Source organism: Nostoc foliaceum FACHB-393, assembly GCF_014698505.1.
Classification (GTDB): Bacteria; Cyanobacteriota; Cyanobacteriia; order Cyanobacteriales; family Nostocaceae; genus Nostoc; species Nostoc foliaceum_A.
This window is the reverse complement of the sequence record NZ_JACJTD010000040.1, coordinates 1-57671: the sequence shown is the minus strand read 5'-3', so window position 1 is coordinate 57671 and position 57671 is coordinate 1. Positions and strand designations below refer to the sequence as shown.

At 40.7% G+C, this 57671-nt stretch carries 58 protein-coding genes and 1 pseudogene (1 of these 59 running past the window's edge); 24 read left to right on the top strand and 35 right to left on the bottom strand.

What is annotated here, in order from left to right; all coding sequences use genetic code 11:
• The 6 genes from H6G92_RS26205 to H6G92_RS26180 all read left to right on the top strand — a co-directional run.
• Positions 1–204 carry the 3' portion of a hypothetical protein gene (locus H6G92_RS26205; RefSeq protein ID WP_190897299.1) on the top strand. It extends 132 nt beyond the left edge of the window, so 204 of the gene's 336 nt are visible here — the last part of the coding sequence; its start codon lies off the left edge, out of view; its stop codon occupies positions 202–204.
• A gap of 136 nt (positions 205–340) precedes the next feature.
• Positions 341–1078 carry a hypothetical protein gene (locus H6G92_RS26200; RefSeq protein WP_190897297.1) on the top strand — a complete coding sequence of 246 codons (738 nt, stop codon included), beginning with the start codon at positions 341–343 and terminating at the stop codon, positions 1076–1078.
• 22 nt (positions 1079–1100) lie between these two features.
• Complete coding sequence (locus H6G92_RS26195) at positions 1101–1826, top strand: carboxylesterase family protein (RefSeq protein ID WP_190897295.1); 726 nt, start codon at positions 1101–1103, stop codon at positions 1824–1826.
• Positions 1827–2255: 429 nt separating this feature from the next.
• Complete coding sequence (locus tag H6G92_RS26190; protein ID WP_190897293.1) at positions 2256–2561, top strand: hypothetical protein; 306 nt, start codon at positions 2256–2258, stop codon at positions 2559–2561.
• 120 nt (positions 2562–2681) lie between these two features.
• Positions 2682–4028 (top strand): GTP-binding protein, encoded by a 1347-nt coding sequence (locus tag H6G92_RS26185; RefSeq protein WP_190897291.1) that lies wholly within the window; start codon positions 2682–2684, stop codon positions 4026–4028.
• A gap of 332 nt (positions 4029–4360) precedes the next feature.
• Positions 4361–4621, top strand: a complete 261-nt coding sequence (locus tag H6G92_RS26180; protein ID WP_190897289.1) for a Calvin cycle protein CP12 — start codon at positions 4361–4363, stop codon at positions 4619–4621.
• On the opposite strand, the gene H6G92_RS26175 is transcribed toward H6G92_RS26180, so the two are convergent.
• The 3 genes from H6G92_RS26175 to apcB form a co-directional block, all read right to left on the bottom strand.
• Entirely contained in the window at positions 4618–5436 is an 819-nt protein-coding gene (locus tag H6G92_RS26175) for a TlyA family RNA methyltransferase (protein ID WP_190897287.1), read from the bottom strand. The two genes, H6G92_RS26180 and H6G92_RS26175, sit on opposite strands and share 4 nt — an antisense overlap.
• A complete protein-coding gene (locus H6G92_RS26170; RefSeq protein ID WP_190897285.1) occupies positions 5437–5871 on the bottom strand; it encodes a DUF29 family protein in 435 nt (144 codons plus the stop codon).
• A 298-nt stretch (positions 5872–6169) separates the two neighbouring features.
• On the bottom strand, positions 6170–6679 hold the full coding sequence (gene apcB, locus H6G92_RS26165; RefSeq protein ID WP_190897283.1) for an allophycocyanin subunit beta: 510 nt from the start codon (positions 6677–6679) through the stop codon (positions 6170–6172).
• 358 nt (positions 6680–7037) lie between these two features.
• Here apcB and glnA point away from each other — a divergent pair, with 358 nt between their 5' ends.
• A complete protein-coding gene (glnA, locus tag H6G92_RS26160) occupies positions 7038–8459 on the top strand; it encodes a type I glutamate--ammonia ligase (protein ID WP_190897281.1) in 1422 nt (473 codons plus the stop codon).
• Between the two features lie 122 nt (positions 8460–8581).
• Here glnA and H6G92_RS26155 read toward each other — a convergent pair whose 3' ends face one another.
• Positions 8582–8782 (bottom strand): hypothetical protein, encoded by a 201-nt coding sequence (locus H6G92_RS26155; RefSeq protein ID WP_012411649.1) that lies wholly within the window; start codon positions 8780–8782, stop codon positions 8582–8584.
• A gap of 408 nt (positions 8783–9190) precedes the next feature.
• Here H6G92_RS26155 and H6G92_RS26150 point away from each other — a divergent pair, with 408 nt between their 5' ends.
• Positions 9191–10090 (top strand): ferritin-like domain-containing protein, encoded by a 900-nt coding sequence (locus H6G92_RS26150; RefSeq protein WP_190897278.1) that lies wholly within the window; start codon positions 9191–9193, stop codon positions 10088–10090.
• An 856-nt stretch (positions 10091–10946) separates the two neighbouring features.
• Here the strand turns inward: H6G92_RS26150 and patX are convergent.
• Complete coding sequence (gene patX / locus H6G92_RS26145) at positions 10947–11174, bottom strand: heterocyst-inhibiting protein PatX (RefSeq protein WP_190897276.1); 228 nt, start codon at positions 11172–11174, stop codon at positions 10947–10949.
• Positions 11175–11281: 107 nt separating this feature from the next.
• Complete coding sequence (locus H6G92_RS26140; protein ID WP_190897274.1) at positions 11282–13180, bottom strand: FAD-dependent oxidoreductase; 1899 nt, start codon at positions 13178–13180, stop codon at positions 11282–11284.
• 717 nt (positions 13181–13897) lie between these two features.
• Between H6G92_RS26140 and H6G92_RS26135 the strand changes: the two genes are divergently transcribed.
• Positions 13898–14839 (top strand): hypothetical protein, encoded by a 942-nt coding sequence (locus H6G92_RS26135; RefSeq protein ID WP_190897272.1) that lies wholly within the window; start codon positions 13898–13900, stop codon positions 14837–14839.
• A gap of 70 nt (positions 14840–14909) precedes the next feature.
• On the opposite strand, the gene H6G92_RS26130 is transcribed toward H6G92_RS26135, so the two are convergent.
• Positions 14910–16580, bottom strand: a complete 1671-nt coding sequence (locus H6G92_RS26130) for a dipeptide ABC transporter ATP-binding protein (RefSeq protein ID WP_190897270.1) — start codon at positions 16578–16580, stop codon at positions 14910–14912.
• A 335-nt stretch (positions 16581–16915) separates the two neighbouring features.
• A complete protein-coding gene (locus H6G92_RS26125; RefSeq protein WP_190897268.1) occupies positions 16916–17209 on the bottom strand; it encodes a hypothetical protein in 294 nt (97 codons plus the stop codon).
• 287 nt (positions 17210–17496) lie between these two features.
• On the opposite strand from H6G92_RS26125, the gene ygfZ reads away from it, so the two are divergent.
• A complete protein-coding gene (gene ygfZ / locus H6G92_RS26120; RefSeq protein WP_190897266.1) occupies positions 17497–18492 on the top strand; it encodes a CAF17-like 4Fe-4S cluster assembly/insertion protein YgfZ in 996 nt (331 codons plus the stop codon).
• A gap of 5 nt (positions 18493–18497) precedes the next feature.
• Here ygfZ and H6G92_RS26115 read toward each other — a convergent pair whose 3' ends face one another.
• The 7 genes and pseudogenes from H6G92_RS26115 to H6G92_RS26085 form a co-directional block, all read right to left on the bottom strand.
• Positions 18498–19406, bottom strand: a complete 909-nt coding sequence (locus H6G92_RS26115; RefSeq protein ID WP_190897264.1) for a DUF5331 domain-containing protein — start codon at positions 19404–19406, stop codon at positions 18498–18500.
• A gap of 55 nt (positions 19407–19461) precedes the next feature.
• Positions 19462–19794, bottom strand: coding sequence for a (2Fe-2S) ferredoxin domain-containing protein (locus tag H6G92_RS26110; protein ID WP_190897262.1), 333 nt, complete (start codon positions 19792–19794; stop codon positions 19462–19464).
• Positions 19795–19902: 108 nt separating this feature from the next.
• Positions 19903–20877 (bottom strand): cysteine synthase A, encoded by a 975-nt coding sequence (locus H6G92_RS26105; RefSeq protein ID WP_190897260.1) that lies wholly within the window; start codon positions 20875–20877, stop codon positions 19903–19905.
• Positions 20878–20971: 94 nt separating this feature from the next.
• Positions 20972–21196, bottom strand: a pseudogene (locus H6G92_RS26100) (Uma2 family endonuclease); the annotation flags it as partial.
• A 235-nt stretch (positions 21197–21431) separates the two neighbouring features.
• Complete coding sequence (locus tag H6G92_RS26095) at positions 21432–22097, bottom strand: phosphoribosyltransferase (RefSeq protein ID WP_190897256.1); 666 nt, start codon at positions 22095–22097, stop codon at positions 21432–21434.
• Positions 22098–22129: 32 nt separating this feature from the next.
• Complete coding sequence (locus H6G92_RS26090) at positions 22130–22537, bottom strand: DUF2267 domain-containing protein (RefSeq protein WP_190897253.1); 408 nt, start codon at positions 22535–22537, stop codon at positions 22130–22132.
• Positions 22538–22781: 244 nt separating this feature from the next.
• On the bottom strand, positions 22782–22931 hold the full coding sequence (locus tag H6G92_RS26085) for a hypothetical protein (RefSeq protein ID WP_190897251.1): 150 nt from the start codon (positions 22929–22931) through the stop codon (positions 22782–22784).
• Positions 22932–23357: 426 nt separating this feature from the next.
• On the opposite strand from H6G92_RS26085, the gene H6G92_RS26080 reads away from it, so the two are divergent.
• The 4 genes from H6G92_RS26080 (at position 23358) to H6G92_RS26065 (ending at position 28350) form a co-directional block, all read left to right on the top strand.
• On the top strand, positions 23358–23861 hold the full coding sequence (locus H6G92_RS26080; RefSeq protein ID WP_190897249.1) for a hypothetical protein: 504 nt from the start codon (positions 23358–23360) through the stop codon (positions 23859–23861).
• 573 nt (positions 23862–24434) lie between these two features.
• Positions 24435–25577 carry a hypothetical protein gene (locus tag H6G92_RS26075; RefSeq protein ID WP_190897247.1) on the top strand — a complete coding sequence of 381 codons (1143 nt, stop codon included), beginning with the start codon at positions 24435–24437 and terminating at the stop codon, positions 25575–25577.
• A 109-nt stretch (positions 25578–25686) separates the two neighbouring features.
• A complete protein-coding gene (locus H6G92_RS26070) occupies positions 25687–26946 on the top strand; it encodes a glycoside hydrolase family 10 protein (RefSeq protein ID WP_190897320.1) in 1260 nt (419 codons plus the stop codon).
• Positions 26947–27546: 600 nt separating this feature from the next.
• On the top strand, positions 27547–28350 hold the full coding sequence (locus H6G92_RS26065) for a prohibitin family protein (protein WP_190897245.1): 804 nt from the start codon (positions 27547–27549) through the stop codon (positions 28348–28350).
• A 144-nt stretch (positions 28351–28494) separates the two neighbouring features.
• Here the strand turns inward: H6G92_RS26065 and H6G92_RS26060 are convergent, their stop codons facing one another.
• The gene (locus H6G92_RS26060; RefSeq protein WP_190897242.1) at positions 28495–28926 is read right to left on the bottom strand and encodes a hypothetical protein; all 432 of its coding nucleotides are present in this window, start codon (positions 28924–28926) and stop codon (positions 28495–28497) included.
• Positions 28927–29090: 164 nt separating this feature from the next.
• A complete protein-coding gene (locus H6G92_RS26055; protein ID WP_190897240.1) occupies positions 29091–29855 on the bottom strand; it encodes a phosphatase PAP2 family protein in 765 nt (254 codons plus the stop codon).
• A gap of 346 nt (positions 29856–30201) precedes the next feature.
• Between H6G92_RS26055 and H6G92_RS26050 the strand changes: the two genes are divergently transcribed.
• A complete protein-coding gene (locus H6G92_RS26050) occupies positions 30202–30993 on the top strand; it encodes a sulfite exporter TauE/SafE family protein (protein WP_190897238.1) in 792 nt (263 codons plus the stop codon).
• Positions 30994–31232: 239 nt separating this feature from the next.
• Positions 31233–31919, top strand: coding sequence for a cadmium resistance transporter (locus tag H6G92_RS26045; protein ID WP_190897236.1), 687 nt, complete (start codon positions 31233–31235; stop codon positions 31917–31919).
• Here H6G92_RS26045 and H6G92_RS26040 read toward each other — a convergent pair.
• The gene (locus H6G92_RS26040) at positions 31916–32851 is read right to left on the bottom strand and encodes a LysR substrate-binding domain-containing protein (protein WP_190897233.1); all 936 of its coding nucleotides are present in this window, start codon (positions 32849–32851) and stop codon (positions 31916–31918) included. The two genes, H6G92_RS26045 and H6G92_RS26040, sit on opposite strands and share 4 nt — an antisense overlap.
• Positions 32852–33318: 467 nt before the next feature.
• On the opposite strand from H6G92_RS26040, the gene H6G92_RS26035 reads away from it, so the two are divergent.
• From H6G92_RS26035 to H6G92_RS26025, 3 genes are all read left to right on the top strand, one after another.
• Positions 33319–34071, top strand: a complete 753-nt coding sequence (locus H6G92_RS26035) for a cadmium resistance transporter (RefSeq protein WP_190897231.1) — start codon at positions 33319–33321, stop codon at positions 34069–34071.
• A gap of 107 nt (positions 34072–34178) precedes the next feature.
• A complete protein-coding gene (locus H6G92_RS26030; RefSeq protein ID WP_190897229.1) occupies positions 34179–34802 on the top strand; it encodes a hypothetical protein in 624 nt (207 codons plus the stop codon).
• A 304-nt stretch (positions 34803–35106) separates the two neighbouring features.
• Complete coding sequence (locus H6G92_RS26025) at positions 35107–35532, top strand: YidH family protein (protein ID WP_190897227.1); 426 nt, start codon at positions 35107–35109, stop codon at positions 35530–35532.
• Positions 35533–35760: 228 nt separating this feature from the next.
• On the opposite strand, the gene H6G92_RS26020 is transcribed toward H6G92_RS26025, so the two are convergent.
• The 4 genes from H6G92_RS26020 to ssuD form a co-directional block, all read right to left on the bottom strand.
• Positions 35761–36228, bottom strand: a complete 468-nt coding sequence (locus tag H6G92_RS26020; RefSeq protein ID WP_190897225.1) for an RrF2 family transcriptional regulator — start codon at positions 36226–36228, stop codon at positions 35761–35763.
• Positions 36229–36639: 411 nt separating this feature from the next.
• On the bottom strand, positions 36640–36804 hold the full coding sequence (locus H6G92_RS26015; protein ID WP_190897223.1) for a hypothetical protein: 165 nt from the start codon (positions 36802–36804) through the stop codon (positions 36640–36642).
• A 477-nt stretch (positions 36805–37281) separates the two neighbouring features.
• Positions 37282–37848: an NADPH-dependent FMN reductase gene (ssuE, locus tag H6G92_RS26010; RefSeq protein ID WP_190897221.1), complete on the bottom strand. Its 567-nt coding sequence runs from the start codon at positions 37846–37848 to the stop codon at positions 37282–37284.
• Positions 37849–37900: 52 nt separating this feature from the next.
• A complete protein-coding gene (ssuD, locus tag H6G92_RS26005) occupies positions 37901–39046 on the bottom strand; it encodes an FMNH2-dependent alkanesulfonate monooxygenase (RefSeq protein ID WP_190897219.1) in 1146 nt (381 codons plus the stop codon).
• A gap of 279 nt (positions 39047–39325) precedes the next feature.
• Between ssuD and H6G92_RS26000 the strand changes: the two genes are divergently transcribed.
• From H6G92_RS26000 to H6G92_RS25990, 3 genes are read left to right on the top strand one after another with little or no spacing between them, the layout of a single operon-like run.
• Entirely contained in the window at positions 39326–40573 is a 1248-nt protein-coding gene (locus H6G92_RS26000) for a tetratricopeptide repeat protein (protein ID WP_190897218.1), read from the top strand.
• A 6-nt stretch (positions 40574–40579) separates the two neighbouring features.
• A complete protein-coding gene (locus H6G92_RS38880) occupies positions 40580–40963 on the top strand; it encodes a hypothetical protein (protein WP_199344981.1) in 384 nt (127 codons plus the stop codon).
• A 35-nt stretch (positions 40964–40998) separates the two neighbouring features.
• Positions 40999–41364: a type II toxin-antitoxin system VapC family toxin gene (locus tag H6G92_RS25990; protein WP_313889997.1), complete on the top strand. Its 366-nt coding sequence runs from the start codon at positions 40999–41001 to the stop codon at positions 41362–41364.
• Between the two features lie 54 nt (positions 41365–41418).
• Here the strand turns inward: H6G92_RS25990 and H6G92_RS25985 are convergent, their stop codons facing one another.
• From H6G92_RS25985 to H6G92_RS39725, 6 genes are all read right to left on the bottom strand, one after another.
• Positions 41419–42225 (bottom strand): phosphate/phosphite/phosphonate ABC transporter substrate-binding protein, encoded by an 807-nt coding sequence (locus tag H6G92_RS25985; RefSeq protein WP_190897214.1) that lies wholly within the window; start codon positions 42223–42225, stop codon positions 41419–41421.
• Complete coding sequence (locus tag H6G92_RS25980) at positions 42222–42467, bottom strand: hypothetical protein (RefSeq protein ID WP_190897212.1); 246 nt, start codon at positions 42465–42467, stop codon at positions 42222–42224. Before H6G92_RS25980 ends, H6G92_RS25985 begins: the two co-directional genes overlap by 4 nt.
• Before the next feature lie 242 nt (positions 42468–42709).
• Positions 42710–43573, bottom strand: coding sequence for a TauD/TfdA dioxygenase family protein (locus H6G92_RS25975; RefSeq protein ID WP_190897210.1), 864 nt, complete (start codon positions 43571–43573; stop codon positions 42710–42712).
• Positions 43574–43634: 61 nt separating this feature from the next.
• Positions 43635–44735 (bottom strand): aliphatic sulfonate ABC transporter substrate-binding protein, encoded by a 1101-nt coding sequence (locus H6G92_RS25970; protein WP_190897207.1) that lies wholly within the window; start codon positions 44733–44735, stop codon positions 43635–43637.
• A gap of 46 nt (positions 44736–44781) precedes the next feature.
• On the bottom strand, positions 44782–46527 hold the full coding sequence (locus tag H6G92_RS25965; RefSeq protein WP_190897205.1) for a vanadium-dependent haloperoxidase: 1746 nt from the start codon (positions 46525–46527) through the stop codon (positions 44782–44784).
• Between the two features lie 254 nt (positions 46528–46781).
• Positions 46782–47177, bottom strand: coding sequence for a hypothetical protein (locus H6G92_RS39725; RefSeq protein ID WP_242059310.1), 396 nt, complete (start codon positions 47175–47177; stop codon positions 46782–46784).
• 1099 nt (positions 47178–48276) lie between these two features.
• Here H6G92_RS39725 and H6G92_RS25955 point away from each other — a divergent pair.
• Positions 48277–48681 carry a four-helix bundle copper-binding protein gene (locus H6G92_RS25955; RefSeq protein ID WP_199344983.1) on the top strand — a complete coding sequence of 135 codons (405 nt, stop codon included), beginning with the start codon at positions 48277–48279 and terminating at the stop codon, positions 48679–48681.
• Between the two features lie 158 nt (positions 48682–48839).
• Here the strand turns inward: H6G92_RS25955 and H6G92_RS25950 are convergent, their stop codons facing one another.
• The 3 genes from H6G92_RS25950 to H6G92_RS25940 all read right to left on the bottom strand — a co-directional run bounded on the left by H6G92_RS25950 (position 48840) and on the right by H6G92_RS25940 (position 51823).
• Positions 48840–49505 carry a glutathione S-transferase family protein gene (locus tag H6G92_RS25950; RefSeq protein ID WP_190897203.1) on the bottom strand — a complete coding sequence of 222 codons (666 nt, stop codon included), beginning with the start codon at positions 49503–49505 and terminating at the stop codon, positions 48840–48842.
• Positions 49506–49580: 75 nt separating this feature from the next.
• Positions 49581–50702: an aryl-sulfate sulfotransferase gene (locus H6G92_RS25945; RefSeq protein WP_190897201.1), complete on the bottom strand. Its 1122-nt coding sequence runs from the start codon at positions 50700–50702 to the stop codon at positions 49581–49583.
• Between the two features lie 83 nt (positions 50703–50785).
• Positions 50786–51823: an NADP(H)-dependent aldo-keto reductase gene (locus H6G92_RS25940; protein WP_190897199.1), complete on the bottom strand. Its 1038-nt coding sequence runs from the start codon at positions 51821–51823 to the stop codon at positions 50786–50788.
• A gap of 299 nt (positions 51824–52122) precedes the next feature.
• Here H6G92_RS25940 and H6G92_RS25935 point away from each other — a divergent pair, with 299 nt between their 5' ends.
• Entirely contained in the window at positions 52123–53142 is a 1020-nt protein-coding gene (locus H6G92_RS25935; protein ID WP_190897197.1) for an isopenicillin N synthase family dioxygenase, read from the top strand.
• Positions 53143–53152: 10 nt separating this feature from the next.
• On the opposite strand, the gene H6G92_RS25930 is transcribed toward H6G92_RS25935, so the two are convergent.
• The 4 genes from H6G92_RS25930 to H6G92_RS25915 all read right to left on the bottom strand — a co-directional run bounded on the left by H6G92_RS25930 (position 53153) and on the right by H6G92_RS25915 (position 57202).
• Complete coding sequence (locus H6G92_RS25930; RefSeq protein WP_181929948.1) at positions 53153–53494, bottom strand: 4Fe-4S binding protein; 342 nt, start codon at positions 53492–53494, stop codon at positions 53153–53155.
• 12 nt (positions 53495–53506) lie between these two features.
• Positions 53507–55204: an FAD-binding protein gene (locus H6G92_RS25925; RefSeq protein ID WP_242059309.1), complete on the bottom strand. Its 1698-nt coding sequence runs from the start codon at positions 55202–55204 to the stop codon at positions 53507–53509.
• 114 nt (positions 55205–55318) lie between these two features.
• The gene (locus tag H6G92_RS25920) at positions 55319–56542 is read right to left on the bottom strand and encodes a glutathione S-transferase family protein (protein ID WP_190897195.1); all 1224 of its coding nucleotides are present in this window, start codon (positions 56540–56542) and stop codon (positions 55319–55321) included.
• Between the two features lie 3 nt (positions 56543–56545).
• Positions 56546–57202, bottom strand: coding sequence for a class I SAM-dependent methyltransferase family protein (locus H6G92_RS25915; protein WP_190897193.1), 657 nt, complete (start codon positions 57200–57202; stop codon positions 56546–56548).
• Positions 57203–57671: the final 469 nt, after the last annotated feature.

Sequence of the window (57671 nt, the reverse complement as noted above, 5' to 3'; positions counted from 1 at the left end):
TCTATTGAAGAAAAGGCTCAACAGGTAGCTGTGGATGATGTACCAGACATTACAGGCGACAAGATTACAGTCCCAACTTATTTCGTTGTAGATGAACCCGACGGCGAAAAGAAAGCACTCCACCACGTTAAAGATGCTGAAGAGATTTCTGACGTAATTCGGCAAGCACGAGTTGACGAAAATGGAAATCGAATTTGGTGGTAGCCCTTCTGGTAGCCCTTCATTGAATCGAAATGGGGACACGGAGAGTTCTTTGCGTCCCCGTATCTGTCTTTTTTGAGCAAGTTAGTCTATTTAGTGAAGCAAACAAAATCTGGAAATTCTGCCAGGATGGATGGTGATGGCAAATGTCACAACTACCAAAGAGTTGAAATATTGGAGTACGCCAGAAATTAAAAATAAAATTTTAGAACTTGTTAAGGGCCACAATGCAGAGCCGTTAAAAGTTAAAGTAGAATTTTATAAAAATGAATTAGCACCATATTTTACAGAGTTGAGCAGACGTAACCAGTTTGATAAGGTTGCAGAGCAAGTGGCGATCGTCACGGGAGTATGGGTGCCAATATGGTCTACAATACCTTATCAAGATATTTTACTTGGTAGGATACACGATCAGTCTTACCAAATTTTTCATAATGATGGTTACTATGCAAATATTGCCCGTTATGCACCAGGATATCAGTCTGGTTTTTGGCAAAAATTTGTATCAAGACTACCAGCTTATGACTTAATGGTGTTGCAAAGATATTCAGTTCAAGATGATCAATGGGATATTAAAAATGTTGGTATATTCCAGGCATTGAAGAATAGAGAGATTCCATTGACAATTGACGATGCAGACGAATGGTTTACGACAATTGTCGAATCGAAATTTAAGGAAGCAACACCAAATATAGACTTACAGCAAGAACTCAAATTAAAAGATATGGACAGAAATACTGTCAAAAAATTTGAAAAAGCTTACCTAGCTACTTCTTTTTTAGAGCATATATATATAGATAATGACTTTCGGTTAGTTAAGAGTCAACGAGAAGCAACACAGCGGCCAAGTTATACCATTGCTGTTCGCAAACGTTGAACTAACAAAATTTTTTAATGCTATGCCACCACTACAACGACAAGTTACTTCTAGCGACAGCTATAACTACCTGCTATTCTTGCCCGGTGGGGTACATCCAGACGGAGGCGATGGCGTTCCGCCCACCGTAGGCGATGTCTACGACGGGCTACGCCTACGCAACGAAACACAAGAGCTACTTTTGCCAACGATCCTGTTTTTACATGGCGCAGGTGAGAGAGGTTCTAACTTAGATAATGTGAAAAGGCACGGTGTCGCCAAGATTGTAGAACAACAGCCGGATTTCCCCTTTATTGTCATTTCACCCCAATGTCCGCAGGGTGAATATTGGAATGTAAAGCGATTAGGTATCCTTCTGGATGAGGTTATTGCATCCTATCCTGTTGATCCAAATCGAGTTTACCTAACCGGCTTGAGCATGGGTGGTTACGGAACATGGCATTTAGCAGCAGTTCAGCCAGAACGTTTTGCTGCGATCGCGCCTATCTGTGGCGGTGGTAATCCACAAGCAGCACGTAAACTGAAAAATCTTCCTGTGTGGGCGTTTCACGGAGCCAAAGATAATGTAGTTCCCTTAAGTGAGTCAGAAATCATGGTTTCTGCACTCAAAGTCCATAACGGGAATGTAAAATTTACAGTTTACCCAGAAGCCAATCACGACTCGTGGACGCAGACATATAATAATCCAGAGTTGTATGAGTGGTTTTTACGGCATCAGCGACAGAAGGCTGTAAATAAAAGCTCTTAAACAATATTTAGTTTAATTAACTGAAAAAATCTTCATAGCCGACGATCGCAGATGCACCCCTTTGTGCTGCTTCGGATCTATCGTCTCTAGCGATCGCAATAAAACGAAGCAGCATCGTTACTGGAAAGCTGTGAGTTAAATTTGCCAGAATTTACGCAAGGTAGATTGCTACAACTTCAACATATTTTCATGAAAAATAGTTTTTAGCGCCCAAATATTAAAACTTTTAAGAAGTCGTCACTTGCACATTTGACATCAGAATATATAGCTTCAATAATGTTTTTACGTAAAAATCCATACTCGTATAAGAATCCTATTTGATTTTTGCTAAATATACTGAGAGTTAAAACCCCGGCTAGCTCTCAGTCAGCTTGGCTTTTATAAATCAAATGAGATTGCTATATCAATTGGCATTAATAGGGTTGCATTATGCTTTTTTTAAATTCACCAACTAGCTTAAAAACTAGCCAAAAAAACAATAGAATATGCAGAAGTTTTTGGACTCATAGTAACATTGTGCTGCTCACTGGATATTTAATCACTTTACCGATTTGTACATTATTAACTTTATCCTTATTATTGCCCTTATTAACTGCTAGCTTATTCGCTCCCATTGGAACCTCGCACCACTCTACATCGATTCCTTGGATAGATGATGCATCTGAATGTGAACATACTGGCAGAAACTGGCGCGATCGCAAGTGTTGGGATCATCAACATAATCCCATGTACTAAAATGACATACAAACTCTTTTGACAATTGCCTAATTTGACAAAACAGGCAAACAGCCGAGGAATTAGATCAAAATGGATATGTAGCCTGTTGTTTGTCCAACCTTGAATCAACCTAACTTCGTGCGCAATCTGCAAGAAACTCATTTAAATCGTGCCCGCGCCAGTCTCAGACAAGCGCTGTCTTGGTATGGATATCTTCGCAAGTCAGGGCAGTTGTCATCTAACCCAGAATTAGTAGGTTTGATGAAACCAGAATTGGAAGCTTTGAATTCCACACTAAACAAACTGGATTCTAACGTCATTAGAATTGCCGCTTTTGGCTTGGTGAGTCGGGGAAAGTCAGCAGTTTTAAATGCCTTGCTGGGAGATAAGATTCTGCAAACTGGGCCTCTGAACGGTGTCACTCAATGGCCCCGTTCCGTCCGTTGGCAGCCAGGAGGTAAGGTACTAGTAGAGTTAATTGATACCCCAGGATTAGATGAAATTGAGGGTGAGTCACGGGCGGACATGGCACGAGAAGTCGTGCATCAGGCTGATTTGATTTTGTTTGTTGTGTCTGGTGATATCACGCGCACTGAGTATCAAGCACTCCTGGAATTAAGGCAAGCACAAAAACCTCTGATTTTGGTGTTTAACAAAATTGACCTTTACCCAGATACAGACCAGGGAGCAATTTATCAAAATTTGCAACAACTGGGTGCTGGACATCCTGAAGCAAAACCTCTACTACCGGATGAAATTGTGATGGTGGCGGCGGAACCAGCACCAATGGAAGTACGGGTTGAATGGGCTGATGGGCGTGTTAGTTATGAATGGGAGACACCACCGCCACAAGTAGACGAACTCAAGGAGACAATTCTGAATATTCTCAATCGAGAAGGGCGATCGCTGCTGGCTTTAAATGCACTCATTCAAGCACGGGATGCAGAAGCCGCGATCGCTCAAAAAACCATCGACTTACGCGAACAAGAAGCTGAAAATATCATTTGGCAATTTACCAAATACAAAGCTTTGGCAGTAATGCTCAATCCCATCGCTTTCTTAGATATTCTTGGCGGGACTGTCGCCGATTTGGCTTTAATTCGCGCTCTAGCTAGATTGTATGGTTTGCCGATGACTAGCTACGAAGCCGGGAAAATTTTAAAAACGATTTTATTTAGTTCTGGTGGCTTGCTACTGGGAGAATTAGGTAGCAGTTTGTTTTTGGGTTTAGGTAAAAGTACGGCTGCAATAACTAGTGGTGACAATCCCAGCAATATTACTGCCTTTGCTGGCAGTGCGATCGCTCAAGCTGGTATCGCTGGTTATGGTGCATACTCCGTTGGCAAAGCCGCTCAGGTGTATCTCGAAAAAGGCTGCACTTGGGGACAGTTGGGCGCTAGCAGCGTCATTCAAGAAATTCTCTCTCAAGTTGACCAAAATACAATTCTGTATCGCTTGCGACAAGAGTTAGGCATAAAATATTGAGAATAAATAAAAATTGTTTCCCTTTTGTTGCCGTTTATAAGTGATTATCAACTTCTATCAAACTCTTCTGACAATTGACTGACATTCCGAATTTGGAATGCAAGACTGAAAAGATGACCACCTCTACTAGTGATTCCAATTAGTGGAATTCCCTTAGCTTTTTAAATCAAAAGTGACAAGAGGGCAATTCCCACTCAAATTACCTAAAAAGATGACGGTGTTTACCACCACCTCTTATGGTCAGCCTATCTAAACTGGAAATGTGAGGTTCCTGGGGTCATTGAAAGCTCACAGTGAATATCTATACTCTGTAAATTAAAGGTAAAAGTATCATGACAACTACCCTAAACTCATTTGAAACTGCTGGGGCGACAAATCTTGAAGAAGCTATTACTGAAGCCATTACTGAAGCCCGGACAACTTGTGAGCTAAATGGCAGTGATTCTGCTGGTTGTGCCGTAGCCTGGGATATTGTGGAAGAATTACAAGCTGAAAAAGCTGATCAACAGCAAGCAAAATCAAAGAAAACCTCTTTGGATAATTATTGCGATCGCCATCCAGATTCCGTAGAATGTCTAATTTATGACGTTTAACTTTTCCGTAAATCAGTTGTTGCTGACTGCGTTATTTGCTTAATTGCTTCTAAATCAGGTAGTGGTGTTTCACTTTCCATTCCTAACCACAAAAGATATTCAATATTCCCAGCCGGGCCAGTGATCGGCGACCAAGTTAAGCCTTTGTATTTCCATCCTAATTGGTGCGCTGCTTGCAACACCTGGAAAATGGCATCAGCTTGGTCGTTTGGATCACGCACAACGCCTTTTTTACCCACACGGGATCTGCCAACTTCAAACTGCGGCTTGACTAACAACACAGCTTCCCGGTTAGCTTGAGTTAGTTGCCATAAAGCAGGCAGAATCTTGGTTAAAGAAATAAACGATACATCGACCACCGCCAAATCAGGAATCGGGTCATTTTCACCATATAGCTCATCTGGTCGTAGTTGCCGTAAATTGGTGCGTTCCCGCAAAATCACTCGCGAATCATTTCGTAACCGCCAGTCAACTTGCCCGTAACCGACATCAATACCGTAAACTTGTTTGGCTCCAGCTTGTAAGAGGCAATCAGTAAAACCACCAGTAGAAATTCCACCATCTAAACAAATCCGTTCTGCTACGGGAATGGCAAATACTGACAAAGCTTTAGAGAGTTTTTCACCGCCTCTAGAAACAAAAGGCGATCGCTCTTTAATATTTATTTGAGCAGCAATATCAACTTCTGTACCAGGTTTATCAACTAACTGCTGATTAACAGTAACTTCCCCCGCCTGAATTAACCGCTGTGCCAAGGCACGAGAAGAACATAAATTTAACTCTACTAATAGTGTATCGAGTCGCTGTTTAGCCAATTAATTAGACTCTCCTGGTAAGATTAAAGCCAAAGCACGATTGATAATTTCTTCTTGATTAACCAGCTTTTCTAATTCTTGTGCTTCATAACGACCTTCTTCTACTTCAAGGGAAGCCTGATCAATGGCATTTAAATAAGCTTCTGCTAAAATTTCTAATAATTCTTCTGGTGTAAGATAATAGCCTCCAGCTTTGCAACGCTTGTTTTCGCGCTGAATTTCCCGAACCGAATTCCGAATAGAGACTTCCCAAGAGCGAGTCGTGCGATTTTCAGCTTGTTGTTTAATCAGATGCAACAGCAAAATCACTGCATAGCTACGAATCGTCTTGATGATATCATTTCGGCTCATTTCCTCTAATTCTTCAACTATAATCAATGCTCCTTGAACATCGCCCTTAACAAGCAAGTCTTTCAGAGTTAATAATTCTTCCATAATCAGCGCCTCAAACATCGGCAACTTCTATTGTGGCTTATAGCGGTTCTAGTCTAGATAAGATAGGCTAATGCGTTTCATCTAGGAGCGATCGCAAGATAGTTCCAAAAACACAGCTTTAATTTAGCAAAGTTATTTGACAGAGGCGCGATGTTACCATCTGGCGGCGAAAACTTAAATAAAGCCCTTTTCAAAGCCTAGTAGGGTTCATAAAATAGCGATCGCTCTTTTCCCAACACAGACAAAAGTGCGATCGCTATTTATATATATCGGGGCAGACACCTTGCCCACTTAAAATCTAAATATCCTGCTCGCTCAACTCACGTGTGATGTGATCGAATGGTTCATCCACAAAAGCAGTATTAACCACACCTGCTGCTGCTACTTGCTCCTTAATCAGATCCTTGAGAATCTGGATACCGCGAACCGTAGGCCCAATAGGTACTCCTAAAGAATTGTAAGTTTCTCGTAGCCCTTGTAGCACTCGTTCATCCAACACATTTGTATTTCCTGCAACTAGCGCATAGGTGGCGTAGCGCAGATAGTACTCCATATCCCGCAGACAAGCTGCATAACGACGAGTTGTATAAGCATTTCCACCAGGGCGAATCAATTCTGGCAGTTCTTCAAATAACCTCAAACCAGCTTGCTTGACAAGTGCAGCCGCATTAGAATTTATCGCCGCCGCCGCTTGTACTCGTGCTGTACCACTGTCAAAGTAAGACTTCAGGCTATCGATCGCATTCCGGTCAAAATACCGACCAGCTAAGTCATAATTCTTAATTAAACTTGTTACCGCATCGCGCATTCCTTCTTCTCCCAATCATTACTATTTATGGTTTGATATTTATTTGGCTGCACTTATGCACCAGTAAATTTTTGTGCTATTAAAAATAGATTCGGCACAAAAACAATTTATCCACTATCTATGGATTCTATGCCAAAGTTGACCCCTATATGATGAACTTTCCAGTTTTGTACAGATGATCCCTGAAAGGTTAATATAACCTGATAATCCAGATATCTGTAGCACAAACTACAAAATCAGCTAATGTCTAGTATTTAAGATATTTCTGGTGTGTCACGGTCTGATTGAGATCAGCAGGGTTAGGATGCAATGTAAGATTCTGGGTTTACTTTAGGAAATTGGTAGAGAAGGAGTAACAATGACAACACCACAAGAACTCTTGAAGAAAATTCAAGATGAAAAAATTCAGCTGATTGATCTCAAATTCATCGATACAGTAGGGACTTGGCAGCACCTCACACTGTACCAAAATCAAATCGATGAGACTGCATTCACTGATGGCGTAGCTTTTGACGGTTCCAGCATTCGGGGTTGGAAAGCGATCAACGAATCGGACATGACGATGGTACTCGACCCCAACACTGCTTGGATCGACCCATTTATGGAAGTCCCCACACTAAGTATAATTTGTAGTATTAAAGACCCCCGCACGGGTGAACCGTACAACCGTTGCCCACGCGTTATTGCCCAAAAAGCAATAGATTACCTGGTTTCCAGTGGTCTTGGTGATACAGCCTTCTTTGGCCCTGAAGCTGAGTTCTTTATCTTTGATAGTGCTAGGTTTGCCCAAACTGCTAACGAAGGCTATTACTTCTTAGACTCCGAAGAAGGTGCTTGGAATTCCGGTAAAGCCGGTACAGATGAAAAACCCAACTTGGGTTACAAACCACGCTTCAAAGAAGGTTATTTCCCAGTTTCACCAACGGATTCTTTCCAAGATATCCGTACAGAGATGCTGTTGACAATGGCAGAATTAGGTGTGCCCATTGAAAAGCATCACCACGAAGTTGCTACTGGTGGTCAGTGCGAACTAGGTTTTCGTTTTGGTAAATTGATCGAAGCGGCTGACTGGTTGATGATTTACAAATATGTCATCAAGAACGTTGCCAAGAAATACGGCAAAACTGTCACCTTCATGCCAAAACCGATTTTTGGCGATAACGGTTCGGGAATGCACTGTCACCAGTCTATTTGGAAGGATGGCAAACCTCTGTTTGCAGGTGATAAGTATGCTGGTTTGAGCGATATGGCGTTGTACTACATTGGTGGTCTTCTCAAACACGCACCAGCGCTCTTGGCAATTACCAATCCTAGTACCAACTCATACAAGCGCTTAGTACCTGGTTATGAAGCTCCTGTTAACTTGGCTTACTCCGAAGGGAACCGTTCTGCTTCTATCCGTATTCCTCTATCTGGTAAGAACCCCAAAGCCAAGCGTTTAGAATTCCGTTGTCCAGATGCTACATCTAATCCCTACTTGGCATTTGCTGCAATGCTTTGTGCTGGTATCGATGGCATCAAGAACAAAATACATCCTGGTGAACCCTTAGATAAGAATATCTATGAACTCTCTCCAGAGGAGCTTGCAAAGGTTCCCTCAACTCCAAGTTCTTTAGAACTGGCATTGCAAGCACTAGAAAACGATCACGGTTTCTTGACAGAATCAGGCGTATTCACGGAAGACTTTATCGAAAATTGGATTGACTACAAGCTTAACGAAGCCAAGCAGTTGCAGCTGCGTCCTCATCCCTACGAGTTTTACCTCTACTACGATGCTTAATGAAGAGTCGTATCTAAGTAAAAAGTAATAAGTTTTGCCACCCTAAAGTAGAGGGTGGCTTTTTTTCCAGACTTGTCAGTTGAGACATTCAATCAAAAAATCCAACTTATGACTCCTGAAACTTAGCTCATAGAAGCATGGCTGGGGCCATAAATCATCCGACTGCTAGCATCTACCTTCCCTTGAATTGGGTTCCAGTAGTGAGATACTTCTTCAGGAAGACCAAGTTCTTGTGCCGCACGCATCAGCATTGATTGTTGGCGATTCTTGACTTGTTGATGTTCACGCACCATTAATGCACGAGATTTATCTGCAATAGACATAACCATAGTCCTCTCTATTTCGTGAATATATATTTTTTTGTTCTTTCTATAAACTACTATAACAAAAATTCTGTAACATAGGCTACTTTTTAAATAAATTTACATTTGCTTTTGTTGACAATATCAGATATTTTTTCCCAAAGCTGGAAAAATCTTCCCTAATCTACCTTTAATGGCTAAAAACATCTGACTTCGGATTTATCTCACCTCAAAAAACACACCTCTCCGAAGACTGAACGTTTATTCGTTACTTTTATTTACACTTAAAAGGTCTGAGACTTAAGTGCAACTCAAGTGATTAGTTTGTGTAACCTTTACTCTTTTTTTTTCACTGACGCGGCACAAATACAGTAGTTGCAAAAAATTAAGTTACGATCAAATACATATTTACAAAAATTTACATAATCTATGACAGTTACCTACCCACGTAAATTTCAGAATGTTTTGGGTGCCAGAGAGGTATTGAAACGGGTAGTATGCGATCGCGAAATCCATCTAATTACCCTCAACCGCTACCGTTACAGTGAACAACGCAGTTGCAAAGACCTGACTGACCTAATTGAAAAACTGAATGGACAGCCACGGGAACTGGTGCGGGATTTGTCTCATCACATTTCGGATGAAGCTCGTCATGCCATGTGGCTGACTGACTTGTTGGCAGAACTGGGAGCAGATATTGGTAAGCCGCCCGGTTCTTCCTATATCAATGAATTTGAACGCCTGCTCGACCACGAACAACAAGATCCAGTCCAAAACCTTGAAGATTTTGTGATTTCTTCCCTTGCTGCAATTAATGCCACAGAAAAACGGGGCTGTGAGTATTTTTCTGCCCACATTTATGCACTCAAGCAAGCACCGGAGACAGAAGAAAACATCAAAATTCGGGAAACGATTGAAAAAATTCTCCCGGAGGAAGCAGGACATGTCCGGTGGGGTAATCGCTGGCTAGGAGAACTTGCACGTAAGAGTCCAGAACATCGGCAGAAAGTAGAGCAAGCCAAGCAAAAATATACTGCAATTGAACAAGCGGCTTTTGAAGCTGGAATGGATATCACCTTGGGTGCAGAACTGCGACGAGTTGCCAACCTGGTGGAAGTGGCAAATACTATGCCGCTTTGGCAACGTCCCCAGTACCTGATGGAACGCTTACCCCAGACTTTGCTAGCACCTGAGTTGCAATTTACTAGGATGCAGGCTGCACAAAAGGCTTGGCAGCGCGATCCACAGATGTTTATTGAGAAGTTTGTGCCGATGTTCCTCAACGGCATCCAGGGAAGAGAAAATAACCGCAAGAAAACATCTGTATGAAATAAATTGGGCATTGGGAAAGAAGAAGCAGGAGAGAGTGTCAATTCCCCCTGCTCGTTGCCTCCTTCCCCTCTGCCTCTTAAAATTCCCCATTCCCTTTTCTTTAAATAAAATTCATCTAAAAAGGGCAAATGCAAAATTTTGCATCTGCCCTTGGGTGTAGAATAATAAAGATGACTAAGATAATCTAGTAGATCCCTCTTAATATTTATTTTGTCGGGAGCCATCTACGAGGAGAACGAAGCAGGGTGTAAGAGTAGGTCAAGAATAGTAAGATTCGTTGCCAAATGCAATAAACTTGTACTACTTATGCGAATCTATGCCCTAGATAAGCTCAGATGAAACGAAAGGGATTTTATGCTTCGGTAAAAGACGCTAAACAGGTGTCGGAGTGAAGATTAATTAGTTGCTGATGTAGATAATCAGCTACTTAATGTATGAGAAAACCTATTGGGGAATAAAGTGGAGTTGGCTTAAGGCTGTTTCCTCAACAAGCAAAATGTTTGAATTAGATGTGCTTTAGATTAACTGATAGCCTAAGTAACATCTATTTCTAAAGCCGTTGAGGATTGAGACACAGAGCTTCTCAGGAATATGAGCAACAGCTGTGTAGCTTTTGAGGAGTTGGTAATGCTGTTGATCAAGACACTTAATTTAATTTGCGTTTTGATCGCTAGGATTGAGACCAACTTATGATATACAAAGCTTGCAGTTGAAATACTAAGCGATCGCTGAAGATTTTCGTGTGTCAACTGTATATATCTCTGCCAGAAAAGCTGTGCAAAAGATGTTAGCACAACATCGTGTTTTCTGGTAATTTGGTTCCTTTGAAAAAAAAGGCATTACCCTAGGGTAGTTAAACCACAGCATAGATATTTCCGGATTTTTGCGTCACTTCTCTGCGTCCACTACCGCGATGACGTGGCGCATCATCTGGATTTTGTTCAGATGCCGCCGAGAGCCACTGTTCCGAAGCAGGCGTGGAAAGCAGCCCATAGGATAAGTGATTGACCATTGCTTGGTAGTTAGAAGCTAAGGGGCCGAACACCAGACTCGAGACTAAAAGTGAAATGGCAGCACGCATAGCAGATGTCTATTTTGGAACTCTCCACTTCACTGATACTTAGCTTTTTGATTAATATCCGGACAATTCACCAAAAAGTATTGTGTTTTACTGAAAATAAACTCTTCTTATCCTCCGTTTAAATGTTCGACTAATAACCAATTACCAAAGTGGTTCTGACGACCCCACAATGTAACTAATTGTTCGTGAGGATAAGCGCGTAATTGCTCGTCGATATGCGATCGCAAAGTCACAAGCTGCCAATTTTGCCCTTGATATGCGGTTGGTGCTGTGACAGTGAATCTGTATTCCTGCTGATCTAAGCGGTAAAAAATGCCTTTGAAACAGTTACTTTCCTGAATTAATACCTTGCCACAAGCAGAGTCAGGGTTCTCATCCCACGATGGGCAAGGGCAATTACCATTAGCTGGATAGGCTTGTGGGTTATTTAAGTAATACAGTTGCCAATGCAGCCAATCCGAACGATTGGGTGGAAGATTAAACAAAGGAATAATTGCTGTTTTTGAGCGATTATCTTGCAATAAAGCTGTTTGCAGCGCCCTAACAGGTAAATCCCTTGGCTGGCAGTTTAACTCAACACACATCGCTGCTGCCATCCCTGCTGCTTGACCAATGCCCATAACCACGGGTTGTAATCTGGTGGCCCCATTGGCAATGTGGGAGACAGAAATATTTTTTTCACAAACCAAGAAACCATCTGTTGTGGCTGGAATTAAGGAACTGTAGGGAATTGTAAAGGGAGTTCCAGTCCAACGTCCCCCCCATCGGATAGATTTAGTTTGCAGTGGGAACTGAACACCAGGATAATGATGGTCATTAGCATAGTTACCAACAGCGATCGCTTCGCAAACGCCTGCCGTAGGATGCCCAAAGGGCTGTAGGGCGAACGCTTCTCCTATCGGAGACGCTTCGCGTAGCTTACTTCCACGAAGTGGTACGCAAAACCTCGCATCATTAAATATAGATGCAACCCTGCCTCCAGCAATCGGCAAAATATCCTGTTCTCGGACAGTAGTTAGCCCTACTAAGCGACGGCTTTCCCGGTAATAGGGATGTAGTGCAAAAGCAGTAGGGGCGTGAGGAAATACTTTTTCTGCTAAACCATAGCGACGACCAAGCTGATTTTGGATAAAATGGGCAAAATTTTGGCTATGCCAGCGAGATTCTTGGATGAATTCACCTCTGGTTACACCTGACTCTATCAACCGCCCTACTCCTTCGCCGTAGTCATTGCCACAGATTGGCCAATTAATCATGAATCGGCCACCAGGCAAACGTCCATAGTTCAAAAACGTCTCTGCTCCATAGCTATCCCAAGCATCTGTAAACTGGGATGGATTATAGTTAGGCGCAGCCGGAATTTCTGGTGTCGCAGCTACGCCCGTCGTAGACATCGTTTCACCAAAATCTTGCATAATCACTACATAAGTGGGCGCTTGCACCGGATATCTCTTGGTTAGAGAGTTAAAAGAGACTGGGGCGCTGGGTTCTCCCCACTCAGATTGCAATTCCCAGCCCCAGCGGTAAGGTATCTCACCTAAAGCCAATAAATCTCCCAATTCTGTGCCGTCGAGAATAATCTTGGCCATGACAGCAAAATCAGCAAAGCGCACACCAGTAATAGAATCACCCTGACGGAACACTTCTATTGGCACTTCTCCAGAAATCCAGTGCAAATTTGGTAATTCGCGCACCCAATCGGCAAAAATCTCTGCTCCAATCTGAGGATCGTAACTAAAAAAGCTTACCCAACTGTTATCTAATCCACCTGGCTGTCGTTGTCGCAATTTCTGCAAAAACGCACCCCATAATCCTGTTTGAAAGGCTTCTAATTCATTGCCATCGGGTGCAGATACTCCAGCCGAAGTCAGCATTCCCCCTAACCAAGGAAATTCACTCACCAGAATCGTTTTGGCTCCCCGTCGCGCCGCTTGGATAGCAGCGGCAGTGCCTCCGGTTCCCCCACCAACAACTAAGACATCAGCTGTGTATGTCTGATTAACCATCGCTTAACCTCACTGGAGTTTCGACATATTCTCCTCAGATAGCTTGGCATCAAACAAGATAAAATATTTTATTTTTCGGATACTGAGCATTAAAAGTTCTCAAGCGAAACTGGTAGGAGCTAACGCAGAACAAATTATTCCTCCTGATTCGATTTAGCAACTTTCTGTGCTATATCCGCAATTCTCAGGTTCAACAGTATTTTGTCTTGCTAACCTTTTGATATACGATAGCCTATATCTGAGTTACCTCTGTAGATATAGCAATTTTATTTATTCCTATTTACATAGTTTGATTTTTTGATGCTTCCCTACTTAGATAATTTTATCATGTCAGGAAAAATCAACTTTTTATCTAGATTATTTATATACGACTTTTGTAAAAATTAGATAATTTCAATTTTGGCACTCAGCAAGCAGAAAGATTTTAGCAAAGTTGTTACTTTTAGGTTATGCATCAGAGAATACAATATGAAATTCTTTAATGGCAAAGCTTACAAAGAATTTTATGATGGCTGGATATTATGCATAGGATTTAGGATTATGTGTAACAATGCCTTGAATTTTTGAGCCAGACTCATGAGAACTTATTCTAAGTGGATATGAATAAATCAAACTTGTATATACAGCTCAAGATAGAGGTTGTGACTATATATTGGTATTTAAGATTAATATAAACCTTCTTTATCGATTACTAATATTAAGTAAAATCATAATCTTATGTTTAATAATTGTTTAAAAAAAAATGATAAATTAAGTATAAATAAAAATAGTAATGTCTCAAATGTTGATCTAGCACTTTTAATAGATCAAATCAAAAGTAATATCTGGCTATTTGGTATTCCATCTTGGCTTTTTGGAATAACAGATAGAAGTATCGCTGCATTTGCTGATGGTTACTTATCTCCCATAGAAATATTTCAGCTATTTACAGCCTCTTTCTTTTTTATAAGTTGGCTATATCTCAAGCCTGATGAAAGCTTCAACAGCAATGATCTAGGGCCCAGCCAATATCAAGAATATCTCGCTCGTACTCAAGCTAATAAACTTCAAGTTAAGAAGCTGCACATGATTAGCCAGGAGTACATTTTACCGTTTCCTTATATTTGCCAAATTTATCATCTATTGAACTTAAGGCATTTGGAAACAGTTCATAACTTTAGCCTTAATAACCTGAAAATTTTTCAAATTAGCCACTTTCAGCCGACAAATACTGGTGGAATAATCAAATTCCAAACAATATTAGACTCGCCAGCTAATCCTTTAAGAATTTGGCGACAACCGATTGTAGAGGTGGATTTAATATTACATACTCCCTACACAGTTGAACTGAGTATTCCAGTCTACAATAACAAAAGGATAATTGTGATATTTCATGCTTTCCCGTTAAATGACTCAGAACATCAGTTCTTTATTGATATTTATAGTGATCTAGAGTGGCCAAAGCCATTATTACAAATAATCTTGCATTTTGCTTCTTGTTTGACACTATTTGAAGATTTACCATATCTGAGAGCTTTAGCTGAGAAAAATATAGGGCGTTTATTCAACTTAAACAGGACTTCAAATAATGAGACTGCGTTGCTGTTTAAAAGATTTGTTGAGCTATATGGTTCGAGTGGTGAACCAACTAAATTACTTGAGGGAAGGGAAGAGAGTTAGGAGTTAGGAGTTAGGAGTTAGGAGTTAGGAGTTAAGAATTTTATAATTCATAACTCCTGATTTTGTTTGGTTAAGCGCGTGCTAGTAAGGGAGCAGCAGCTAGTAAGGTTTTGGTATAAGGGTGCTGAGGATTAGCAAAAATAGTTTTTGTAAGTCCAAGTTCAACAATTTTACCGCCATTCATTACGGCAATACGATCGCACAAAAATCGAGCTAACCAAAGATCATGAGTGATGAACAGATAAGTTAACTCAAACTCTTCCTTTAATTGCAACATCAAATCCAGCACTTGCGACTGCACGCTAGCGTCTAACATACTTACGGGTTCATCGCAGATTAAAAGTTTAGGGTGAGTAATCAAAGCACGAGCGATCGCAACTCTTTGCTGTTGTCCACCAGACAAATCTGATGGGTAACGCTCATAATACACTTCTGGCGGTGTTAACCCAACTTTCTCTAGCATCCACAAAACCTGTTCTTTTGCCTTAACAGGATCTGCTAGATTGTGGATAAATAAAGGGTCGGCGATACTTTGTCCCACTGTCATCGCTGGATTGAGACAAGCATGGGGATCTTGAAAAATCATTTGTATTTGTCGCCGTGAGGAGCGAATTTCTTGACGCGACAGTGTAGTTAAATCCTGTCCTAAAAACTCTACTTTGCCACTAGTGGGACGAATTAGTTGCAAGATTGTTCGTGATAGCGTACTTTTACCACAACCCGATTCCCCGACTAAACCGAGAATTTCTCCTGGATACAGATTCAGGTTAATACCATCTACTGCTTTAATTGTCTGCGCTTCTGTCTTAAACAGTCGTTCGATAAAGTTAGGTTCAATGGTATAGTGTTGCTTTAGTTCTGTAACACTCAAAATTGGGGATTTATCGTTAATAATCGGTAATTGCTTTTCTGAATCATTGGCAATTATCAATTCTCCATCATCATTTACTGCTTGAATGTGTAAAGCTGCTTTTAAGAGCGATCGCGTGTATTCATGTTGAGGTTGCCTAAATACGGTTTCTGTAGCACCCATTTCGACCATTTTGCCGTTATACATAACGCCAATGCGATCGCAATACTCAGCCACCATTGCTAAATCATGAGAAATCAGCAACAATCCCATGTTTTCTTCACCGCACAGGCGAGTTAATTCTTTCAATATCTGCGCGGAAACGGTGACATCTAAACTGGTGGTGGGTTCATCGGCAACAATCAACTTGGGGTTGAGGAGTAAAGCTAAAGCGATCGCTACCCTTTGGCGCATTCCACCACTAAACTCATGAGGATACTGATTCCAGCGACTGGCTGGAATATTCACCTTTGCCAAGGTAGCAAGTGCTTTTTTTTTGGCTTCCCGCGTTGATAATTCTGGTGAGTGCGCCTGAAGGGTTTCGATACAATGCTTACCAATCGTCATCAACGGATCGAGGCGTGTCATGGGATCTTGAAAAATTAAGGCGATCGCTTCTCCGCGAAATTTCCGCAACTGGTTAGGCATCAAGTCAAATACCGATTGTCCTTGAAACGTTACCCGTCCCTCAACCCGGCTAGAGGCTGGTAGTAAACGCATTACTGCCCGTCCTATAGTTGACTTACCACAACCCGATTCTCCCACCAATCCCATTCTTTCACCTGGTTGCAAGGTAAAAGATACATCATCAACCGCCCAGGTTGCTTCTTCTCCGCTCCGCCCAGGATAGGCAACTCGTAGATTTTCGATACAGAATAAGGCTTCACTCATAATTAGTTATCAGCCCTGAGCTACCAGCTTTTATAATTTCAAATTTAAGATAGTCTATCAGATTAATATTAGACCTCTATTGTGCGAACATCTTCATTGTCTTAGCGTAGGCGTAGCTCATTGTACCCTTACGAGGAAGCAAGCTACGCGTAGCGTCTCGTAGAGAAGGGATGGCCTCTCTTGAGGGTAGTTAATACAATAATAGCTATAAGTCCCAAATACCTTTGTGGTGTCCCTAATATGGCAATGGCAGATGAGATGGGAAGCCTACACTATACCGTTCGCAGTAGTATTCTACAGCAAAGGTTAGTGTAGATACTTCACTATTGAGCTAATTAATGTTCATCATCAAGATGATGATCGCTTCTGCCTTGATCAGTTTCTAGTAAGCGTGAAATAAGCACCTCTGGTTTTCTACTAATAACAGACCTCACTTTATCAATAGCAATTACTTCACCGATTTTGACAACCATTTCCCAGAGAGTATCCTCTTCTGTATCTTTGTTGTAAGTTCTATGTTTAAACCACAACAAATCATCCCAAACTCCAATAACTGTGGCAAAATACCACTTATCTCGTACTAGTATCCAGATTTCTTGTTCTAGGTAAGTCTGTAGAAGAGATTTCACAATGGCTGAGATAATAAAAATATTGTGCTACATCCTAAGTAAGTATTAACGGATAAGACAACAGTTAAAATACTGATATATTCTGGTATAAACTTCTGATTTTGAGTTCTGCATTTTGTACTTCACTTACTTGTAAACTGCTGTATCTAATAGGTCTTTATTATTCACCACTGCCTCTTGATTGGATTCTACGCTAGAAGAAAATCGGAGGTGCATTGAAGCCGCAAACGCTTATTTGCTAATATTTTCAGTGCGACAACATTGAAACAGGGCAACTTCTCATCACCATGCCAACATCTACAATTGACGATAAAGACGCAGCAGCTATCCAAGCCGCAAAAGAAGGGGTTGCAATATGCGATCGCACCGCCTGGGGACGCATCAAAGTGTCTGGCGACGATCGCCTCAACTTCTTACACAACCAAAGTACTAACAATTTCCAAATACTCAAGCCTGGACAAGGTTGTGATACAGTTTTCGTTACTTCCACAGCCAGAACAATTGATTTAGCAACCGCCTACGTTAGAGAAGATGCAGTAATCTTGCTAGTTTCACCCAACCGCCGCCAGCTTCTCATGGAATGGCTGGATAAATATATTTTCTTTGCCGACAAGGTGGAATTATCTGATATCACCGAATACACCAACACCTTTAGCCTGATTGGCCCAGAAAGTGACGCTGTTTTAGAAAAGTTGGGTATTGGCGAACTCATCGGGCAACCTTACGGTAGTCACAAAGTATACACGATCGCTCCAGCTGAAGGAGTGCGGATTGCTGTGGGTAGTGGGTTAGCTGCTCCTGGATACACCTTTACTTTCCCCCATACTGACAAAGCAACAGTGTGGAACAAACTATTAGAAGCTGGGGCGGTAGAGATGAGCGATCGCGCTTGGGATGCTTTACGAATCTTACAAGGTCGCCCCGCCCCAGATTCGGAACTCACAGATGATTACAATCCTCTGGAAGTTGGTTTATGGCAAACAATTTCTTTTAATAAAGGTTGCTATATTGGGCAAGAAACCATCGCTCGGTTAAATACATATAAAGGTGTAAAACAACACCTTTTGGGTATCCGCCTTAGTGCTCCTGCGTCAGTTGGAAGTGCGATCGCAGTTGGAGATGAAAAGGTCGGCAAACTTACCAGCTACACAGAAACGGCTGATGGTTATTTTGGACTAGGTTACATTCGCACCAAAGCTGGTGGCGTAGGCTTAAAAGTTAAAGTGGGAGAAACTGAAGGTGAAATAGTAGAAATTCCCTTTGTTTCTCACGAGTACCCGTAAGCAATTCAAGTCAAAACATCTTCTTTATTCCTAGCGCCGTAACAAAATTCATCTACCCAAGAAGCTAGACTGCGGGCATTCGTGGTTGGTAAATTTACTTTGCTTTTAACATTTTGTGGTTGAATATTCGGTTGTTTGCCATTGCTTTTAACCTCAGTAGTAATTGCTAGCGATCGCACTGGTTTGCCATTACTGTTAATCTCAGTAGTAATTGCCAGCAATGCGCCTACAGGGATTCGGACAGATAGTGCGTTGTTCTTAACCTCGGTAGCTAACGCCATAGATGGCATAGTCTTGGCTTTGCTATTAACCTCAGCAGTCATTGTCAGGGCAGAGTGCGATCCTATTGGTTGATATTCCCTTAGAAAACCGGAGGATGGTGTTTTTGCCGGAGTATCTGGAGCAATTTTAGTTGCATTTGCTACTACCAACTCAGGTTTGCGTGTGCGAACTACCTCAGCAGTAGCTGTAATCGATGGCACAAGTTGATCGGCGCGTGACAAGTTGGAGTCTAGAGTCTTGGCAAGAGAATGAAGCGCAATCTCGCTGGTAGTTACAGCCGATGACAAATGTTTATCCTCAGAATGCTTCTCATCTAGCGACTCGCTTTCAATTTGGCTTGCAGCCATAGAATATTCTGATTTTATTAAACGTAACTCTTCATCAGGATTGAAGTTAAGACCTAAAGCAGCGACTATTTTATCTGGATCGTTATTCAGATCCAGCATAAAAGAAAGTATTTCATCAAACTGGGGTTCTAAAACAGAGAGTGTTGCCAAAATAAAACCGGACAAAGGACGCCGCAGACCATCGTAAGTGCCCCAAATTCGCATTTTGACCAGCCAAGTAATATTTTGCTCGTAGTAAATCAGCCACTTTTGTTTTAAGGATTGACGCAACTGCTGGATATTCATTGGATGCCTCACTTCAGTCAACAAGATTGCAGACCCTGATATTGAAAATTTAGCTTTATTTCTGGGGATGAAACCGATAATAGAGCATCTGTTTGACTTTTTGACCACCTAGCAAATGATCTTCTACCAGTAGAGATACTTCATCAGGTTTAACGCCGCTATACCAGACCATATCGGGTAATATCAGTACCATCGGCCCATTGCCACATTGTCCCAAACAGCTGCTAGCCGTTACCGTTACACCAGGGATTGGCAAAGCCGCAAAAGCTGCTAAAACCTTGACTGCACCTTGCTTTTTACAGGTACGATTTTGACAAACCCGCACACATCTAGGAGAAGAGGGTTGGTCTATTGTGGGGAAGTTTGATGATTGAGTTATGTTTGACATTTTTTAACGAACCACAGAGGCGCAGAGGACACAGAGGGGAGAGAGGGGAGATGAGGGAGATGAGGGAGAATAAATAAATAACCCATGCCCCATCCCAATAACCCATCACTAATCTATTGAAAGTCCTTTTGAGGCTAGCCATTCACGGTTGAATATCCGCGACTGATACCGGGAACCACTATCACACAAGATGGTGACAATGGTATGTCCTGGCCCCAACTGCTTCGCTAAGGCAACAGCTGCGCCAACATTAATACCCGTTGAACCGCCCATTAACAGCCCATCTTTCCTCAGTAGTTGGTAAACTACCCGCAAAGCTTCTTGGTCATCTATTTGGATGGCATCATCAGCAGGCGCGCCTTCCATATTGGCTGTGACACGACCATTACCGATGCCTTCGGTGATAGAATTTCCTTCTATGTTGATTTCGCCGGTTTTGACATAGCTATAAAGTCCACTACCTAGTGGATCGGCTACAATGCATTTAATTGCCGGATTTTGTTCTTTCAAGTACAACGCCACACCAGCATAAGTACCACCAGTACCAGTTGCAGCTGTCCATGCATCTATTTTACCATCTGTCTGTTTCCAAATTTCTGGCCCTGTGGTTTCGTAGTGGGCGCGGCGGTTGGCTAAGTTATCAAACTGATTTGCCCAAATAGCGTTTTCCAACTCAGCAGCGACTCTGCCAGATAGCTTGACGTAGTTGTTTGGGTCTTTGTAGGGTACAGCAGGGACGGGACGGACTTCTGCGCCGAGTGCTGTCAGTGCGTCTATTTTTTCTTGGGACTGAGTATCGGGAATAATAATTAGGCATTTGTAGCCTTTAGCGTTGCAAATATGCGCCAGTCCAATGCCAGTATTACCAGCAGTTCCTTCTACAACAGTACCACCGGGTTTGAGTAGACCTTTCTCTTCTGCATCTTCAATGATATAAAGTGCGGCGCGGTCTTTGACGGAACCGCCAGGATTAAGAAATTCTGCTTTAGCAAGGATTTCACAACCTGTTTCTTCGCTGAAGCTGTTTAAGCGAATCAGAGGTGTGTTGCCAACAGCGCCGACGAAGCCATTTTTAATATCCATTTGGACTGTACCTGTGTGAGTATCTATCAAAATTTTGGCTTATAGCGGTGGCATGATTCACATCTGATTTGCCTAAAATCCTACGATGCCTACACTACCAAACTTTACTCATATTCAAAATAAACCCAGGTAATACTGATTCACCGTGAATAGCCGCGGGATTTTCCAGACATTCCTCTGGTACATCAGGACGATAAATATAGACTCGGCGATGCTTGTGGTCAATTAGTAAGCCTAGCTGTATTCCTGGTTCCCTCATATATTTCTCCATTTTTTTCTTCAAGGGTTGGAGGTTATTAGAAGGCAACCTCAGTTCAACAGGCATACGGCTATAATCAAAGCTAAATATTTAAGGCTTTTAGGCTTAAGTGTATGTCTAAACGAATCGGACAATATGATTAGGCATAATTTCCATGAGCCAGATTCGCCATCTGTTTTCATTACGAGACATCACAGATAATTTGTTGTAGTCTTTCTGCTATTGCTCTTATGCTTATTTAAGCGGACATAAAATCAGAAACTTAATCTTGCCATTCCCAAGCATCAAAGCTTATCTACATGCCGAAAGATATTGCTTCACCGTTCTTTGCAGTTTTTGCAAGTAAGTCACAGACTTCTTCATCTGTAGTTTGGGGAAAGTTTTCGTACCAAAGACCAACGCTGTGGAAAGGGCTGGGTGTCGAGACGCAAACAATTTTATCCACCTCAGTTTCTAACTCATGGCAAGTTTCGGGTGCGGCCACAGGTACAGCAATCACAATCTGAGCGGGTTGCTGTTTTCGCACAGCCACGACAGCAGCCCACATAGTTGCACCCGTGGCTAAACCATCATCTACCAAGATAACGGTGCGTCCCTGTAAATCTCTTAAGGGACGATTGCCTCGATAAAGCCGTTCCCGCCGTTCTAACTCGCGTTCTTCTTGCAGCGCAACCCTGGCAATTACTTCGTCGGATACCTTCACTAGGCTGAGAATATATTCGTTGACTATCCGCACACCACCAGAAGCGATCGCTCCCATAGCTAATTCCTCTTGATCGGGCACACCCAATTTACGTACCACCAAAACATCTAAGGGAGCATTTAACGCTTCGGCAACTTCAAAGGCAACGGGTACCCCACCCCTTGGTAGCCCTAATACTACAACATCTGGGCGGTTAGTATAAGCGGCTAACTCCTTAGCTAAAACTTGACCCGCAAACCTCCGGTCTTTGAATAACATGGTGTGACACTCCTGATTATTTTCCAAATAAATTAAGTATTTACACGCATTCGTCCTTGGCTGCCCGCCTCAAACAATGGATCGAATTCCGATGGGAGTTGAGAGCGAATATCATTGATTTCGCCACTGCTAATCGCTTCACTCAATACCTCAATGACTACACGGGCATGGTGAACAGCATTTGGAAGGTCTACACTTTCTCTTTGGCTGACTCGCCTAAAAAACTCATCTAGAGAGAAGCGTTCTCCAGATCCTGCATATTCATGTCGCAGATATTCTGCAATACCTCTTGGCAGTTGGGCAGCAGCATTGAAAGGTTCACCTCCAGCGAGGCGTTCTGCCAATGTCTCCAAAGTAGCACGGGTTGCGAGTTCTGCATCACCACGCGAACTGAGACGGGCGCGATTTTGCACCTGTCCAATAAACTCATCGTGTTGCATTTTCCCTCCAGATTTTTCTTAATGCATGACTTGTTATATTTCAGATGTTCTGAACTGATCTTAGAAAGCTAAAAATTCTGCGCCCTCTGACTAACGAGGCGACATCTTCGATCTACAGTTCTATCAAACGGATGAGTTAATTTTGATGGATGGAGATTGTCGCATCTTGGGCTGATCCGATTTCAATACTCCAGACTCTACACCCGCCCCGAAATGGTTAAAGGGAAAATGATTTGTAGCCAGCTTACCGTAGGCAACAGTAAACCAGTAGCCAGTTAAGTTTTCTCTCACCAAGACGGCGCGAAGCCCACTTCTTCTCTACACTGTGCGAACAAGAGGTGTCTGGGATAGCCGCCCCGCCGTTAACTCTTGACTGATGACGGTTCACAGTCATCAGTCAATATGAAATCCCATCCCCTTTTAGGGTTGGGATGAGCTTAATTCCCAATGTCTGTTGCTAATTTTATACTGAGCATTTTTTTAACTTTATATTAAATTTTAATTACTTAACCAATGGAAGATGCCAAAATCAATCTATGAAAATACAGTGATAATTAACTTTCTAATTCTCTAACTGCTTCCTTTTGCTTGCATTATCTTTTGCTTACATGATTTTGATACTACCTTTACATTATCCTTTAATTGTAAGTGTGGGATAATACATGATATCCTCCTTCGTTAGACAATACGTAGTATTATGCTTGCTATAAAGGAAAAACCTCATCCAAATTCCCCACTTAACACTTTTAAGTAAAAATTCATAGGGTAGAATAACTGAATATTGCTCAGATATTTTTAAAATTAAAAGCAGGATTTTTTAATGATCAGCCTAAGTAATTCGGAAAACGGCACAGCTAGCAGCACAGCAGCCACTAAGAGGCTAGCAAGGGCGATGATGGTTTCTGCTGGGGAGTTTTCACTATTATTAGCTTGTTGTAACTCTGTTGAAAGGCAACAGCAAGTGCTGAATGTGTTAACAGAATTTTCATCAGCAGACATCCACGAAATCCTGCTCTCACCTGCGGCAGACACATTGTATACAGCTATTACAACTGCAATTGGTGCTACTCAACCCGAAGCTTTGATGGTACGGGGTTTAGAATCTGTAGTGGAAATTAACGAACTAATCATCAGTACCAACATCATGCGAGATGAGTTTCGGAAACAGTTCCGGTTTCCGTTAGTGTTGTGGGTGAATGATGAAATTCTGTGCAAGCTAGTCTGGCTAGCACCCGATTTCAAAGACTGGGCAGCCAGTACTATTAGATTTGATATACCTCACAATCAGTTAGTTGAAGCTGAACAACAAGCCATCAGCGCGTAATATTGCCTAAGATTAATTTAAAAATATTGTATACGCTAGGTTGAACCGAGCAATACTTAAACTACCATTCTGTCGCATTCTTTTCTAAAATTAATTTTGTTGAACCCTCGCTGACGAAGGTGAGGCAAAGAATATTGCAAGCTTTCTTCGCAAGCGATTTTCCCAGAGAGCGGGTGGATTACCTTCTCTAAGGAACTTTTCATCTAATAAAGCCTGAGCTTCTGAGTTTTTACTTGATTGCAATAGGACTATAGGACGTTTTGATTGAGTGAATTTTCATCCAAAATTTCTATATAGCTGTTATTGCATGGGTAAGGTATAGAAAAAATAATTAACCACAGATGAATACAGATAGTTATAGGAACATGGTAATGCTGTGCCCCCATTCACATGGGAATCGCTATAAGGAACAAACAATCAGTACATTATCGTCTGTCTTTATATCTGTTTCAGAAAATAGATACTAAATTGATTCCAAATGGTGAAGTTCGAGAATTATATGCTTTATTGTCTGTTAGTCGCTGGATATTATTTCTGAGTTGTATCACTCCCGACTAACATCATTATATTACTATGAAAATCATGCTGAAAAACTACTTTAACACCAATCAAAGGCGAATTTTCACTGCTTTGATTTTGACTGGAATTTTATCTGTTGCTAGCGGTTTAACACTTATCAAAGGTGCTACGGGTGCTTCTAACAACTTCTCCCTAGAAACAAGCAATGAAGTTCTCAAAGACAATGTTAAACGAAACCGCTTGCCACGTCCAGTAGCTAATGCGGTGCTGCGAGATTTAGCCCGCAGACAGGGAATTTTTATTAGACAACTGCAAATTATTGATCATAATCAACAGACTTGGCGCGATGGTTGCTTAGAACTGCCTCAACCTGATGAATTCTGTACCCAAGCGTTAGTTCCTGGTTGGCGGATTGTGGTGTCTAATGGCAAACAAAAGTGGATTTATCATACCAATAACAATGGGCGATCGCTACGTTTAGCTTCGGCAAACACTCCCTCAGAAAATCTGCCAGATAAATTACCTGCATCTGTAAAAAATGCTGTTTTGCAAGCTGCATCCAGACGTTTGCAACAGCCAATTTCTCAGCTAACCATCATTCAAGCTCAACAGCAAACTTGGAAAGATGGCTGTTTAGAATTAGCTAATGCTGATGAATTCTGTACCCAAGCTTTGGTATCAGGCTGGCGGGTGGTTGTCGGTGCAGTTGACCAAACTTTGGTTTATCATACCAATCAGACAGGTTCCGCAGTCAGGCTAAATGAAAAAGCTAGCAACACTACACTAGCTCCTGTGCAAATTCCAGCCAGCGAGTTACCATCACCGTTAGACCGAGATATAGTATTTCGGCAAATCTCCAGTGGTGGCTTTGCTGGCAGAACCTACGAGACTGTTTTACTCAAAGATGGGCGATTGATTCGCGTGCGGATTGGTGATGCCAATGATTCTGAACGTAGTGTTCGTAGCGTTTCTGTGCAACAGGTGCAACAATTTGTGCGATCGCTAGAACGTTCTAAATTTAGTAAATTCCAAAATTTGAGCTACCCAGCCCCCAGTGGTGCCGCTGACTATATCACCTACACCCTCACCAGTCAAGAGGGTACGGTTCAATACAACGATATTTCTCAAAATAACCTGCCAACGAATTTACAAGCAGCAGTCAAAGCCTGGAATCAACTGATAGCAAGCGCTCAATAATAAACCTCAGCTATGAGATTAAATAGCGATTGTTTTAGCGCTTACAATCGAAACGATCGCTATTCATGCTGATTGTTCATAATTTGATGATGATGTTTGTAACCAAATGATGAAAAGGTTTGTAAAGTGGTGTGTTGAGTTTCTTTCTTGGTGGAATATTCGCCAAAGCAGAAAGTCTCTTTTGTTTGCCGTTATCGTTACCTTGAGCGTGGTAGCTACGGTGATGCTATCGTTTCCCTTGAACGCTCAAACTAATCTGCCTCGAACGCCAGCATCTGAGTTAAGGGGAGTGTGGTTAACGAATATTGATAGTGATGTGTTATTCGAGCGCGATCGCCTCAAGGGATCTTTGCAACGCCTTGATGAACTCAATTTTAACACCATATATCCGGCGGTTTGGAATTGGGGATATACATTGTATCCCAGCAAAGTTGCCCAAAAAGTTATTGGGCGATCGCTCGATCCTACACCCGGGCTAAAAGGACGAGATATTCTCAAAGAAATTGTGGATGTGGGACATCAAAAAGGGTTAACAGTGATTCCCTGGTTTGAATTTGGCTTTATGGCACCAGCGGATTCTTTATTAGCTAAAAATCGTCCGCAATGGCTCACGAGTCGCAGTGATGGAACTCGGATTGTCAAAGAAGGCACACATAATCGCGTTTGGCTAAATCCCTTTCGCCCAGAAGTACAACAGTTCATTCAAGATTTAATCGTTGAAATTGTTAGAAACTACAATATTGACGGTATTCAATTTGATGACCATTTTGGCTTACCATCAGAGTTAGGGTACGATGCTTACACAGTCGCACTTTACAAAAAAGAACACCGTGGTAAAGCTCCTTCTAAAAACTCTAAAGATCCAGAATGGGTACGCTGGAGAGCTAATAAAATCACCGAGTTTATGAAGCGGGTATTTACAGCCATTAAAGCTACTAAAAAAGATTGCCTCGTTTCTGTTGCTCCTAATCCTCAACGTTTTTCCTATGACTACTTTTTAGCAGACTGGCAGAAGTGGGAACGGCTAGGAATCATTGAAGATTTAGTTTTGCAGATATATCGGGATGACTTGAATGTTTTTATCAGCGAATTAGAGTATCCAGAAGTGAAAGCGGCAAAAAGCCATATTCCTGTGAGTGTGGGCATTTTGGCTGGGTTGAAAAATCGATCTGTGCCGATGCAACAAATTCAGACACAAGTGCAAAAAGTACGCGATCGCAAGTTTGCCGGAGTCTCTTTCTTTTTCTATGAAACCCTCTGGAATATGAGCAAAGAAAAGCCCCAAGAGCGTCAAACTGGCTTCCAGAAAATTTTCCCCACACCAACAGCTTACCCGAATTTGCTAGCAGGTTGGAAACCGTTCAGTTAATTTTCTTCACAAGCTGTCGGTGAACACATCACTTAATTTCAGTGAAGTTTCACCGACAATCAATTATTTAACTAGCTTTCTGTCCAAACCGTCTCTGTAAATCAGCCTCCCCTTTCTCAATAGTCATTGGATGCCATTACCACTTTTAGTCCATTAGGAAATGGCTGAATGATGCGCTGATTCAGGATAGAAATTATTATCCAAAGAAGACTAGATGATACTGCCCCATAATTTATCTATGGTTGTTTTATTTTAGATATAGGACTAGTATTTGATTTTTGAAAAGATACGTAGGGTGCGTTAGCGACAGCGTAACGCACCATTCTTAAGGCTTTGGTGCGTTACGGCTTACGCCTAACACACCCTACAAATACTTAGATTTTTTCAGAAATCAAATATGATTCCTATATGACTCAGAAGTATTTGAATATATACTATAAATTTTAATTACAATTACAAGTAATCCAAGCATTTACACTTGGGCAATATGACATATTCATATATTTTTTTATAAATTTGACTATCTTTATCGATTTAATGTAGTATAATTCATACTCATGAATAAATTACCAAAATAGTATAGCCATTGTCTTGGTAAATATGAAACAAATTAAATTTACAAATAATGCTGGGAAAATAACTGCATTTTTATTTTTAATTACAATTTTACTGACACCTTTTGTGGTTGTAAATGCTGGTGAACGCGGGGTGTTAATGCAGTTTGGCGAGGTACAAGAAACAGTATTAAGCGAAGGAATACATATCATAGTTCCCATTTTAAATACAGTCAAAAAAATCAGTGTGAGAGTCCAAAAACAAGAACTATCTGCTGAAGCCTCTTCTAAAGATTTGCAAGATATTTTTACAGATATAGCATTAAATTGGCACGTTATTCCTGAAGAAACCAATATAATGTTTCAAGAAATTGGTGATGAAAAAGATATAGTTGATAAAATTATAAATCCTGCGGTAGAAGAAGTTTTAAAAGCAATTATAGCAAGGTATACCGCAGAAGAAATAGTTACTAAACGAGGAGAAGTAAAATCTGGAATTGATGATACATTAACAGCGAGATTGCATGAGTACCATATTGCAGTTGATGATATTTCATTGGTTAATGTCAATTTTTCGGATAAGTTCAGTGAAGCAGTCGAGTCCAAACAAATTGCAAAACAAGATGCCAAACGAGCAGATTTTATAGCAATAAAAGCTGCTAAAGAAGCAGAAGCTAAGGTTAATTTGGCTAAGGGAGAAGCAGAAATAAATAGATTACTGCATGATAGTTTGACTAATGAGATTTTAGAAAGGCAGGCAATAGAAAAATGGGATGGCAGATTACCTTTGATTATGACTAAGGATGCTCCTAAACTTTTAAATATAAATGATATTTTAAAATTAAAATAATTGACTATGATATAGTAATCCGTTTTAATTTCTAGAATACTTTAATGAAGTAGAAATAAGCAAGCAGAAACCAAGGTGTACTATTTTTTTAACCTCAAATAGGATTTCTCTAAATTAACCCAGTCTTGAGAACTGGGTTTTTATTTAATTAACTACCGTAAAAAAGCTAGGAGTGTCGAGAATTTTAAAATGGATTAATGCCAGAATTAAAAAGGTATAGGCAGTTGAAGAAACTAAGCCTGTCAATAGTTCTTTTTTGACATTACGCTCTTGAGTTTGTTTCTGTAATACATCAATTGCACCTGCTTGCATCAACAGAATACCAATAATGTTAGATAACCAGTAACCAATGATGACGCAAGGCATAAGTAATTTAGGAGCAAAAAGACTACAAATATAACCGAAAAAATAAGCAATTGGTAAATTGAATACTAGATCATTCCACCAGCATAATGGTGATAATAAATATCCAATCACTAAGAAAAATCCACCTCTGAGCTTCTGCAATAAAGTTTTGGGTAAATTTTCTGGACTTTGTGATAGCAACTCTTGATCACTCTTTTTGATCTCATTCATGTTTTACGGTAATTCTATCCACTAACCGTACTTTAGAATAAAAATTCCAAAAAGTCTAGAGCCAGACAAAAGTTTGAATCACAAAAATACTTAATTATACGTAAATTTTTTGTATGAATTAACTCTATATGCACAACTGAAAATTTTTATTCTTTATTGAGCAGTTACTGTTCTTCAGGAAGTAACTTCGTTTCACTCACTGGTTTTCCACTGGTAATATTTGCTGACTGTGATAATGGTCGAATAATTAAACTCACGCCAATTGCCCAAGCGATCGCTACCATCCAACCTGCAATAATGTCACTGGGAAAGTGTACTCCCAAGTATAGGCGTGTCCAGCCAATGACCAAGATATACACACTACCCAAAATCACCGTTAACCAGCACCAAATACTACCCCAAGTTAAAACTATCAAAAGAGCAATCAAGGTCATACTCGTCATAGCATGACCACTGGGGAATGAATAATCAAACTCTGGAGCAGCTGAAGTCCACAAATCAGGACGTACTCTGTGCCAAAATTCTTTGGCTGTGCGGTTGATCGTAGCACTACCAGCAGCAGTAATCAGTAAATATGTGAGCGATCGCCAGCGACGTTGCACTAGTAAAATAAGTGCGATCGCACTCAGAACAGGTAACACAATCCAAAAAGAACCCAACTTTGTCACAATCGTGGCGAATACATCTAACTGTGGCTGTGCTAGAGAGTGAACCTTCACCAGAATCGGTAAATCCCAAGGAAAACCACCCTCGTTGTACCGCACCTCTAACGCCAGCAGTCCAAAAATTTGCAGGGGTAAATATATTCCTACGAACAGCAGCAACAAAGAACGCCAATAGGTAATTAACAATTTTTGCACAAACCCAATGGGCGAACGCTGCTTTGGTGTTTGTTGATTTTCATTGTTGACTTTTTCTAACTCTGGCATGTCAAATACGGTAGTACGGTGCAATTAATGTAGTTTTTTAAAATACTATTATAATTTTGTTACTGAAGTCAAAATGTTTGTTATTAGACGTTTTTATAAAAAAATCTTTTCCTAGTTGTATTTATTAATACAGGAAATTTGTACGGCTTTACTAAAACATGGACTTTTACTCCTTTTAATTTTAAAATACGGTAAGTCGATCAGTCTTTAGTACTTTTTGAGTTTTTTCAGCAGTCATTCAAAACTTGTAGTTACATGAAAGGTTCTGCACACCAGCGTTACAAGCAGTCTTTTAGTTTCAGCTAAACCAACCTGCATTCGCAAAACCCCGGTTAAGGACAGGAGTATGGATTTTTTATTATTGCCTCTCTTCAGCTTTCTAGTTGGTATTGTTGTTGGTTTGACAGGAATTGGTGGTGCTTCTCTCATCACCCCAATGTTAATTTTTGTTTTTCAAGTACCACCTGCCGTAGCAATAAGTTCTGATGTGGTGGCGGCGACATTAATGAAAGTCGTTGGTAGCATCAAACATTGGCAGCAACAAACCCTCGATAGAGAAGTAGTGAAGTGGCTGGCTTTAGGGAGTGTTCCCGGTTCTTTGTTGGGAGTAGGGATACTGCACTTGATTAAACTCAAGTCCGAGCATAACCTGAACAGCGTTATGCTGCATTTGTTGGGTATGACGATTTTATCAGTCACTCTTTTGGCATTAGTGCAAATGCTGCTATTGACCTTCTTTCCTCAATTACAACTACCTGAACTACCCAAATTTGACTTAAACACTCAACTAGGACGTTTGCAGACAGTAAGTGTAGGAGCATTTTTAGGCTGTATTGTGGGTCTAACAAGTGTTGCTTCTGGTTCAATGTTTGCTTTGGCGCTGATTGCATTTTTTCGTTTGGATGCACGTAAGTTAGTTGGTACAGATATTTCCCAAGCCGCAATTCTCTTACTATTTACTGCTGTTGGACATCTCACCTTGGGAACAGTTGATTGGAGTTTAGTACTACCGATATGGCTCGGCTCAGTACCAGGAGTATTGCTAGGATCTAAAATCTGTCAAATTGCGCCGCAAAAACCACTGCGGTTTATGGTTTACTTTATATTAATGATGGTGAGCTTAAAGTTGGTTTATTAGACTAAGAGCTTCACATTTGTCTAATTAGAAAACATGGCAATGCTAGGTAATAGCAGATACGTTTCACTTCTCATCAATATAGATAATCCTAACAGCATTAGGAAACAATATTATCAATATTTGTGACAGTAAAAGCAACAATCCCATCTGTAATAGTTGTGATAATATTACTCATGTGGGATGATCAAAAATAATGATTAACTAATTAAAATTCAGCAAACAAATCAGGATACTCTGTAATGAGTGAGTTAATTACTACACTCTTAGTAGGAATCTCAGCCTTCTTTGCCACTAATATTGATGATATCGTTATTTTATTACTGCTGTTTTCTCAGCTAAATTCTAGCTTCAAGTCTCGGCACATTGTTGCTGGTCAATACTTGGGCTTTACAGTGTTAATTATTGCTAGTCTTCCTGGGTTATTTGGTGGATTAATCATACCACCCAACTGGATTGGACTGCTGGGATTAATACCGATGACGATAGGTATCAGTAGTTTGATCAATCGAGAGGAAAATCAAACTTTAGAGGTGGCGTTCGCATCAGCAGAATATCAAGATGCAAACATTACAAGTTTTTTCAATGCAAGGACTTACAATGTTGCAGCCATCACCATCGCCAATGGTAGTGATAATATCAGCGTCTATGTGCCATTATTTGCTAGTAGTAATATAGTTGATTTTATAATTATTATTGGAGTGTTTTTTATATTAATAGCAATTTGCTGCTATCTAGCTTATAAATTTACTTATCAAACAAAAATAGTGTATCAGTTAAGTCAGTATAGCAGCTATATTTTACCTTTTGTATTAATAATAGTGGGTGGAATAATTATTTTAAAAACAGAAGCTTTAAGCCTGATAAAGCTATTAGCAAGTTGTATTTGTTTAGCAATTTTAGTAAAAAAGCAACCATTATCAAACTAAGCCGCTTGTACATTCTTTTGCATAAGCATATTTTCAAAAGCTATCATGACTCGTGTATGAAAACGTTGACGGTGTTTTAGTTTCCAAATTGGCTGGAGAATTTCTAATTCTTTTTTAGATTGTTTTTTGGGGTTGGTAATTTGTACAGCGTGTAATGTTCCTAGTTGTAATTCTTTTTTCACCATTGATTCTGGAAGTGCAGCTGCACCAACACCACTTTCTACAACTGCTTTTACCATTTCACTAGTGTTGAGGTTAAGTACAACATCCAGGTTACTAGGTTCAATTCCCCAACTTTGTAAGGCTTGTTCAAACATCTGCTGTGCACCAGAACCAGATTCACGCATCACCCAACTTGTGCTGAATAATTCATCTAAATAAATCTCCGCACTTTGATACCAAGGGTGAGATTTACCTACAACAATTTGCAGGCGATCGCTTCCTACTTCGTCTTGCTCTAAAGATTGCTGTAACGATGGTTTAATATCCCCTGTAACCAAACCCAAATCATACATACCTACAGCAGTTCCTTCACAAATTTCTTCCGCATTTCCCAACTGACAATTTATAAAAATGCCTGGATATAACTGCTTAAACTGGCTAATTTTTTCGGGTAGCCAATAGTTACCAACCGTGAGACTTGCACCTATCTTCAATTCCCCCCGTTGCAGATTATTTAATTCCTTCAAGCCACGTTCTGTTAACTGTACATGATCAAGAATTTTTTGCGCCTCACCTTGTAATAATTTGCCAGCATCTGTGATTTCAATATGACGACCGATGCGATGAAATAACCTGACACCATATTCTGTCTCTAAAGTTTGAATAGCAGCACTGACTGCTGGTTGAGTAATATAAAGTGCTTCCGCTGCACGGGTAAAGTGCAGCATTTCCGCCACGGCTAAAAAAATTCGCAACTGTTCCAGCGTCATTTGGAATATGTACAGGGTTGTATAGTAGTGATTTTGAACACCCTGAAAGAATTATACGGTAAACTTAGCGGAAAACTGTAGATAGCTCTCAATGTCCTCAATTACGTGGTTGCAGTTATATCGGCATATCCATCAACTCAGTTTATGGATATAACAAAAAAGACTGTTTGCTCTTATTGATAAGTAGCCATAGAGTGAAACTATGCCTCTAGAACACCAATTCAGTAATTCTGGAAGAACCTCTCCCCCTACCCCTCTCCTACGAGGAGAGGGGAGTTTAGCTTCCCCTCTTGCCTACAAGAGAAAGACCGGGGGGTTAGGTTTTTGATTACTGAAACTATGCCTTTAGCGAAAGTGCTAACTACACTAATGATTTTCTGAAATTCCGAATTTTCACCACTCGCAACCTCTATCTCACCGATATAGATGCTTGAGAGTCACTACCATTTAGGAGAAACGACGCACCGATGAGCGAACTACTGACTGCTATTCCTACAGGACTCACAGCTTTTGCTGCTACCAATCTCGACGATATCATTGTTCTGTCGCTGTTTTTCTCACAGGTAAATACTTGCTTTCGCCGACGTCACATCGTTATCGGTCAGTATTTAGGTTTTAGTGCGTTAGTAGTCGCCAGTTTACCCAGCTTCTTTGGCAAGTTTATCCTACCAGAATCTTGGATTGGTCTACTCGGTATTGTTCCAATCATGATTGGCATCAATCGTTTACTAAATCAAGAGACTAGCGATACAGAGGATTTAAATCCTCTTGAATCTTCGCAAGCTTGGTGGAGCAATTTCCTTTCACCCCAAACCTATGGTGTAGCAGCAGTTACCATCGCCAATGGTAGTGACAATATCAGTATTTATATGCCAATGTTTGCTACCAATACATGGGATAACTTACTTGTGATTTTGGTAGTTTTCTTCGTGATGGTAGGTGTGTGGTGTTATACAGCCTATCACTTAACTCAGATCAAGGCGATCGCTTCTGCAATTACTCGCTATGGTAATTCTTTAGTTCCCTTTATTTTAATGGGATTAGGTGTTTCTATTTTAATAGAAAGCCAAACGTTAGAAACTCCAGCCTTAGTTGTCGCTACCTGTGTAAGTATTGGTTCTTACCTGTTAATTTTAGGCAATAACATTTGGCGAGAAAATTATGGATTTTCTTTGGGATCATCTGAAGCCGAAGTTATACCTGGAGTTAGACAAAAATGAGCTTTTATACGTGTAAACTGCATCAACAGACAGATGAAATAATGCTCAATTAATACCTTAAATTAGGTAGTTAGTATCCGAAAAAAATAATTTCTTAGGAGAAACACATGAAATTTTTCAAAAGCTCTCTTGTTAAAATTACGCTTGTTTGCTTATTGCTACTAGTAAACTTGATGATTGCTCAACCATCTTGGGCAGGAAAAAAATTAGCTAATGATCCAGACTATATAGAAATTACCAAATCATTAGAATCTGCTTTACAGGATAAACAAGCCCAAGGAGTTACACCAGAAATTGAGCAAAAAATTACTAATTTGAAATACCAAAAGTATATTTTGGAAAATAGTGAAGATCCTGTAGGAATTTGTCGCAATGAAACCGATAAAACACTGTTAATATACGGTGAGAAGCCCAAAAAATCTACCTCAACCTACGACAACGAATTATATCTGCTCCCTAGTGGCGCAGAAACGGATGACGAGTGGGACTGTCAAGGTGTTTATATTCCTGGACAAGCTGCTACAGAAGAACAAGCAGCCACACCTGCTCAAGCTTTTAAGATTGTTCATGGAACTCGTTTAGTTGCGACAACCAACCCCGAAACTGGAGAAATTGAATTCAATCTTCCACCTGCGAAAGTTTTTCAATCAGGTGAAGTTAACTGGGTTATTCCTGAAAATTTGAAAGCCGCACTAGATGCTGGAATTACTACTGCGAAAATTGAGGATTAAGTGACTAGTACAGATGGAATAGGTAAATTCAGCTAGAATCTTGAATAAAAACTATGAGTCAGAATTGTTCTGGCTCTTTTGTTTTCAATTTATATTATTATATGTTTAAAGACATAGGCAAGTAAGTAATATATTAATTACTGGTGATTCAATAAAAACAATTTATCAAATAATTTAAGCAAATCAATTACTTAGATGTAAACTTTTGAGAAAGAAGTCCACATTATTTTTTTAATGTTGTTATTTTTTGTAAAATAAATTAAACATTGAAAATCTTGAATAACTATTTGAACACATAAATTGCATGAAGATAGAAGCAGAAAAATTAGAAGTGAAGAATTTAGAAAAAAAGAAGTATAGGTCAGACCGAATTCGGGATCACTTAGCAAATGAACGTACCTATCTGGCATGGATGCGAAGTGGTATTGCGCTCATGGGTTTTGGTGTTTTGATTGTGCGATTGCGAATCATTAGACCTCCATTAGCACCACAACCTCCTGGTAATGGTTGGAAGTTAGGTTTAGCATTTGCCTTAGTTGGTGTGTTAACAGTATTACTTTCAACTCAGCATTATTTCGCTGTTCGTCGAGATATTGATGAGGATACCTATCAACCGCCAGACCGTTGGATACTTATGGCGAGTCTAGCTGTGGTTCTCCTCGGTGGGGGCGTACTATACTATGTGTTCACAGTTCCTCTAGATTATTTGAGTAGTTATATTCTGGAGTGAAAGATTTACCTGTAATCCTTTTAGAGACTTAGCACTGCTACGTCTCTAAGTTATTTTTCACTCCTATGTCTGTTGAATATTTTTGAATTTGGAAGTTTCTAATTGAATGCAGTTATTTCCAACTCTGGTGACATCTCTTTGCCCTCAAGGACGAAAGCTCTCTAAAAATCACTTTTTAGATTTCCTAGTTGTTCCCTTGCGGGATTTAGACTTTGACCTAGTATGTTGCTAAATGTAATACATCTGACTCTTCTGTAAACGTGCTTCGCGCTGGTCACACAAGTCTTGGATGGTATATTGACTCAAAATAGTTTGTGCGGCAACATCTGCTTGCTGCCAAATCTCCGACACCAAAATTTTTTCCAAATTTTCTTCAGAAGGAGACTCTTTTTCTTTCTGTTCTCCATCCAACATAATCACGACCTCTAATAACGTTAATTGGCGAGGTTCACGCGCTAAAACAAAACCACCTTTAGAGCCACGTTGACTCTGTACAACACCCGCCCGCCGCAAACTGGAAAGTATCTGCTCTAGATAACGCTCTGGTATTGGATGCTTGGCAGATATGTCACTCATAGTTGTGGGTGTTTTGTGAACATAATGGTTGGCTAGTTCTAAAAGTGCCAATAGCGCATATTCCACTTTCGCAGACAGATCCAAGAGCGTATAGTTTTGTTTTTTTAAGCTATTTGTCATAATACTACTGTAAATTGATAAATTTATTGTATTTTAGCAGTTAGACGTTGATTTTCATCTATCTACCAACCAAGTCAACGGTCGCAGCAGTTGTATCCTCGTCGGGATTCTTCCTAATCAAGATATGGTATGGGCGCAGAAATACTTTTTCACTCGGAGAAACAATAGTGCTTAGAAACATTTTCAACTAAAATACGCATTCTTATCTGTAATATTGAGGAATATATAAACGCACCCGCAGTTGATTCATTCTGCTACATTGATTAATAAATAAAATCATAGACAAACATTCGCTTTATTTAAATGAGATGTCCATGCAAAGAAGATGCATCTAACCACGGTGGTAACTGTAGCGTTTTTAAGTGATTGAAACTAGAAAAAAGTTGCTGTGGTTTACCCCAAAGGTCTAAATCAAACCAACCATAGTTTTCTGTTGGCGTGAGCATCGCTGCGGTGATGTTGACCGTGACTGTAGCGGGACACCAAACCAGAAATCAAAGGTTGACGCTGGTAATGCTGAGGTATACGAATGCGGCTATCAATTGGGGTGAGTTGAAGAAACTTCTGTTGTGGCATAAGAATATTCTGCGATCGCTACACTCAAAATGACTCCCATTAAAAACAGTGACACAAAGCTTCTCAAAGAAGTGTGTTTCCATCGATTCCAGATATCCGTCCACATATGACTTTGGACTCCTTGGTTTAATCTACAGTTAGTCGATCTAAATTTAGTATTTAGAGGTTTAGTACTAGATACTACAGATATCTAGATGAAATAGCAATAGTAAACACCATAATCCCGGTCAAGAATGTGTTAATTTCATGATTTTTAAGAATGCCACTAAATATCTTTAGACAAAGGAGTTGCACTTAAAGGCATAAAAAAGCGATCGCAGTGGATGATTCAGCATCTGCGATTGCCTACGGTGGGGCGTACCTGGAAAATTTTTAAATTTTATCTATAACCAGGGATGGCGTGGGGAATAAAAAATAGCAGATGGATGGAAATCACCCAGCTGCTAGTGAGAAGGGAGTAACGATAACTCTGATTAACTAGCCAGCATGGACAAATTCTTTGGCAGCATTCTGGGAATGATTCACCGCTAGAGCAAACTCTTTGAGGACATCTTGCAATCTTTGGTTTATTTCCTCATCGAGTTGCACGCTACCATCTGGCTGGATTTGAATTTGCTTATCGACTGCGTACACTGTACTCAATATATGGCGTGCGCCTAATTCAGATAGCACAGGTTTTAAGGCATACTCTACTGATAATAAATGAGCGATTGTCCCACCTGTAGCTATAGGTAGCACAACTTTCCCTGCCAAAGCTTTCTGGGGTAATAAATCTAGAAATGCTTTCAGTACACCTGTGTAGGCTGCTTTATAAATGGGAGTTGCAATAATTACACCGCTTGCTTTTTCTAGGAGGGCTTTTGGTTTTTCTAACGCGAGACTATCGTAACGTCCATAAGCTAAGTCTTCGGCAGGTATATCTCGCACTGAGATTATATCTAGATTTAATCCTTGCTGCGATAGAGTTTTAGCAGCGTGTTCAAGAATGGCGTAGGTTCTGGAGGGGTGAGAGGGGCTGCCGGCGATCGCTAATATATTTGTCATGTTAGATAAGAGGCTTTGAGGTTTTTAAACGCAGAGGTACGCAGAGTGTTTTTTAATCTACGGTGGCGATTTGCTGTTTGGGGAATTCTTGGTTGGCTACAACCTCGCCAAAGGGACTCAATAGTTGCGGTTCTACTATTGGCTGATTGTCTAGGGGTAAACGAGGGAAAAGTAATTCTGCTACCCGATATGCTTCTTCTAGATGAGGATAACCAGAGAAGATAAAAGTATCGATACCTATTTCTTGATATTCCAGCATTCTCTGAGCAACGGTATCGGGATCGCCTACTAAAGCTGTGCCAGCACCACCACGGACTAAACCAATTCCTGCCCATAAATTCGGGCTAATTTCTAAGGCTTCACGAGAGCCGTTGTGTAATTCTTTCATCCGGCGTTGTCCTTCGGAATCCATGCGGGCGTAGGCTTGTTGCGTTTTGGCGATCGCATCTTCATCTACGTAGCGAATCAAATTGTTAGCTGCATCCCAGGCTTGGCTTTCTGTCTCTCGCACAATCACGTGGAGACGAATCCCAAAACGTAATGTTCTTCCTTGGGCTGCTGCTAACCGACGTACAGAGGCAATCTTTTGGGCAACTTGTTCTGGTGGTTCGCCCCAAGTTAAATATACATCTACATGTTTGGCTGCAATTTCTTGAGCAATCGGGGAAGAACCTCCAAACCACAGAGGCGGATGAGGTTTCTGGATTGTGGGAAATAATAGCCTACCACTTTGGATATTCAGATAATCTCCCTGAAAATCAGCAGTTTCTCCAGCTGCAATCTCTCGCCACACTGCCAAAAATTCATCTGTTAATCTGTAGCGATCATCATGGGAAAGATGCAATCCATCTCCCGCCAATTCCACTGGATCGCCACCGGTGACGACGTTAATCAATAACCTTCCACCAGAAATGCGATCAAAGGTTGCTGCCATTCGTGCTGCTACTCCCGGCGACATCAACCCCGGACGAATAGCCACCAAAAACTTCATCCGCTTGGTGTGTGTCACCAAAGTTGATGCCAAAATCCAGGCATCTTCACATGAACGACCTGTAGGTAGTAATGCCCCTGTAAAACCTAAATGATCTACTGCTTGGGCTATCTGCCGCCAGTAATCAAAGTTGACTGCCCGCCCACCTATGGCAGTACCAAGATAGCGCCCTTCACCGTGAGTTGGAATAAACCAAAGTAGCTGCATGATATGTATAGTCAGAGTAGCTGCAATATTTCCTGGTCTTTAAGTACGGTAATTTTATCAATTTACCGTATTATTTAATTCACTTTTAGACTATCGCACAGCCAGTTAAGCAAAGCAATACCTTTACAAAACTAAATACTATTAGTCGGTAGAGTTTTAGTAGTTTAATACTTGCGGTTTTACAGTAGCTATGACATACTTGAGCTTGTAAATACATTATTCCTATAGACTTACCGTAGTTTATAGTTTGCTTCACAAATCTGCTGCAAAGAATTAATCATGCTTAAAGATGCCCAAGGACTAGTAGTTACAACAGATTCAGCCGATGCGATCGCAGCCATTAACCGTTTTATCGATCAGATGCTTGGTTATGGTAAGGATGCAGAAACAGCAGTTTTACAAGCAATTGCAGCAGATCCCACTTGTGCATTAGCTTATGCTTATGCGGCTGCTTATTATCTCACCCAAGAAAATCGTAAAGCTTGGCAGGTAGCTCTACCATATCTACAAACTGCACAACAGTATTGCACCAAGGTTACCGTCAGAGAACAGCTATATGTGCAGGCAATTTTAGCTTGGGCAAATCAAGAAATTGATGTAGCGATCGCCACTCATGAAGAGATTGCCAATCAATTTCCCCGTGATTTAATATCTGTGCAGCAGGGGCAGTATCACTATTTTTATACAGGCAATAAAGAAAAATTACTAGAAATTGCCCAGAAGGTTTTACCTAGCAATCCCCAACAACATTATTTATATGGCATGGTGGCCTTTGGATTAGAACAATGTCACCAACTCAAAGCAGCAGAAAAGATAGCTCGTAAAGCGATCGCATTGAATAGATATGATCCTTGGGCGCATCATGCGATCGCTCATGTCATGGAAACTCAGGGAAGAGTCGATGAGGGAATAGCTTGGATGGAGAGTTTTGCAGATACCTGGGAAGACTGCAACTCCATGCTTTACACTCATAACTGGTGGCACATTGCACTATATTATTTGCAGTTAGGAAACTACCAAAAAGTTCTCAAACTCTACGATACGCATATTTGGGAACGTGCTAACAAACAATCTCCTAAAGACCAAGTAGGAGCAATTTCATTATTATTGCGCCTAGAATTGCGCGGTGTAAATGTGGAGAACCGTTGGCAAGACATCAGTCCTTATCTTTACAGCCGGATTGATGAACACGCATTACCATTTCAGGATTTGCATTATGTCTATGCCCTTGCCAAAGCCGGACACCATGATTGGGTGAACCAAATGCTTCAGAGTATGCAGTATCACACTTTGAGTATTAATCCTTTCCTGCGACGGAGTTGGGTAGAGTTAGCAATTCCCGCAGCTAGAGGAATGGTAGCTCATGCCAAAGGTGATTTCAACACAACTGTTGCAGAACTGAAACCTGTTTTACCACGTTTGCATGAGATTGGAGGGAGTCATGCACAGCGAGTATTGTTTGGGCAAGTTTATCAAGATGCGGTGTTGTCGGCACAACAACAGAGTTGGGATTATGCCGTGTCTTAAAAACTAGTGCAAAATAAAATTATCCTCCACACCCTCATCATGGCTATTCAAGAACTCGAACAACAACTCCTTCAGCTTTCGCCCAATGATAAACTGTATATTATCCAACTTCTTGCTCAAAGCTTAACCACACACAATAACAACACCCACCCAGACCAACCAAGCAAACTCTCAGACTTTTTCCGTGAATCTCCTTTGGCTGAACTCACTGAAGAATTAGATATTAACCGAGGCTTGGTATTACTAAAAACTCTGATTGAGTCTTTACAACCAGAAACCAAAACTGAAACCCCAGAATATCCCCTTCCTCAATTTTATGGATGTATCCAAGATGAAACATTCTTTCGCCATCCTCAAGGACAACAACAAGAACGTGAACCCATCCTGTGAAATTCCTGCTAGATACTAACACTTGCATTATTTATATGCGTGGAAAAAATTCCACCTTAAAGCAGAAACTAGAATCCACTGCAACTAAAGATATTGCCGTTTGCTCAATCGTCAAAGCTGAACTATTTTATGGCGCAATGAAAAGTGCCAATCCAGTACTTAATCTTACCTTACAACAAGAATTTTTAGCTCAATTTACATCATTAGCTTTTGACGACCTAGCAACAATGATTTTTGGAACGATTCGCTCTCAACTAGAAACATTAGGCACTCCAATTGGAGCTTATGATTTACAAATTGCCGCTATCGCACTGACAAATAACTTAACCCTCGTCACCCATAACACCAGGGAGTTCAAGCGCGTTAATAATTTGCTTACTGAAAGATTGGGAGATAGATAATTGAGAACCCCTCTCCTTCTCTTTGTGCCTCTGCTTGAGCTTTTCTTTTATTTCTTACCTAGACAAGCTAACACAAGAGCGGTCTTTATAAATCTGATTTAATATCTGATAATCTTCCAATCTCACTGCGGCAAAACGTCTGACTCCGAACTGTTTCATCACTTTTTGTAACTCTGCATCTGGTTGGAGTAATGCCAACTGCATTTGCTGAATTAAAGATATACCTAAACGCTGTGCTACTACCAATGGTGGCATTGGAGAAGGCCCCAGGACTTCCACCACACGCAAATGCTGTGATAATTCAGGGAAGTCCTTTAATTCCTGTTCTAGCACCACACTATCAATCGTTGCACAATCTGCCAATCCCTCAACTACCCAGCGAATTGAACGCTGATGTGAACCTGATTTTACCGTTTTGCCAAAGAAATTTTCAGGATATTTTTCTGGAACTAATTTATGAGAAAGTAAATTATAACCACTATTAGAACCTAGATCATTATAACAAAATGTTTTTCCTGCTAAATCTGTAAACTTTTTGATATTACTATTAGCATTGACAATAACATCTGCATAGTAAACAGGGCAGTTGCTATATCGTGATGATTGCATTACTGGCGCAACTAAAGTCTGAAATTGGTTTGAAACTATTTGACTATAGCGAATTAGTGGCAATCCACAAATAAAAGCTAAGTCTATCTGGTCTTGGAATAATAGCTCATCTTCTAGGGGATCATATTCACCTTGTTGTAGTTGGAATTCTATTTTTAAAACACGATCTAAATAAGCTGCGATCGCTTGATAAAATCCGAACCAATTGGGAGCTAGATAAGATGTAATTTGCAATCTGTTATATATACTCATTTTTGTTCTATAACAGTTTCATGTTGAAAAAATCGACTTAAACTTTTTCCAGATAAATAATGTATATATACAAATCCGAGACTGGCAAAAGTCAATAACATAATACCCAAAACTGTTATGTATGCTTTAGTGTGCCACCATAGCTGCTTTAACAAATCTGTACTAAGTAGTAATATCTTCCACAAGAAATAATCATTTACTTTTTTAGCGTCTTGGATATTGATGTGTTGAGCTAATGCCATTTCGATTTCTGCCTTCAATTAAAACAAAGAACGGTAACCCGATAATCTTAATGTAGATTATAATATATATTATCTAAGTTCGTCAAAAAATATAAATAATTGACGTTAATAAGTTTGGAGATAAAATTTATATATTCTCAATCAATAAAACTTAAACCATCATAAAGTACAAAACCCCAGTTTATTCAAGGAACCGGGGTTATTCTATGTCAACTTATTTTTTCAAATAAATAGGATTTTTCTCAAAATGGACGGCTACCCGCTAAACTTATCCGTTTCATCACCCGGCGCTGATTGGGATTAAATGCTTGACGATAATGCAAAGTTGCTTGATTATCCCAATAGACAATATCGCCTACAGACCATTTGTGTTGATAATAAAACCGAGGTTGATGTAAATGCGATCGCAGCTGTTCAATTAATTCAGATCCTTCTTGCGGATCTAGACCAACAATTTCTACTTCTGTGGCGTAATCTAAATATAAAATCTTTTTTCCACTTTCTGGATGTGTCCGTACTAGTGGGTGAGGAAATACAGGACTAATTAGGGGAATACTCTTGTCTAGACGGTATTTAGAACGAGGTGTATTTGGTTTATATAAAAAGGGATTGTATGTAATTAACTGCAAATCTGCAATCCGACGCTTTGTAAACTCATCCAGAGTTTCATAGGCTAAATTCAGATTTAACCAGTAAGTATCTCCACCTTCGCTGGGTACTTCCAAAGCATAGAGTAAAGAACCACTGGAAGGATAAGGAGTCCACTTATGATCAGAATGAAAACTTAGTTCAGCAGTTCCAGTATAGCCGCCATCAACATTAGAAACGGGAATTATTACGGGTGTGGCTCCTGGCTGAGAAGCAAGAACTGGGATGTCATCTGGCGGGACAAATAGAGAACCAAAATGAAAAGCAAAGTTTAAGAATTGCTCATCAGTCAGATTTTGATTTTTGAAGATAAGGATGTGATGTTCAAGTAATGCTTGTTTCAGTTGTAAGATAACTTCAGGTTTAATTGGCTGACTAGCATTAAGTCCAGTGACTACAACGCCTAGAGGTGCATTAATTTCAGTAATTTGAAAGTTATTTAAGGTGAGTGTAGACATAATCAACTATTAAAATTTTCCACAATTTCCGAATAACAACTAGTAATTCACGCTCCAAATATTATTGTTTTGCAAGCACTTCTTGAGGAGTGATTTCGGCATATTGTTCAGGAGTCAAGAAACCATCTCTCACATTTACCTTCTTAGGTATCAATCCCAAACTGTACCATTTATCTGCAACTTCTTGTTGTTTATTAATAATTTTTTCGGTAATTGGTATAAGCGTGAAATCATACTTTTTGTGCATAATCTCTAATGTAGGTGGATCAAGTTGAGTTGTACCAGAGAGCAATTGGGAAAGTTCTTTAGGATTATTCTTAGCCCAATTTTGGGCTTTTTGCAGTTCTTCTAAAACGACCTTGATTACTTCTCTGTTTTCTTCATAGAATTTACGATTTGTAGAGAAAAAGTTGTTAGTATCTCGCAAGCCATTACCACCATGAGTTAAAACCCGCGCCGTGTTATTTTGGACATTTCTTGTAACAAATGGTTCCCAAATAAACCAAGCATCTACTTTCCCTTGGCTAAATGCTACATTAGCATCTGGAGGCGCTAGACCAACTGATTCTATATCACTGAGCTTTAAACCTTCTTTTTCTAAGGCTCTAAGTATAAGATAATGACCAATTGATGCTTTTTGAAAAGCTACTTTTTTTCCTTTTAAATCTTTGACACTTTGAATAGGAGAGTTTTTAGGAACTAACAGTGAAACTGCTTGCCCATCAGAAGAGTTAGCCGCTAGATATACAAGAGGTGCGCCGGCTGCTTGAGAGAAAACAGGAGGAGATTCTGCTGTAGAGGCAATATCAAGTGCGCCTGCATTTAAAGCTTCTAATTGTTGTGGCCCGGCAGCAAATTCTGGCCACTCTACCCTATACCCTAAAGGTTTTAATCGTTCTGCTAGAATACCTTTTTCTTCTAAGACAGCTAGGGCAGTCAGTTGTTTAGAGCGGACAATTCTAATTACTTTATTGGCAGTAGTATTACTACTAGCTACATTAGAAGCCGGTGAAGCTGATTGTTGCTGAGAATTATTTGGTGAATTACTACAACTAAATACTGTGGTAGATAATACTAAACTGTAGCCAAAAGCAAATAAAGCGTGACGACGAGTGATGCGTTGGTTTTTCCAGGATGCAAAATTTTTTTTGAAATCTTTCATGAATTAATCCACATTGAATTATTAAACAGGTTGTCAAACAAAAGATTTAAACTGTGACTTTTGTCCCATCAAATTTTGTGAATGTGAAGCCATTGAATTTTTCGTTGTAACCTAACCTCTCATCTTTCAAGATACTAATAGCAATTGCTTCACCCAAAGCTATGCCAGCAGAACCATCTGTACGCCAGTGAATACCACCATGACCACGGCCAAGGGTGTAATTAGCTGCTAGTTTGTTCAATTCTCCACCCACGGTTAAAGGCTCTCCTTTGTAGGGAATCACCTTAGTGGGGTCATTAGGATCGGGGACTACGGGATTGGGGATGACAAAATCTTCGTCAAAGTATGCTTTTAAAATTGTGGCACTAACACCAGCGATCGCAGCTGCACCACCAACGTAAGATGAATGAATGGGTGCGCCTTCTGGGTATCCATGCGGTAAGAGATAGGAACCAAATTTACTAAAACTCCGAGCTAAAGCTTGGGAATTTAATATATCTCTATGAGTCGGATATTTGGTTTTATTGACAATGTTGTTATGAACTAGCCCACCATAAGCTTCTGGACGCAGAGTGCGGTGTACATAAAACTTCTGCCAGTATGCAGCTCTAATAGCGCGGGATCTACCCAAGTACACTAAGGCTTCTAAATGTCCGAGAGCAAATGATCCATTGCCCCCCTGTTGGGTTTTTGATTTAACAAAGGGATTACCTGAATTAAAGGGTGCGCCAATTCCACTACTTAAAGGGTCGTTAGCTTTGCGACTACTACCCAAAATGAGAGCAGCACCAGAAAATGCTGCGCCTGGTGCATGGGAAAATTCTGATAAGTCACGAATTGTCGATATGTAACGGCGTACTGGGTCATACTTAATAGCTCTAGGAGTACCGCCATTCTGTACATTCAGCCATTCTTCATAATCAGTGAGGAAATCATTACCAGGTAAAGCCGTCCGAATCACAGGCGGAATAAACTGAACGCCCCAAGGAATATTTAGCAATGCAAATTGGGAGATGTAAGGGCCAACTAATATCCCTGGCGGAGTTACGTGTTTTGCTGTCCTGCCAGATTTGTCACTTTGATCAACGTAGGTGACACTACCACGAAACAGGGTTTGGGGAGTGACACGTCCATTTTGTTTTGGCCCTTTGAACGTTGAAAGCTGATTAAGTTCCTCAACCGCTGCCAATACCAAAGGATCGTCGGTGTTGTTCTGTAGTTTATGAAAAGGTACGTCCCGCAATAGGGCTTGCCAATACAGTTCAACAGCTTCTACAGCCCGTTCTGAACTAGCTAGAGTTGGTGGCGGCGGTACTGCTACCTGCACCCCATGACATCCTTCTAAACTGACCGCGAGAGGCCCCTGAGTATTAACCAATTTTCTGGTGCCACCCAAAATGACCTTTTCAAAGTCATCATGATCATGGGTTGTTACTGCTTTAGTTAAAGAGTCATAGGCTTTGAGATCAACTTCACCCTGTTTATTGTGTGGTAGTCCCCTAGTATCAGAACCAATCTTATTAGGATACCGTTCCTCATCGCCATTAGTAGGATTAGACGCAATGGGAATTTGACGATTAGCCTCGGCTGAGGCAATACGTATGCGATAAGCCTTTTCTGTAAACTTGTTTTTAGCAGAAGATACCTGCTCTTGTGCCTGACCTTTTTGAGCAGAAAACTTTAAACCCACTGCCCCTGCTACAACACCACTTGCAGTAAAGATACCAGTGTGTAACAAAAAAGATCGTCTACTAGCTGCACTCACAATAACCTTGGATTTTCTCTGATTCATAACTGTATATCTCTGCGCTTCTGCGCCTACTCTTTGCTACGCAACGCTACCGCCTAATGCAATACGGGCTAATGGTACAAAATTTTGGGTTTTCGAGACGCGATAAATCGCCGTCTCTACAAGTTTTTTGGGCCTAATGGCGAATGCATGAGATTTGATCTATTTACTTAACTACATCCGCAATTGAAAAAAAGGAATTAAGGTGGTTTTACCCACCTTAAGCAACCGATTTGAGGTCTACTGTGGCGGAAACTTTAGGAATATTGCGTGATTATGGGTAATTGTTCATTCAGTACCCAATTGCCAATATCGCGCAGCTTATAATCTACAGGGTCATGAAGCGTGAAAGTACGTAAATCTCGCCAGTAACGGTCAAAGCCGTATTTACTCCCCGTAGAACGAGTTCCCATAACTTCAAAAATACCTGTGGTGAGATTCAAACCAACGCGAGTAGCAAAAGCCTTGGCTGCAAAAACAGAAACTGCTACTTCTCCCCTTTCTTTAAAAGTTTCTCGCAACCGTTGGATTTCTATATCTGGCAGCCCTGCTTTGTTATCTCTTTCCACTGCGGTGGCTGCCAATTCCGTAGATAAAGAAGTAGCAACATTGATCCAATGTTTGGATTCTTCTTTAACTAATAGTTGCACCATTATCTATTTTTCTCCTTATGGTGAGTATGGATGAGGAAATGGGAATTGGAACATGGCGAAAGTTAGGATTCCGTTGCGACACGAGGAGGTATAGTTCGCCCAATTCCCAAGATTTAATCCTTGGCATTGCTGATTGAAAACATGAGCTAGTCTCGCGCAGAGAGTAAGAGCTTAAATTCAGTGATTTTTCAGTTAGATGGGCAACAACATTTTTGAATTAACACTGCTTCTCCTTAAGTTCTGTTAGAGTCTGCTTAATCTTAAATCCTTACTGAGCAAGCACTTTTACAAAAAAACTATCTTAGTAGTGGCAAGATTAGCCTAAACTAACTACTACAAATCGGTAGACATTTAGTAGTTTACTCATAGTATAGCAGTGTTGCATGGTTAACTGTAAAAGGCAAGTACATTTTGGAAAATCATTAGGGCTTACGAAAAACTATACGCTGTAGGGGCAATAGCCTTTGGCTACATGAATTGCCCCTACCAGAGAATAAGGGTTTCGGCTGTGGTTTGCGTAAGTCCTGATCATATTCAAATTCAGCAACATCCTTAATTCAATTAAGTTCAGTCAGAATGCCCTTCGGATTCCCAAAACCACCACTACATGATGAACTATGGCTTAATAAAGTCATGAAAATTTGACATTACTGAAATATAAGAAAATATACTCATAGCATTTTTTCAATTAATGAGTTTTTTCAATGAAGAATATAGCTATAATCTTTACTAGACAAGGCTTTGACGGTTTAGTATCTAGGAAATAAAAACGGCATTATCTATCAACTGTTTTTTGATCTTGTAGGCAGACAAATCAAATAAACTGACAGTCAATTCTGGATATTAAGGAATAGCTGACTTCAATTAAGTAATTCGCCATAACTAACAAAAGAGTCTCAGCCCTTAATAAATAAGGATTTTAGCCAAGTAGCTCCCCATTAAATATGAAAAGACGCTTAATTTACGTCAAGTATATAGGTATAGGGGCATTCAAATTGCTAGAACTCCAGAATCTATTGATTTCTCAAAAATAAAGTTTTACCTTGCTAATTAAGTCAGCCACACCACTAACAGCGACAACAAGGAGACTATTTCTATGATGACAACCGAATCTATACTCACTGAAATGGAAGCTTGCAAACAAATCTCTATTGAATGCCAAACTACTTGCATTGATACCCTCAAATACTGCAAGAGTCAGGGTGGTAAATACATGGATATGACTATGATGTCCATGTTGCGGGACTGTGCAGAAATGTGCATGATGTGCGTCAACATGATTAATGACGGCTCTGAGTTTATGGGAAACACCTGTAGTTTGTGCGCCCAAATTTGCGATCGCACCGCCCTAGCTTGTGAACAAATGAGCAGCGATGCCACAATGATGTTCTGTGCCACTATTTGCCGCAAGTGCGCTCAACATTGCAACGCAATGGGACTCAACTCTGCTTCCTATTTCCGCAGATCAAGCTTGGTGACAGAAGATTCACTACTATCTAGCTAATTTTCCGCCAGGATTAAGTTGCCCAATTTATAGCAGACTTGCGATTATACCTAAATTCATAGTTTCTCCAGTATCTTTGGTTTTTCGCCGCCCAAAAAGATTTTGAGCGGCGAAAACTTAGGGAAAGATACAATTATTGTGACTACCAAAAAGCAGTACTAGGCAGCAACAGGGGTAGCAAATCTAGCATATCGCTCTATGTAAAACTCCTTACTATTAGCGATCGCCACCACAGAATCACGTTGTTTTAAAGCCTTTTTCCATTGACGTAGACGAGTAAATTCCTCTGGTAGTGCAAAGCCTCGATGGTGCTTCAGTGCAGCCCAACGCTCAAACCAGGGGTAAAATGTGAAATCAACCAAACTAACGGATTCGCCAAACCAGTAAGGGCCGTCTCCTGACAACTTCCCAAAAGCTTCATTCTCGATAAATTCCAGATGTTTGTACAACTCTTGTTTAGCTGCTTCTTGCTGTTGGATCTCAGGACTACGCAAGAGAGTAGAAAAAGCTGGAACGAATCGAGTATTAGCAAAATCAATCCAGATTCGAGCTTGTGCTTTAGCAATGGGACTGCTAGGCAAAAGCGGCGGATTTGGAAATACTTCGTTGAGATATTCGTTAATTACTGCCGATTCCCAAACTCGGTGATTATGATGTGCGATCGCAGGCACTTTTCCATAAGGAGAAATATCTGTAAATCCCTCCGGCTTGTTCTGCAAATTAATCTCAATCAAGTCAAAGTCGATACCTTTTTCTTGAAGTACCAAACGCGAACGGTGAGCATAAGGGCAAACAACCGCACTATATATCTTGATTTCAGCCATGTTAATGTTCCTGTATGAATTAAGACTTGTTTATTGGCAGAATTACGAATCAAAAGCCTGCTGCTCCCTGCCTTTTTAAAGCCAAGGCACTTCCTCAGGTGCATAACGAAAGGCACGGAAGACTGAATTTTGTTCCCCACTAGCTACTGCTGACTTCTCACCAAGATTCCTTGCCGCAAAGTGAGGATTGACATATTCCCAAACAATCTCTCCTGTAACTGTCACCTCAAATATGCGACCGAAAGCACCTTCTGTAATTAAAGTGTTGCCATTCGCTAGACGCTGTGCGCCTGATATATACGAACTGAAGAAATTTTGAGGTGGATTGTCAGTGTATTGCCAAACTATCTGTTTCGTTTGACGGCTTACTTCAATCACACGAGAGAAATTGAGAGCAGTATGACGACGATGTGCGCCATTGTCAAAAATTAGGATATTGCCATTAGCTAATTCGTTAGGAAAGTGCTGCTGTGCTAACACGTCATCTCCGAGTGTCCAGATAATCTCTCCTGTTTGGCGATCGATAATTACGACGGTAGAGATATTACGGAAGCTGACTATAATACTCCCGTCAGCGAGTTCGCCTACAGTATTACCATGAGTCCATTCGTGTCGTTGATCTTGGGGAGTGATAGTAAAAATATCTGGATTTAAGTGCTCATGGGCGTGCCAAGTCCAAACAATCTCACCCCCAGGAGTAACTTCGTAAAGCACATCAGCATAGATATCACCGTCTGCTTCTGTTCCCGGTACACCGCCTTTGATACGGGGAATCAAAGACTGAGGTATCTTTTCAATAGCTAATAAAATCGTGTTCCCGTTGCGTAGTCTGCGCCCGTCGTGATGATGATCTGGATGTTTATATTCCCAAATAATATTTCCCTTGGGATCTGCTTCTAAGACAACGCCACCTTTAAAGGCAGCCCACAAAGGAAAATGTGGCGGAATATCTAGCGTCTTACCATTATAAAAAAGGTTGCCATTGGGTAAAAGATAACCATATAAACCCGGTGAATATGGCAAATTCCATTGATGTACTACTTCTCCTTCTAGGTTCAGAAGATATACTTCTCCCTTACCTGTAAGTGGTGTAAAAAGCGTATAACCCTTGAATACCTTGTCAGGATTATAAGCTCTTAAACCAGTACCACGGCGACGAATAGTATTTTGGTCAACTGATGCTGTTGCGATCGTCATAATTTTCTACACATTTGCTTTATTCAGATCCCCAACTTCTTCGAGAAGTCGGGGATCTATAGTTTTCTGATAGATCAGCACTCCTATGGTGCTGGATTTGGATATTGAGTGTGAACTGCATCCAATTCAGCCAAGATATCTTTATCAAGAACTATATTGATGCTTTCTATATTCTCTTTGAGTTGTTCTAGGGTGGTAGCACCAATAATCGTACTAGCAACAAACCAACGACTCCGCACAAATGCGATCGCTAATTGTGCAGGACTTAGTTGATGGCGTTTGGCAATTTCTACATAAGCTGCTACTGCTTTGCTAACATTTGGTTTTAAATATCGCTGACCAAAGTTTTCAAATAAAGTAACTCTTGCTTTTTCTGGTTTACCGTTGAGGTATTTACCAGTTAAATAGCCAAATCCCAAAGGGCTGTAAGCTAGTAAAGGAACGTTTTCGTAATAAACTGCTTCTGCAAGTGCGCCATCAAAAACTCGATTGAGTAAATTGTAAGCATTTTGAATAGAAACAACTTTAGGTAATCCTAATTGTTTAGCTGCATGGCTAAATTGTGCAATGCCCCAAGGAGTTTCATTACTTAAACCGATATAGCGAATTTTACCTGCATTTATGACATCGGCAAAAACTTCTAATTGTTCAGTGATGGGAACTGTTTCCCCGACTTGGTTAGGGTCGAAAACTGTTTGTCCAAAACGTGGTACATAACGATCCGGCCAATGGATTTGATATAAATCAATATAGTCTGTCTGCAACCTTTTCAGACTATCATCTACAGCTTGTTTGATATTATCTCTATCAATGGCTTTAGCTCCATCACGTAGCCACTTAAAGCCTCGACCCGGCCCTGCTATTTTAGTAGCAATTATTAGTTGATCTCGCTGTTGATGTTTTAACCATTCTCCAATATAAGTTTCGGTTAAGCCATAGGTTTCAGCACTGGTTGGTACTGGATACATCTCAGCTGCATCAATGAAGTTGATTCCCTCTTTAGTGGCATAATCTAGCTGCTGGTGGGCTTCTTCAATACTATTTTGCTGCCCATAAGTCATTGTGCCAAGGCAAATATCTGAAACTTTTAGGTCACTATTACCTAGCTGATTGTACCGCATATATCTGGATTATGTTTGTTCTTAAATTGTCAATATTTTTACACAATTTTTTAACAATAAATTACTAACTGTTTAGTAATTTATTGTTACTTGCAGAAATAATGAGAATCATTTAGATAATAATACACTATTTCTATCGAATTACCGTATTTAAAATAAAATTTACAAATTTATACTCAAAATCTTTTGTCTAAGCACCTGACTAAAGTTAGCGATCGCCATACCCAACATTATGGTTACCGATATAATTTTCTGTGTAGCCTAGATATTAGTTTACGCATAACTAGGAGAACCTGAGCATGACAATCTTACAAGATGTAGATAAAGAGTTTTCACAAGTTCCCATAATTGATATTAGTGCGCTGATTTCCCAAACTAGGAACTCTTCTAAAGTAGTTGCAGACCAAATTAGGCAAGCGTGCCAAGATTACGGTTTCTTTTATATCGTCGGACATGGAGTTGATGAAAAATTGCAAGAGAAACTAGAAAATCTTAGCCAACAGTTCTTCGCGCAGGATGAAGAAACTAAACAGAAAATTCGTATGGCTTTTGGTGGTAAAGCATGGCGAGGATATTTCTCTGTGGGTAAGGAATTGACATCAGGTAGACCTGACTTAAAAGAAGGTATTTACTTCGGTACAGAACTAGAAGAAAATCACCCACTTGTGAAAGCTGGTGTACCAATGCACGGTCGCAATCTCTTTCCATCCAACATTCCCCAATTTAGGGAAACGGTACTTGAATATATAGACTCAATGGCCAAACTCGGACACATTCTCATGGCTGGTATAGCCTTGAGTCTAGGTTTAGAAAAGTCTTACTTTGCAGACCGTTATACAAAAGACCCATTGATATTATTTCGGATTTTCAATTACCCTCCTAATCCATCATTATCTAAATCTGAATGGGGCGTTGGCGAACATACTGATTACGGTGTATTAACTATACTCAAACAAGATAATGTCGGTGGATTACAAGTCAAATCAAAGTCTGGTTGGATAGATGCACCTCCTATTCCTGGTTCATTCATATGCAACATTGGGGATATGCTTGATCGCATGACGCAAGGACTGTATCGCTCAACACCACACCGCGTTCAGAACCTATCAACAAGTAATCGCCTGTCATTTCCCTTTTTCTTTGATCCCAATTTCAACGTTGAAGTCAAACCCATTGAACTGAAGGATGTAGTAGTGAATGATGATAAAAGCGATCGCTGGGATAAAGCCAGTGTCCACGAATTTCGCGGGACTTATGGCGATTATCTTTTAAATAAAGTCTCTAAAGTATTTCCAGAACTACAACAAAAAGTGCTTTAGAGAGTCCAAATTAACTTTGATAAGGACGCGGTAATTGACGCAGTTTATGAGCCGTATCTAATTCGCTATTGTTTTTCCTGCCATATCCCCAACCCAAGAGGCTACGATATTCACCCATGATGCCACTTTCAATTAAATCATCCTCATTGACTGCAACACTTGTATGAGATTCAGGCGCAACATAGAGTGCATCCGCAGGACAATAAGCCTCACACATGAAACAAGTTTGACAGTCTTCCTTGCGGGCGATCGCAGGTGGCTGGTTGGGTACGGAGTCAAAGACATTGGTAGGGCAAACTTGGACGCACAAATTGCAATTGATACAGAGTTTATGGCTGACAAGCTCGATCATGATATGCTCCTGCTACAACTTTGATACAGTAGGTGTGGTTTGAGTGGTAATTACTGGTGGTGTAGCAATCGCATCCGTAATCCAATCACGCCTCACCCAAAGCTTATCTAAGCCACCTGTTGCTTGGTAATAACGCTGATTTGGATCGGTTTCAGGATAGTCTATGCGAATATGTTCGCTGCGCGTTTCCGTGCGATGTAACGCGCTAAAATATGCCCATCGTGCTACAGCCGTTAAAGCCGCTGCTCGACGAGAAAATTCCACATCGCGCACTGTATCTTGTTTCGGGTTTTCTTGTACTTGCTGCCACAGCGTTTCTAATTTGGCGAGAGAATCCAAAAGTCCCTGTTCAGAACGTAAGTAATTCTTCTCCAACGGTAACATCTGGGCTTGTACACCGCGCACGATCGCTTCACTATCGAATGTTTCAGAAGTGGGTGAGGGCGATGATGGGCTACACCCCGCCAAAGGCGATGGCGTTTTGCCCAGCGTAGCTGATCGCAATCCCACTTTACCAGCAGGACGCGCAACCCGTTCATTTGCATGAGCGCCCAAACTCTTAGCAAAGTCCGCTGCCCCAACTCCAGCCCATTGCCCTGTGGAAATTGCCCACGCAGCATTGGGACCACCACCCCCAGAAGCTAAACCGGCTAAAAACTCCCGCGATGCTGCATCACCGGCAGCGTAGAGACCAGGAACTTTTGTAGCGCAATCATCATTCACAATCCGAATCCCACCTGTACCACGGACTGTACCCTCTAAAACAAGTGTCACAGGCACTCGTTCTGTATAGGGGTCAATACCAGCTTTTGTATAAGGTAGAAAAGCAATGAAATGAGACTTTTCAATCACTGCTTTAACTTCTGGTGTGGCTCGATCTAAACGAGCATAAACGGGGCCTTTCAGTAGGGCATTAGGGAGAAACGATGGATCACGACGACCATTTATATAGCCACCCAGATCATTGCCTGCTTCATCACTATAACTAGCCCAGCCAAAGGGAACACCCCTAGTTACAGTGGCATTGAAAGCCGTCGAAATTGCATAGTGATTAGAAGCTTCCATACTAGAAAGTTCTCCACCAGCTTCCACTGCCATCAACAGTCCATCACCTGTATTGGTATTGCAACCTAATGCTTTACTCAAGAATGCACAACCGCCATTCGCTAAGACTACTGCACCAGCACGAACGGTATAGGTACGATGATGCTGCCTCTGCACACCTCTTGCACCAGCTACTGAGCCGTCGTCAGCCAATAAAAGCTCTAGAGCGGGACTTTGATCGAGAATCTGCACACCTACACGCAAAAGGTTTTTGCGAAGTACCCGCATATATTCAGGGCCATAATAACTCTGACGCACAGATTCCCCATCTTCTTTAGGGAAATGATAGCCCCAACTTTCCACTAGGGGCAAACTCAGCCAAGTTTTTTCGATAACACGCTCGATCCAACGTGAGTTAGCGAGGTTTTTTCCTACGCGATAACGCTCTGATAAAACTTTGTCCCAATTCTCTGGAGAAGGAGCCATGATGCCGTTACCACTAGCCGCCGCCGCACCACTCGTACCCAGAAAACCTTTATCAACAATGATGACTTTGGCATCTTGAGATGCGGCTGCCCAGGCTGCCCATGCTGCGGCAGGGCCACCACCAATTACCAGTACATCAGCAGTTAACTGTAGTTCATTTTCACTATGGACTGTTAGCAATTCCCTTTCCTCAATAAAGTCTCCAAAGTACAGCAGAATTCAGGAGCGCTCCGACTTTTCGCTGCGTCTCTGCATAAGGCAAATTCATCCATTCAATCAGCAACGCCCACAAAATTAATAAACAGAAGTCAACAATTTATCTATCGCTGCTCGAAACGCTGTTGCTGCTCCAGCACTCATATCACGGGGGGCGCAGATGCGATTTCTCAAATATGCGAAAGTAATAGCACCCACAGCAGCGAAGATAGGATCAACACTACTATTTTTACCACCAGTCCTTCCACCCGGTAAGGTTTCGCCATTGCCATGAATGAGATAATCAGCCAGTTGTCGCAAGTGAAAATCAACAGCGTCCTTAACTGTGGTAAAATCACCGTCTGCCGCTAAAGCTTGGACTCCAGAATTTTTGATAATATCTGCGATCGCAACTTCCCGATTATCGCTCAATCTCTCAGCGGCTTCTGCGCGATATTGAATTTTCTCACTATCTGTCACATCCAGAGGTAAAGGATTTCCAATTGGTTCTACACCCCATCTGCGACGCAACAGTAAATTGTTGGTGATATTATCCGATTTTACCCTGTGATAAGCAGGACGCTGATTAAGTGCATCAAACCAAGCATTAATTCGAGGAAAGCGAGGATTTCCTTTGAGGTGATATCCCCGATATACAGGTAAATTAGCCGCCAATCTATCTAGATGGGGGCTATACAGAATGTCAACTAAGCTAAATGTACTTACAAAGTAGGGGCTGGAATATTTAGCCAAAGCTTCCTCAAGTTCATCTAACTTCGCCTCAAATGCTGCTTGTAAGTTTGCCAAATCATCAGCATCTACAGGTGCTTCTCTCAGGAATTTGTACGCAATCTCTCTAAAACCGTTAGTCTCAGCCTCCTCAAGCAACTGCCTAGCAACAGCGTTTTCCTCTGGATTTTCCGGCAGTAATGCTGGATGTGGAAACCTTTCTTCTAAAGCCAAGAGAATATCTTTGGATTCATATACTAAGTTCCCCTTAATTTTTGCTGCTGGGACAAGGGTTGTGGGAACTAAGTCAGTGTACCATTTGGGTTTATTACTTAAATCAATAAACTCCGTTGCAAAGGGAATTTCCTTTTCTTCCAGAGCAAACCAAACTCTCTCGCAGAAAGGACACCAGGAATTAGTATCTCGATAAAGCAAGACTGGTGGTTGTGTGTTTGGGGGAAGTTTCTGTAAACTGCTGGGTATTGGTACAGTAGAAGGAGATTGTCCCGGCCTCTTTACCCTACGCGCAGAAGTATTTTTTCTAGCAATCTCTAAAACTTCTTCCCAACTCGATACTGTGTTTTGAATAGACATTTTTTACCTCGCTTTCCTAGGAATGCCAGAAAACACAAATAACTGTTGCTCTTTGGGTGTAGCAAAGTTTTCACCAAGGTACTGATGGAGACCAACACCCATATCTTTTGTATCAGTGAGTTTGAAGTTCACTTCCTCAAATCCAGATGCACTTAAAATTTTCCGCACATTGTCAGAGTAGGGAATACCGTTAGAGTGTCCGCGAGTCCAGATAACAAAAGCACCGGGTTTACTCAGAAAACTCAGGTTATCTAGTAAGCGATTGAGTTCAGCTTCCTGTGCCAGATTGCCAAACACACCACACACAATCACAATATCTGCTGGTACTCCTCCTAGATAGTTAGTGGCAAGAGTTGCATCACCATTGATAAACTCAATTTGTTTGGCTAAACCCAAAGACTCTATAGTTGCTCGTCCACGCTCAACTAAATTTGAATTTATTTCAACCAGTCGTGCAGAAACATCCTTTGCACGAGGGTGATTTTTTAAAGTTCCTAATAAATCTCGTCCATCACCAGCGCAAACACTCACTATTCGGATAGCTCCATTTCGTGAGGCATTCAAGCTGTAAGCAATATATTCCTGCACGATTTCTAGACGCTGCTGCAATTTTGGCTCAGTGTTGTAGAGGTCGTGCCATTCATACCAATCTTTTGGCATAAGGGGTTATTCCCGTTTGATGCACACTGTGTAATCATAAACTACGGTTAACTTATCGAGTAGCTGTAGTTTATGGATGAAGGCAGAGTATCACAAACATTTATATAAAATCAAGCCTTATTCCGTATAACTGCCCTTAACGAAGTGATTATACAAAATGCTTACGTATAATAAATAGTGAAATGTAAGTAGCTCAAAAGCTATCGGTGAGAGTAATGAAGGAGTAATTCATTTCTTTGTGTCTAATTGGGGAGCTATTTAGTACACCCGTAGGGGCACTGCCGTGCCCATTGGTGTCAACTTAAGCTAAAAGCCTTTTCAAATCTCGTTTCCAGCAAGAGGCTATTGGTGACAACTTAAGAAAAAGGTAAGCTTGTCAACAGGTGCATCAAGGGAAAAAACGATGGGAAATCCAAGAGTCGGAAACCCAGATCACAAGCGGGATAGAAACATGCCAGCGCCAGAAAAC

Excerpts from the sequence above, each read along its gene's own strand:
- H6G92_RS26200 (WP_190897297.1), top strand. The coding sequence starts at position 341 with ATGGCAAATGTCACAACTACCAAAGAGTTGAAATATTGGAGTACGCCA.
- H6G92_RS26195 (WP_190897295.1), top strand. The coding sequence starts at position 1,101 with ATGCCACCACTACAACGACAAGTTACTTCTAGCGACAGCTATAACTAC.
- H6G92_RS26190 (WP_190897293.1), top strand. The coding sequence starts at position 2,256 with ATGCTTTTTTTAAATTCACCAACTAGCTTAAAAACTAGCCAAAAAAAC.
- H6G92_RS26180 (WP_190897289.1), top strand. The coding sequence starts at position 4,361 with ATGACAACTACCCTAAACTCATTTGAAACTGCTGGGGCGACAAATCTT.
- H6G92_RS26170 (WP_190897285.1), bottom strand. The coding sequence starts at position 5,871 with ATGGAAGAATTATTAACTCTGAAAGACTTGCTTGTTAAGGGCGATGTT.
- apcB (WP_190897283.1), bottom strand. The coding sequence starts at position 6,679 with ATGCGCGATGCGGTAACAAGTTTAATTAAGAATTATGACTTAGCTGGT.
- glnA (WP_190897281.1), top strand. The coding sequence starts at position 7,038 with ATGACAACACCACAAGAACTCTTGAAGAAAATTCAAGATGAAAAAATT.
- H6G92_RS26155 (WP_012411649.1), bottom strand. The coding sequence starts at position 8,782 with ATGTCTATTGCAGATAAATCTCGTGCATTAATGGTGCGTGAACATCAA.
- H6G92_RS26150 (WP_190897278.1), top strand. The coding sequence starts at position 9,191 with ATGACAGTTACCTACCCACGTAAATTTCAGAATGTTTTGGGTGCCAGA.
- patX (WP_190897276.1), bottom strand. The coding sequence starts at position 11,174 with ATGCGTGCTGCCATTTCACTTTTAGTCTCGAGTCTGGTGTTCGGCCCC.
- H6G92_RS26140 (WP_190897274.1), bottom strand. The coding sequence starts at position 13,180 with ATGGTTAATCAGACATACACAGCTGATGTCTTAGTTGTTGGTGGGGGA.
- H6G92_RS26135 (WP_190897272.1), top strand. The coding sequence starts at position 13,898 with ATGTTTAATAATTGTTTAAAAAAAAATGATAAATTAAGTATAAATAAA.
- H6G92_RS26130 (WP_190897270.1), bottom strand. The coding sequence starts at position 16,580 with ATGAGTGAAGCCTTATTCTGTATCGAAAATCTACGAGTTGCCTATCCT.
- ygfZ (WP_190897266.1), top strand. The coding sequence starts at position 17,497 with ATGCCAACATCTACAATTGACGATAAAGACGCAGCAGCTATCCAAGCC.
- H6G92_RS26115 (WP_190897264.1), bottom strand. The coding sequence starts at position 19,406 with ATGAATATCCAGCAGTTGCGTCAATCCTTAAAACAAAAGTGGCTGATT.
- H6G92_RS26110 (WP_190897262.1), bottom strand. The coding sequence starts at position 19,794 with ATGTCAAACATAACTCAATCATCAAACTTCCCCACAATAGACCAACCC.
- H6G92_RS26105 (WP_190897260.1), bottom strand. The coding sequence starts at position 20,877 with ATGGATATTAAAAATGGCTTCGTCGGCGCTGTTGGCAACACACCTCTG.
- H6G92_RS26095 (WP_190897256.1), bottom strand. The coding sequence starts at position 22,097 with ATGTTATTCAAAGACCGGAGGTTTGCGGGTCAAGTTTTAGCTAAGGAG.
- H6G92_RS26090 (WP_190897253.1), bottom strand. The coding sequence starts at position 22,537 with ATGCAACACGATGAGTTTATTGGACAGGTGCAAAATCGCGCCCGTCTC.
- H6G92_RS26085 (WP_190897251.1), bottom strand. The coding sequence starts at position 22,931 with ATGACTGTGAACCGTCATCAGTCAAGAGTTAACGGCGGGGCGGCTATC.
- H6G92_RS26080 (WP_190897249.1), top strand. The coding sequence starts at position 23,358 with ATGATCAGCCTAAGTAATTCGGAAAACGGCACAGCTAGCAGCACAGCA.
- H6G92_RS26075 (WP_190897247.1), top strand. The coding sequence starts at position 24,435 with ATGAAAATCATGCTGAAAAACTACTTTAACACCAATCAAAGGCGAATT.
- H6G92_RS26070 (WP_190897320.1), top strand. The coding sequence starts at position 25,687 with ATGAAAAGGTTTGTAAAGTGGTGTGTTGAGTTTCTTTCTTGGTGGAAT.
- H6G92_RS26065 (WP_190897245.1), top strand. The coding sequence starts at position 27,547 with ATGAAACAAATTAAATTTACAAATAATGCTGGGAAAATAACTGCATTT.
- H6G92_RS26060 (WP_190897242.1), bottom strand. The coding sequence starts at position 28,926 with ATGAATGAGATCAAAAAGAGTGATCAAGAGTTGCTATCACAAAGTCCA.
- H6G92_RS26055 (WP_190897240.1), bottom strand. The coding sequence starts at position 29,855 with ATGCCAGAGTTAGAAAAAGTCAACAATGAAAATCAACAAACACCAAAG.
- H6G92_RS26050 (WP_190897238.1), top strand. The coding sequence starts at position 30,202 with ATGGATTTTTTATTATTGCCTCTCTTCAGCTTTCTAGTTGGTATTGTT.
- H6G92_RS26045 (WP_190897236.1), top strand. The coding sequence starts at position 31,233 with ATGAGTGAGTTAATTACTACACTCTTAGTAGGAATCTCAGCCTTCTTT.
- H6G92_RS26040 (WP_190897233.1), bottom strand. The coding sequence starts at position 32,851 with ATGACGCTGGAACAGTTGCGAATTTTTTTAGCCGTGGCGGAAATGCTG.
- H6G92_RS26035 (WP_190897231.1), top strand. The coding sequence starts at position 33,319 with ATGAGCGAACTACTGACTGCTATTCCTACAGGACTCACAGCTTTTGCT.
- H6G92_RS26030 (WP_190897229.1), top strand. The coding sequence starts at position 34,179 with ATGAAATTTTTCAAAAGCTCTCTTGTTAAAATTACGCTTGTTTGCTTA.
- H6G92_RS26025 (WP_190897227.1), top strand. The coding sequence starts at position 35,107 with ATGAAGATAGAAGCAGAAAAATTAGAAGTGAAGAATTTAGAAAAAAAG.
- H6G92_RS26020 (WP_190897225.1), bottom strand. The coding sequence starts at position 36,228 with ATGACAAATAGCTTAAAAAAACAAAACTATACGCTCTTGGATCTGTCT.
- H6G92_RS26015 (WP_190897223.1), bottom strand. The coding sequence starts at position 36,804 with ATGCCACAACAGAAGTTTCTTCAACTCACCCCAATTGATAGCCGCATT.
- ssuE (WP_190897221.1), bottom strand. The coding sequence starts at position 37,848 with ATGACAAATATATTAGCGATCGCCGGCAGCCCCTCTCACCCCTCCAGA.
- ssuD (WP_190897219.1), bottom strand. The coding sequence starts at position 39,046 with ATGCAGCTACTTTGGTTTATTCCAACTCACGGTGAAGGGCGCTATCTT.
- H6G92_RS26000 (WP_190897218.1), top strand. The coding sequence starts at position 39,326 with ATGCTTAAAGATGCCCAAGGACTAGTAGTTACAACAGATTCAGCCGAT.
- H6G92_RS25990 (WP_313889997.1), top strand. The coding sequence starts at position 40,999 with ATGCGTGGAAAAAATTCCACCTTAAAGCAGAAACTAGAATCCACTGCA.
- H6G92_RS25985 (WP_190897214.1), bottom strand. The coding sequence starts at position 42,225 with ATGAGTATATATAACAGATTGCAAATTACATCTTATCTAGCTCCCAAT.
- H6G92_RS25980 (WP_190897212.1), bottom strand. The coding sequence starts at position 42,467 with ATGGCATTAGCTCAACACATCAATATCCAAGACGCTAAAAAAGTAAAT.
- H6G92_RS25975 (WP_190897210.1), bottom strand. The coding sequence starts at position 43,573 with ATGTCTACACTCACCTTAAATAACTTTCAAATTACTGAAATTAATGCA.
- H6G92_RS25970 (WP_190897207.1), bottom strand. The coding sequence starts at position 44,735 with ATGAAAGATTTCAAAAAAAATTTTGCATCCTGGAAAAACCAACGCATC.
- H6G92_RS25965 (WP_190897205.1), bottom strand. The coding sequence starts at position 46,527 with ATGAATCAGAGAAAATCCAAGGTTATTGTGAGTGCAGCTAGTAGACGA.
- H6G92_RS39725 (WP_242059310.1), bottom strand. The coding sequence starts at position 47,177 with ATGGTGCAACTATTAGTTAAAGAAGAATCCAAACATTGGATCAATGTT.
- H6G92_RS25955 (WP_199344983.1), top strand. The coding sequence starts at position 48,277 with ATGACAACCGAATCTATACTCACTGAAATGGAAGCTTGCAAACAAATC.
- H6G92_RS25950 (WP_190897203.1), bottom strand. The coding sequence starts at position 49,505 with ATGGCTGAAATCAAGATATATAGTGCGGTTGTTTGCCCTTATGCTCAC.
- H6G92_RS25945 (WP_190897201.1), bottom strand. The coding sequence starts at position 50,702 with ATGACGATCGCAACAGCATCAGTTGACCAAAATACTATTCGTCGCCGT.
- H6G92_RS25940 (WP_190897199.1), bottom strand. The coding sequence starts at position 51,823 with ATGCGGTACAATCAGCTAGGTAATAGTGACCTAAAAGTTTCAGATATT.
- H6G92_RS25935 (WP_190897197.1), top strand. The coding sequence starts at position 52,123 with ATGACAATCTTACAAGATGTAGATAAAGAGTTTTCACAAGTTCCCATA.
- H6G92_RS25930 (WP_181929948.1), bottom strand. The coding sequence starts at position 53,494 with ATGATCGAGCTTGTCAGCCATAAACTCTGTATCAATTGCAATTTGTGC.
- H6G92_RS25920 (WP_190897195.1), bottom strand. The coding sequence starts at position 56,542 with ATGTCTATTCAAAACACAGTATCGAGTTGGGAAGAAGTTTTAGAGATT.
- H6G92_RS25915 (WP_190897193.1), bottom strand. The coding sequence starts at position 57,202 with ATGCCAAAAGATTGGTATGAATGGCACGACCTCTACAACACTGAGCCA.